42 protein-coding genes and 2 pseudogenes are annotated in these 49,508 nt (G+C 72.2%); 25 read left to right on the top strand and 19 right to left on the bottom strand.

Annotated features, from left to right (window positions below):
* Positions 1-319 precede the first annotated feature (319 nt).
* The 7 genes from ABD369_RS35865 to ABD369_RS35835 all read left to right on the top strand — a co-directional run bounded on the left by ABD369_RS35865 (position 320) and on the right by ABD369_RS35835 (position 11,949).
* On the top strand, positions 320-2,005 hold the full coding sequence (locus ABD369_RS35865) for an acyclic terpene utilization AtuA family protein (RefSeq protein ID WP_344640832.1): 1,686 nt from the start codon (positions 320-322) through the stop codon (positions 2,003-2,005).
* Positions 2,002-3,600: an acyl-CoA carboxylase subunit beta gene (locus ABD369_RS35860; RefSeq protein WP_344640831.1), complete on the top strand. Its 1,599-nt coding sequence runs from the start codon at positions 2,002-2,004 to the stop codon at positions 3,598-3,600. The genes ABD369_RS35865 and ABD369_RS35860 overlap by 4 nt, the downstream gene beginning before the upstream one ends.
* Before the next feature lie 10 nt (positions 3,601-3,610).
* On the top strand, positions 3,611-5,536 hold the full coding sequence (locus ABD369_RS35855; RefSeq protein ID WP_344640830.1) for an ATP-binding protein: 1,926 nt from the start codon (positions 3,611-3,613) through the stop codon (positions 5,534-5,536).
* Positions 5,537-5,632: 96 nt separating this feature from the next.
* Positions 5,633-6,793, top strand: a complete 1,161-nt coding sequence (locus ABD369_RS35850) for an acyl-CoA dehydrogenase family protein (RefSeq protein WP_344640829.1) — start codon at positions 5,633-5,635, stop codon at positions 6,791-6,793.
* 101 nt (positions 6,794-6,894) lie between these two features.
* A complete protein-coding gene (locus ABD369_RS35845; RefSeq protein WP_344640828.1) occupies positions 6,895-8,484 on the top strand; it encodes an AMP-binding protein in 1,590 nt (529 codons plus the stop codon).
* Between the two features lie 191 nt (positions 8,485-8,675).
* Positions 8,676-9,287: a TetR/AcrR family transcriptional regulator gene (locus tag ABD369_RS35840; RefSeq protein ID WP_344640827.1), complete on the top strand. Its 612-nt coding sequence runs from the start codon at positions 8,676-8,678 to the stop codon at positions 9,285-9,287.
* 184 nt (positions 9,288-9,471) lie between these two features.
* Positions 9,472-11,949, top strand: coding sequence for a SpoIIE family protein phosphatase (locus ABD369_RS35835; protein ID WP_344640826.1), 2,478 nt, complete (start codon positions 9,472-9,474; stop codon positions 11,947-11,949).
* Positions 11,950-12,103: 154 nt separating this feature from the next.
* On the opposite strand, the gene ABD369_RS35830 is transcribed toward ABD369_RS35835, so the two are convergent.
* From ABD369_RS35830 to ABD369_RS35800, 7 genes are all read right to left on the bottom strand, one after another.
* On the bottom strand, positions 12,104-13,717 hold the full coding sequence (locus tag ABD369_RS35830) for an MFS transporter (protein WP_344640825.1): 1,614 nt from the start codon (positions 13,715-13,717) through the stop codon (positions 12,104-12,106).
* Positions 13,714-14,268: a TetR/AcrR family transcriptional regulator gene (locus ABD369_RS35825; protein ID WP_344640824.1), complete on the bottom strand. Its 555-nt coding sequence runs from the start codon at positions 14,266-14,268 to the stop codon at positions 13,714-13,716. Before ABD369_RS35825 ends, ABD369_RS35830 begins: the two co-directional genes overlap by 4 nt.
* A 172-nt stretch (positions 14,269-14,440) precedes the next feature.
* Positions 14,441-14,842 carry a cell division protein SepF gene (locus ABD369_RS35820; protein ID WP_344640823.1) on the bottom strand — a complete coding sequence of 134 codons (402 nt, stop codon included), beginning with the start codon at positions 14,840-14,842 and terminating at the stop codon, positions 14,441-14,443.
* A 257-nt stretch (positions 14,843-15,099) separates the two neighbouring features.
* Positions 15,100-15,624: a DinB family protein gene (locus ABD369_RS35815; RefSeq protein ID WP_344640822.1), complete on the bottom strand. Its 525-nt coding sequence runs from the start codon at positions 15,622-15,624 to the stop codon at positions 15,100-15,102.
* A gap of 126 nt (positions 15,625-15,750) precedes the next feature.
* Entirely contained in the window at positions 15,751-16,206 is a 456-nt protein-coding gene (locus tag ABD369_RS35810; protein WP_344640821.1) for a nuclear transport factor 2 family protein, read from the bottom strand.
* Positions 16,187-16,981: a TVP38/TMEM64 family protein gene (locus ABD369_RS35805; protein ID WP_344640820.1), complete on the bottom strand. Its 795-nt coding sequence runs from the start codon at positions 16,979-16,981 to the stop codon at positions 16,187-16,189. The genes ABD369_RS35810 and ABD369_RS35805 overlap by 20 nt, the downstream gene beginning before the upstream one ends.
* Before the next feature lie 68 nt (positions 16,982-17,049).
* Positions 17,050-18,003: a deoxyribonuclease IV gene (locus ABD369_RS35800; protein ID WP_344640819.1), complete on the bottom strand. Its 954-nt coding sequence runs from the start codon at positions 18,001-18,003 to the stop codon at positions 17,050-17,052.
* Between the two features lie 83 nt (positions 18,004-18,086).
* Between ABD369_RS35800 and ABD369_RS35795 the strand changes: the two genes are divergently transcribed.
* Together ABD369_RS35795 and ABD369_RS35790 are read left to right on the top strand one after the other, a co-directional pair.
* Positions 18,087-18,767: a class I SAM-dependent methyltransferase gene (locus tag ABD369_RS35795; protein WP_344640818.1), complete on the top strand. Its 681-nt coding sequence runs from the start codon at positions 18,087-18,089 to the stop codon at positions 18,765-18,767.
* 305 nt (positions 18,768-19,072) lie between these two features.
* A complete protein-coding gene (locus ABD369_RS35790) occupies positions 19,073-20,473 on the top strand; it encodes a glycosyltransferase (RefSeq protein ID WP_344640817.1) in 1,401 nt (466 codons plus the stop codon).
* 13 nt (positions 20,474-20,486) lie between these two features.
* Here the strand turns inward: ABD369_RS35790 and ABD369_RS35785 are convergent, their stop codons facing one another.
* Positions 20,487-21,401, bottom strand: a complete 915-nt coding sequence (locus tag ABD369_RS35785; protein ID WP_344640816.1) for a TauD/TfdA dioxygenase family protein — start codon at positions 21,399-21,401, stop codon at positions 20,487-20,489.
* A 190-nt stretch (positions 21,402-21,591) separates the two neighbouring features.
* Here ABD369_RS35785 and ABD369_RS35780 point away from each other — a divergent pair, with 190 nt between their 5' ends.
* The 7 genes from ABD369_RS35780 to ABD369_RS35750 all read left to right on the top strand — a co-directional run bounded on the left by ABD369_RS35780 (position 21,592) and on the right by ABD369_RS35750 (position 26,457).
* The gene (locus ABD369_RS35780; RefSeq protein ID WP_344640815.1) at positions 21,592-22,386 is read left to right on the top strand and encodes a class I SAM-dependent methyltransferase; all 795 of its coding nucleotides are present in this window, start codon (positions 21,592-21,594) and stop codon (positions 22,384-22,386) included.
* A 192-nt stretch (positions 22,387-22,578) separates the two neighbouring features.
* Complete coding sequence (locus ABD369_RS35775) at positions 22,579-23,082, top strand: MurR/RpiR family transcriptional regulator (RefSeq protein WP_344640814.1); 504 nt, start codon at positions 22,579-22,581, stop codon at positions 23,080-23,082.
* The gene (locus ABD369_RS35770; RefSeq protein WP_344640833.1) at positions 22,971-23,273 is read left to right on the top strand and encodes an SIS domain-containing protein; all 303 of its coding nucleotides are present in this window, start codon (positions 22,971-22,973) and stop codon (positions 23,271-23,273) included. Before ABD369_RS35775 ends, ABD369_RS35770 begins: the two co-directional genes overlap by 112 nt.
* A 209-nt stretch (positions 23,274-23,482) precedes the next feature.
* Positions 23,483-24,655, top strand: coding sequence for an alpha/beta hydrolase (locus ABD369_RS35765; RefSeq protein ID WP_344640813.1), 1,173 nt, complete (start codon positions 23,483-23,485; stop codon positions 24,653-24,655).
* Positions 24,656-25,007: 352 nt separating this feature from the next.
* Positions 25,008-25,424, top strand: a complete 417-nt coding sequence (locus tag ABD369_RS35760; protein WP_344640812.1) for a TOBE domain-containing protein — start codon at positions 25,008-25,010, stop codon at positions 25,422-25,424.
* Positions 25,425-25,490: 66 nt separating this feature from the next.
* Complete coding sequence (locus ABD369_RS35755) at positions 25,491-26,201, top strand: glycerophosphodiester phosphodiesterase (RefSeq protein WP_344640811.1); 711 nt, start codon at positions 25,491-25,493, stop codon at positions 26,199-26,201.
* 13 nt (positions 26,202-26,214) lie between these two features.
* Positions 26,215-26,457: a hypothetical protein gene (locus tag ABD369_RS35750; RefSeq protein WP_344640810.1), complete on the top strand. Its 243-nt coding sequence runs from the start codon at positions 26,215-26,217 to the stop codon at positions 26,455-26,457.
* 126 nt (positions 26,458-26,583) lie between these two features.
* Here ABD369_RS35750 and ABD369_RS35745 read toward each other — a convergent pair whose 3' ends face one another.
* Complete coding sequence (locus ABD369_RS35745; RefSeq protein WP_344640809.1) at positions 26,584-27,042, bottom strand: nuclear transport factor 2 family protein; 459 nt, start codon at positions 27,040-27,042, stop codon at positions 26,584-26,586.
* A 340-nt stretch (positions 27,043-27,382) separates the two neighbouring features.
* Between ABD369_RS35745 and ABD369_RS35740 the strand changes: the two genes are divergently transcribed.
* The 6 genes and pseudogenes from ABD369_RS35740 to ABD369_RS35715 all read left to right on the top strand — a co-directional run bounded on the left by ABD369_RS35740 (position 27,383) and on the right by ABD369_RS35715 (position 33,153).
* Entirely contained in the window at positions 27,383-28,414 is a 1,032-nt protein-coding gene (locus tag ABD369_RS35740) for an AI-2E family transporter (protein ID WP_344640808.1), read from the top strand.
* Positions 28,415-28,485: 71 nt separating this feature from the next.
* On the top strand, positions 28,486-29,466 hold the full coding sequence (locus ABD369_RS35735; protein ID WP_344640807.1) for an alpha/beta hydrolase: 981 nt from the start codon (positions 28,486-28,488) through the stop codon (positions 29,464-29,466).
* Positions 29,459-30,304, top strand: coding sequence for a spermidine synthase (locus ABD369_RS35730; protein WP_344640806.1), 846 nt, complete (start codon positions 29,459-29,461; stop codon positions 30,302-30,304). Before ABD369_RS35735 ends, ABD369_RS35730 begins: the two co-directional genes overlap by 8 nt.
* Before the next feature lie 72 nt (positions 30,305-30,376).
* Positions 30,377-31,270 carry a class I SAM-dependent methyltransferase gene (locus tag ABD369_RS35725; RefSeq protein ID WP_344640805.1) on the top strand — a complete coding sequence of 298 codons (894 nt, stop codon included), beginning with the start codon at positions 30,377-30,379 and terminating at the stop codon, positions 31,268-31,270.
* A gap of 235 nt (positions 31,271-31,505) precedes the next feature.
* Positions 31,506-32,183 (top strand): DedA family protein, encoded by a 678-nt coding sequence (locus ABD369_RS35720; RefSeq protein ID WP_344640804.1) that lies wholly within the window; start codon positions 31,506-31,508, stop codon positions 32,181-32,183.
* Between the two features lie 42 nt (positions 32,184-32,225).
* A pseudogene (locus ABD369_RS35715) lies at positions 32,226-33,153 on the top strand (Gfo/Idh/MocA family protein).
* Positions 33,154-33,383: 230 nt separating this feature from the next.
* On the opposite strand, the gene ABD369_RS35710 reads toward ABD369_RS35715, so the two are convergent.
* The 4 genes from ABD369_RS35710 to ABD369_RS35695 form a co-directional block, all read right to left on the bottom strand.
* Positions 33,384-34,019, bottom strand: a complete 636-nt coding sequence (locus ABD369_RS35710; protein WP_344640803.1) for a cyclase — start codon at positions 34,017-34,019, stop codon at positions 33,384-33,386.
* Positions 34,020-34,294: 275 nt separating this feature from the next.
* Positions 34,295-35,116 carry a GNAT family N-acetyltransferase gene (locus tag ABD369_RS35705; protein WP_344640802.1) on the bottom strand — a complete coding sequence of 274 codons (822 nt, stop codon included), beginning with the start codon at positions 35,114-35,116 and terminating at the stop codon, positions 34,295-34,297.
* A gap of 244 nt (positions 35,117-35,360) precedes the next feature.
* A complete protein-coding gene (locus ABD369_RS35700) occupies positions 35,361-36,452 on the bottom strand; it encodes a hypothetical protein (RefSeq protein WP_344640801.1) in 1,092 nt (363 codons plus the stop codon).
* A gap of 119 nt (positions 36,453-36,571) precedes the next feature.
* Complete coding sequence (locus ABD369_RS35695; RefSeq protein WP_344640800.1) at positions 36,572-37,867, bottom strand: multicopper oxidase family protein; 1,296 nt, start codon at positions 37,865-37,867, stop codon at positions 36,572-36,574.
* Positions 37,868-38,920: 1,053 nt separating this feature from the next.
* Between ABD369_RS35695 and ABD369_RS35690 the strand changes: the two genes are divergently transcribed.
* Complete coding sequence (locus tag ABD369_RS35690; RefSeq protein WP_425557852.1) at positions 38,921-40,825, top strand: PAS domain S-box protein; 1,905 nt, start codon at positions 38,921-38,923, stop codon at positions 40,823-40,825.
* A gap of 617 nt (positions 40,826-41,442) precedes the next feature.
* On the opposite strand, the gene ABD369_RS35685 is transcribed toward ABD369_RS35690, so the two are convergent.
* The 4 genes from ABD369_RS35685 to ABD369_RS35670 form a co-directional block, all read right to left on the bottom strand.
* Positions 41,443-42,477 (bottom strand): zinc-binding alcohol dehydrogenase family protein, encoded by a 1,035-nt coding sequence (locus ABD369_RS35685; protein ID WP_344640798.1) that lies wholly within the window; start codon positions 42,475-42,477, stop codon positions 41,443-41,445.
* Positions 42,478-42,526: 49 nt separating this feature from the next.
* The gene (locus ABD369_RS35680; RefSeq protein WP_344640797.1) at positions 42,527-43,327 is read right to left on the bottom strand and encodes a glycine betaine ABC transporter substrate-binding protein; all 801 of its coding nucleotides are present in this window, start codon (positions 43,325-43,327) and stop codon (positions 42,527-42,529) included.
* Positions 43,327-44,310, bottom strand: coding sequence for an alpha/beta hydrolase (locus ABD369_RS35675; RefSeq protein ID WP_344640796.1), 984 nt, complete (start codon positions 44,308-44,310; stop codon positions 43,327-43,329). Before ABD369_RS35675 ends, ABD369_RS35680 begins: the two co-directional genes overlap by 1 nt.
* A gap of 73 nt (positions 44,311-44,383) precedes the next feature.
* Positions 44,384-44,683 carry a YciI family protein gene (locus ABD369_RS35670; RefSeq protein WP_344640795.1) on the bottom strand — a complete coding sequence of 100 codons (300 nt, stop codon included), beginning with the start codon at positions 44,681-44,683 and terminating at the stop codon, positions 44,384-44,386.
* A gap of 142 nt (positions 44,684-44,825) precedes the next feature.
* Between ABD369_RS35670 and ABD369_RS35665 the strand changes: the two genes are divergently transcribed.
* The gene (locus tag ABD369_RS35665; RefSeq protein WP_344640794.1) at positions 44,826-45,767 is read left to right on the top strand and encodes a LysR family transcriptional regulator; all 942 of its coding nucleotides are present in this window, start codon (positions 44,826-44,828) and stop codon (positions 45,765-45,767) included.
* Between the two features lie 218 nt (positions 45,768-45,985).
* On the opposite strand, the gene ABD369_RS35660 is transcribed toward ABD369_RS35665, so the two are convergent.
* Positions 45,986-47,974, bottom strand: coding sequence for a heavy metal translocating P-type ATPase (locus ABD369_RS35660; RefSeq protein WP_344640793.1), 1,989 nt, complete (start codon positions 47,972-47,974; stop codon positions 45,986-45,988).
* 99 nt (positions 47,975-48,073) lie between these two features.
* On the opposite strand from ABD369_RS35660, the gene ABD369_RS35655 reads away from it, so the two are divergent.
* Positions 48,074-48,472, top strand: a complete 399-nt coding sequence (locus ABD369_RS35655; protein WP_344640792.1) for an ArsR/SmtB family transcription factor — start codon at positions 48,074-48,076, stop codon at positions 48,470-48,472.
* Positions 48,473-48,824: 352 nt separating this feature from the next.
* Here the strand turns inward: ABD369_RS35655 and ABD369_RS35650 are convergent.
* Positions 48,825-49,352, bottom strand: a pseudogene (locus ABD369_RS35650) (transposase); the annotation flags it as partial.
* Positions 49,353-49,508 lie beyond the last annotated feature (156 nt).

The raw sequence follows: 49,508 nt of genomic DNA, 5'->3' as shown, positions 1-49,508 counted from the left end.
CCTGGCCGCCGCACAGTCGGTCCAGAGCCGTCGCCGGCCTTGTCCGGACTGCGACCCGTCTCCGGTAGTTCCAACACGCCTGGCCAGGTTCCACCTATCGTGTCCCGGCTCAAGTCACTCACCGTGGCGACGTCGAGGGGCCGCCAACTATCGGTTCCAATCGCCAGCTACCGGTTCCAGTCACACAAGTCAGCTTCGGGTCAAGCGAGTTGCCCGGCAACAAAACAAGCATGCATGCTTGCTTTATTGCCCGCCCGCTGCCAGGCTGCTGCCCGTTGGTGCGACGGTGCGAGACACGCGGCGGCAGGGGAGACTTGCGGTGTTGCGGATCGGCAATGCGTCAGGCTTCTACGGAGACAGGTTCTCCGCCTTCAGGGAGATGCTCACCGGCGGTGGGCTGGACGTGCTCACCGGGGACTACCTGGCCGAACTGACCATGCTGATCCTCGCCCGGGACCGGCTGCGGGATCCGCAACTCGGTTATGCCAGGACGTTTCTGCGGCAGATGGAGGAGTGTCTCGGGCTGGCGCACCAGACGGGGGTGCGGATCGTGGTCAACGCGGGCGGTCTCAACCCGGGCCGACTGGCGGACGCGCTGCGCGAGTTGGCCCAGAAACAGGGAATTCCGCTGCGGGTGGGACAGGTCGTCGGCGACGATCTGCTGCCCAGGGCCGCCGAGTTGGGGCTGCCGGACGGCCTGCTGGCCGCCAATGCCTACCTCGGCGCGTACGGGATCGCCGAGTGCCTGCGCGGCGGTGCGGACCTGGTGGTGACCGGCCGGGTCACCGATGCCGCGCTGGTGGCCGGACCGGCCGTCGCGCACTTCGGCTGGGGCCCGCAGGAGCTGGACGCCCTCGCCGGGGCGGTCGTGGCCGGCCACGTCCTGGAGTGCGGAGCCCAGGCCACCGGTGGCAACTACGCGTTCTTCCAGGAGCACGACGTGCGTCGCCCCGGGTTCCCGATCGCCGAGATCGAGGCGGACGGCAGCAGCGTCATCACCAAGCACCTCGACACCGGCGGCGCCGTCACCGTGGAGACCGTCACAGCCCAGCTGCTGTACGAGACCGGCGGGGCGCGCTACGCGGGACCGGACGTCACCGCACGGCTGGACACCGTACGGCTGAGCCAGGACGGACCCGACCGGGTCAGGATCAGCGGTGTGCGCGGCGAGGAGCCGCCGCCCACCGTGAAGGTCGGGCTGAACCGGCTGGGCGGCTGGCTGGGCGAGGTGGTCTTCGTCCTCACCGGGTTGGACATCGAGGCCAAGGCGGCCCTGCTGCGGGAGCAGCTGGAGCAGGCGCTGGATCCGCGCCCGGCCGAGCTGCGCTGGACCTTGGTCCGGACAGACCATGCCGACGCCGGTACCGAGGAGACCGCCTCCGCCCTGCTGCGGCTCACCGTGCGGGACGGTGACCAGCGTCCGGTCGGGCGCGCTCTGAGCAGCGCGGCGGTGGAACTGGGCCTGGCCAGCTACCCCGGATTCCACCTCACCGCCCCACCTGGCCCCGGGACTCCGTACGGGGTGTTCGAGGCCGTCCACCTGGACGCCGGGGCGGTCGCCCATTTGGCCGTGCTGCCGGAAGGGCGCAGCGTTCCGGTGCCGCCGCCGACCGCGACCCGGGAACTCCGGCCCCTCGAACAGCCGTCGCTGCCACCGCCGCCCATGCCGGGCCCGACCCGCCGGGCGCCGCTCGGGCTGCTGGTCGGCGCCCGCAGCGGTGACAAGGGCGGGGACGCCAACCTCGGTGTCTGGGCCCGCAGTGAGCCGGGCTGGCGCTGGCTCGCGCACACCCTGACCGTCGACCTGCTGCGTCGGCTGCTGCCCGAGACGGCGGCGTTGACCGTCACCCGGCACCTGCTGCCCAACCTGCGCGCGGTCAACTTCACCATCGAGGGCCTGCTCGGTGAGGGCGTCGCGGCGCAGTCCCGGTTCGACCCGCAGGCGAAGGCGCTGGGGGAGTGGCTGCGCGCCCGCCACCTCGACCTTCCGGAGGAACTGCTGTGACCGTCCTGACCACCCGGCTGGATCCGGCCGGGCCCGAGTACACGGCCAACCGGGACGCGATGCTCGCCAAACTGGCCGAGCTCGACACCGAGCACGCCAAGGCGCTGGCCGGCGGCGGGCCCAAGTACGTGGCACGGCACCGCAGCCGGGGAAAGTTGCTGCCGCGCGAGCGGATCGAGCTGCTGATCGACCCGGACTCGCCCTTCCTGGAACTCTCCCCGCTCGCCGCCTGGGGCAGCGACCACCCGGTCGGCGCGGCGCTGGTCACCGGTATCGGCGTCATCGAGGGCACCGAGTGCGTCATCACCGCCAACGACCCGACCGTGCGCGGCGGCGCCAGCAACCCGTGGACGCTGCGAAAGGCCCTGCGCGCCAACGAGATCGCCCTGCACAACCGGCTGCCGCTGGTGAACCTGGTCGAGTCCGGCGGTGCCGACCTGCCCAGCCAGAAGGAGATCTTCATCCCGGGTGGTGCGCTCTTCCGCGACCTGACCCGGCTCTCGGCGGCCGGAATCCCCACCGTGGCGGTGGTGTTCGGCAACTCAACCGCCGGAGGCGCGTACGTGCCCGGCATGTCGGACCACACGGTGATGGTCAAGGAGCGGGCCAAGGTCTTCCTCGGCGGCCCGCCGCTGGTGAAGATGGCCACCGGTGAGGAGGCCGACGACGAGTCGCTGGGCGGCGCCGAGATGCACGCCCGCACCTCCGGGCTGGCCGACCACTTCGCGCTGGACGAGCCCGACGCGCTGCGGACCGCCCGCCGGATCGTCCGCCGCCTGCACTGGCGCAAGGCCGGACCCGGCCCACGACTGGACGCGCCGCCACCCAGGTACGACGAGGAGGAGCTGCTCGGCATCGTCCCTGGTGACCTCAAGGTCCCCTTCGACCCGCGCGAGGTGATCGCCCGGATCGCCGACGGCTCCGACTTCGACGAGTTCAAGCCGCTCTACGGCCCGAGCCTGGCCACCGGCTGGGCCACCCTGCACGGCTACCCCGTAGGCATCCTGGCCAATGCGCAGGGCGTGCTGTTCAGCGCCGAGTCCCAGAAGGCCGCCCAGTTCATCCAGCTGGCCAACCAGCGCGACATCCCGTTGCTCTTCCTGCACAACACCACCGGCTACATGGTCGGCCAGGCGTACGAGCAGGGCGGCATCATCAAGCACGGCGCGATGATGATCAACGCGGTCTCCAACAGCAAGGTCCCGCACCTGTCGGTGCTGATGGGCGCCTCGTACGGGGCAGGGCACTACGGAATGTGCGGACGGGCCTACGACCCGCGCTTCCTGTTCGCCTGGCCGAGCGCCAAGTCGGCGGTGATGGGACCGCAGCAACTCGCCGGCGTGCTCTCGATCGTCGCCCGGCAGTCGGCGGCGGCCAAGGGGCAGCCGTACGACGAGGACGCCGACGCCGCGATCCGGGCCATGGTGGAGCAGCAGATCGAGGCCGAGTCACTGCCGGTCTTCCTGTCCGGACGGCTCTACGACGACGGCGTGATCGACCCGCGCGACACCCGAACCGTGCTCGGGCTCTGTCTCTCCGCGATCCACAGCGGCCCCGTCGAGGGCACGCGTGGCTACGGCGTCTTCCGGATGTGAGGGCTGACTCATGATCAACTCCCTGCTGGTGGCCAACCGGGGCGAGATCGCCCGCCGGATCCTGAGGACCTGCCGTGAACTCGGCATCGCCACCGTCGCCGTCCACTCCGACCCGGATGCGGACGCTCCGCACGTCCGCGAGGCCGACACCGCCGTACGGCTGCCCGGAGCCGCACCCGCCGACACCTATCTGCGCGCCGACCTGGTCATCGAGGCGGCGCTGGCCGCCGGGGCGGACGCCGTCCACCCCGGGTACGGGTTCCTGTCCGAGAACGCCGAGTTCGCGCGCGCCGTCCAGGCCGCCGGGCTGACTTGGATCGGCCCCTCACCCGAGGCGATCGCCGCGATGGGCTCCAAGACCGAGGCCAAACGGCTGATGGCGGCGGCCGGGGTCCCCGTGCTGACCGTCGCCGCCGAACCCACCGAGGACGATCTGCCGCTGCTGGTCAAGGCGGCGGCCGGTGGTGGCGGACGCGGTATGCGGATCGTCCGGCGGCTCGCCGACCTGCCGGACGCGCTGGCCTCGGCCCGAGCCGAGGCGGCGAAGGCCTTCGGTGTGGCCGAGGTCTTCTGCGAGCCGTACCTGCCGACCGGGCGCCATGTCGAAGTCCAGCTGCTGGCCGACCACTTCGGCACGGTCTGGGCCCTGGGCGAACGGGACTGCTCACTGCAGCGCCGCCACCAGAAGGTGATCGAGGAGGCCCCGGCACCGGGCCTGTCGCAGCGGGTCCGGGCCGAACTCCACACCGCCGCCGTCGATGCCGCCCGAGCCATCGGCTACACCGGCGCCGGGACGGCCGAGTTCCTGCTGGCGCCCGACGGCCGGATCTTCTTCCTGGAGATGAACACCCGCCTCCAAGTCGAGCACCCCGTCACCGAGTGCGTCACCGGCCTCGACCTGGTCGCGCTGCAACTGCGCATCGCCGAAGGCGAGGCACTGCCCGCCGAGCCGCCCGCGATCCGGGGCCACGCGATCGAGGCGCGGCTCTACGCCGAGGATCCCGAGCGCGACTGGCAGCCGCAGACCGGCACCCTGCACCTGCTCCAGCTCCCGGACGCACCGGCCGAGTTCACCACCGGGACCGGGGACACGGGGCTGCGCCTGGACTCGGCGACCGCCGGGCCCGCGGTCATCGGCGTCCACTACGACGCCATGCTCGCCAAGGTGATCGCCTGGGCCCCGACCCGGGCCACCGCCGCCCGCCGACTGGCCGACGCGCTCAGCCGCGCCCGCATCCACGGGCTGACCACCAACCGCGAGCTGCTGGTCGCCGCGCTGCGCCACCCGGCCTTCCTGGACGGCCGGCTGCACACCGGGTTCCTCGCGGAACACGCCGCCGAGCTCGCCCCCGGTCCGCAGAAGCACACCCCGCTGGCCGCGCTCGCCGCCGCCCTCGCGGACGCCGCCGCCCGCCCCGGCGCCTTCCCGTCCGGCTGGCGCAACCTGCCCTCGCAACCCCAGCTCAAGCGCTACCGCGGGCCGGACGGCACCGAGTACGAGGTCCGCTACCGCCACACCCGCACCGGCCTGCAGGCCGAGGATCACCCCGATGCCCAACTGCTCGCCGCGACCCCCGAACACGTCACCCTCCGCACCGGCGGCCTGACCCGCACCTTCGAGATCGCCGTCCACGAGGACACCGTCCACCTCGACTCACCACTCGGCGCGCTCACCCTCACCGCACTCCCGCGCCACCCCGAGCCCGCCGTCCACACCGACCCCGGCGCACTGCTCGCCCCCATGCCGGGCACCGTGGTCCGGATCGCCGTCACCGTCGGTGAGCAGGTCGAGGCCGGCCGGCCGCTGCTCTGGCTGGAGGCGATGAAGATGGAACACCGGGTCTGCGCGCCGGCCGACGGGCTGCTCACCGAACTCCGCGTCACCCCGGGCCAACAGGTCGAACTGGGAACCCTGCTGGCCGTCGTCCAGCCCTGACTAGGCGTCAGGCACTCGCTGGGTGCACGACGCCACGGCCGGTTCCCCGGGCTGAATCGTCCATGCGAAGACCGCTCACGGAAGAGGACCACACCCATGTCCGTGTTCACCGAATCCCCCGAGCGCCAGGCCCTGCGCCGCGCCGTCTTTGAGCTCGGCCGCCGCTACGGCGCCGGGTACTTCCAGGCCAAGGCCCGGGCCGGGCAGCCCACTCACGAACTCTGGTCGGAGGCTGGCAAGTTGGGCTACCTCGGAGTCAACATACCGGCCGAGTACGGCGGTGGCGGCGCCGGCATCAGCGAACTGGCCATCGTCCTGGAGGAACTGGGCGCCGCCGGAACGCCGTTGCTGATGCTGGTGGTCTCACCGGCCATCTGCGGCACGGTGATCGCCCGGTTCGGCACCGATCAGCAGAAACAGCAGTGGCTCCCCGGACTCGCTGACGGAAGCCGCCGGATGGCCTTCGGCATCACCGAGCCGGACGCCGGCTCCAACTCCCACCGGATCGGCACCATCGCCCGCCGCGACGGCGCCGACTGGCTGCTCTCCGGTCGGAAGGTCTTCATCTCCGGCATCGACCACTCCGACGCCGTCCTGTTCGTCGGCCGTACCGAGGACGCCACCACCGGCAAGCTGAAGCCCGCCCTGTTCATCGTGCCCCGCGACACCCCGGGCTTCGAGTACCGGCCCATCCCTATGGAACTCGTCACCGCAGAGAAGCAGTTCCAGGTCTTCCTGGACGACGTCCGGCTGCCCGCCGAGGCACTGGTCGGGGACGAGAACGCCGGGCTGATGCAGCTGTTCGCCGGCCTCAACCCCGAACGCATCATGACCGCCGCCTTCACCCTCGGCCTCGCCCGCCAGGCGCTCGGCTCCGCCGTGGAGTACGCGCGCACCCGCACCGTCTGGGACACCCCGATCGGCGCGCATCAGGGGATCGCCCATCCGCTCGCCCAGTGCGCCATCGAGGTGGAACTCGCCCGGCTGATGATGCAGAAGGCCGCCGACCTCTACGACAGCGGTGACGACGTGGCGGCGGGCGAGGCCGCCAACATGGCCAAGTACGCGGCGGGTGAGGCCGCCTGTCGCGCGGTCGACCAGGCCGTGCAGACCCTCGGCGGCAACGGGCTCACCCAGGAGTACGGCCTGGCCGCCCTGATCGCGGCCACCAGGGTCGCCCGGGTGGCGCCGGTCAGCCGGGAGATGGTGCTCAACTTCGTGGCCCAGCACACCCTGGGCCTGCCCAAGTCGTACTGACCGGTCGGCCCCGCCGGGTACGCGCTCTGTTCCCGGCGGCTGCCGTTGGCCACCCTGGGGTAGCGAGTACTCGTACCGATCCCGCCGAACCGGAGGCACGTATGGCGTTTCGCAGCGACCGTCCCGACATCGCCCCTCTCGAACTGCCGATCCACGACGCGGTACTGGCCACCGCGGAGCGGCACGCCGAGATCCCCGCACTCGTCGACGGCGTCACCGGAGAGTCCGTCAGCTACGCCCAACTCGACACCGGGAGTCGGCGGGTGGCGGCCGGACTGGCCGAGGCCGGTGTCCGCAAGGGCGATGTGGTCGCGCTGTACAGTCCCAACACCATCGCCTACCCCGTCGCGCTGTACGCGGCCACCAGGGCCGGGGCGACCGTCACCACCGTCAGTTCGCTGGCCACCGTCAAGGAGCTCACCGGCCAGCTGCGCGACAGCCGGGCCCGCTGGATCGTCACCGTCTCACCCTTCCTCGCGGCCGCCGCCGAAGCCGCCGGCGTCCTCGCCCAGGAGGGGCAGCCGATCCAGGAGATCTTCGTCTGCGACCGGGCCGAAGGCCACCGCTCACTCACCGACCTGCTCGCCTCCACCGCTCCCGAACCGCAGCCGCGGATCGACCCGGCCACCGACATCGCCGTGCTGCCGTACTCCAGCGGCACCACCGGACTGCCCAAGGGCGTGATGCTCAGCCACCGCAGCGTCTCCAGCAACCTGTTCCAGACCGAGTCGATGCGCCGCACGGAACCGGGTGAACGCATCCTGGCGGTCCTGCCCTTCTTCCACATCTACGGCTTCACTGCCCTGCTCAACCAGCCGCTGCGCAGCGGCTCCACCGTCGTGGTGCTGCCCCGCTTCGATCTCGAACAGTTCCTGCGCACCATCCAGGAGCAGCGGATCGAGGGTGTGTTCGCCGCACCGCCGATGATCCTGGCGCTCGCCAAGCACCCGCTGGTCGAGCAGTACGACCTCTCCTCGGTCCGCTACGTCCTCAGCGCAGCCGCCCCGCTGGACGCCGACCTCGCCGAGGCCTGCGCCCGCCGGCTCGGCCTGCCGCGCATCCACCAGGGCTACGGGATGACCGAACTCTCGCCGGTCGCCGCCGTGATGACGCCGGACGACCCGAATCCGCCGTGCGGCACGGTCGGCAAGCTGGTGCCCTCCACCGAACTGCGGGTGAGGGCCCTGGACGGCTCCGGCAAGGACCTCGGCGTCGGTGAGCGGGGCGAGCTGCTGTTCCGCGGGCCGCAGGTGATGCGCGGGTACTTCGCCCGGCCGTCCGAGACCGACGCGATGATCGACGAGGACGGCTGGCTGCACACCGGCGACGTCGGCTGTCTGGACGAGCGCGGCTACCTCTTCGTGGTGGACCGGGTGAAGGAACTGATCAAGTACAAGGGGTACCAGGTGGCCCCCGCCGAGCTGGAGGCGCTGCTGCTGGCGCACCCGCAGATCGTCGACGCCGCGGTGGTCGGCGTCAGGGGCGAGGACGGGGAGGAGCGGCCCAAGGCGTACGTGGTGCGGACGCCGGGCAGCGCGCTCACGGGTGAGGAGGTCATCGAGTACGTGGCCGGGCAGGTGGCCCCGTACAAGAAGGTCAGGGCGGTGGAGTTCCTGGACGCGGTACCCAAGTCGGTGTCGGGGAAGATCCTCCGCCGCGAGCTGCGCGACCGTGCGCGGCAGACCCGGTAGCGCACCCCGCACCGCCGGGTGGTGCGGGGAGCGCGCGACGGGATGGGCACCCGGACGCCTCCCGAGCAGCCGCACGGCACCCCCGCAGGGGCCGGCCGTGCGGTACCCCGCGCCCCCGGGGCGCCTGGCTGATCGCCCGACCGGGGTGAAAGGATCAGCCGCAACCGACGGACCGTCACCCGAAAGCAGCCATGAGCCTCCACTCCGCCGCCTCCCGCGCCCCGCAGCAGACCCGCAGTCGTGCCACCCGCCGCAGGTTGCTGGAGGCGGCTGTGGAGTGCCTGGCCGAGCTCGGCTGGAACGGGTCCACCGTCGCGGTGGTGGCCGAGCGGGCCGGGGTGACCAGGGGAGCGGCCCAGCACCACTTCCCGACCAGGGAGGACCTGTTCACCGCGGCCGTCGAACACGTCACCGCCGAGCGGCTGGCCGCGGTGCGGGCCCACGCCGACGAGCTGCCGCCCGCCGGGCCGGCCAGGACGGAGGCGGTGGTGGAGATGATCGTCCGCCTCTACACCGGCCCGCTGTTCCGGGCCGCCCTCCACCTCTGGGCGGCGGCGGCCACCGAGGAGCCGCTGCGCGAGCGGATCATCGCGCTGGAGAACCACGTCGGACGGGAGTCCCACCGCGCCGCGGTCGAGTTCCTCGGGGCCGACGAGTCCACCCCGGGCGTCCGGGAGACCGTCCAGGCCACCCTGGACATGGCCCGCGGTCTGGGCCTCGCCAACCTGCTCACCGACGACGGCCCCCGCCGTACCGGGGTCATCCGCCAGTGGGCCCGCACCCTCGACGCGGTGCTGCCGTAGGCCGCACAGCCGGAGCACGACGCACGCTCTGCCGGGCCGGAGCAGGCGGGTTCGGCTGACCCCGGGCAGGCGCCCGTCCGGCCCTGCGGTTGAGTCGCCGGGCGGCCCGGCGCCGTGCAGTCTGGTGTGAGCCGGATTGCCCCGGCCCCGACCGGGAAGGTACCTGTCAGGTGGGCTCCTGATCATGCACGGATTCGAGTGGACCGCTCCCGACGGTGCCGGCCGGAACACGGAGGCGGCACCGGCAGGCGACGACACGGCACGTCTGCGGGGCCACCGGCTGGTACCACTCGCCACCGCCCTGGTGGAGGCCGACGGCCGGATCCTGCACTGGAGCGAGGACGCCGAACGCATCACCGGCTACACCGCCGCCGAGGCCGTCGGCGCGTACGCCGCCAAACTGCTGGTGCCCGAGGTCGACCGGCCCGCGATCCTCACCATGTTCGAGCGGCTCATGGCCGGGAAGGGCTGGTCGGGGGTCGTGCCGGTGCGCCACCGCGACGGCCACCGGGTCGAGCTGGAGTTCCACACCTACCCGATCTCCGGACCGGGCGGATCACGGATGCTGCTCGCCACCGCCTCCGACCTGGCCGTACTGCGCCGGGTCGAGGCGGACCTCGCCATGCTGGACGGCTGCTTCACCCAGTCCCCGATCGGAATGGCGGTCTACGACACCGAGCTGCGCTTCGTCCGGCTCAACGGTGCGCTGGCCCGGATCAACGGCCTGCCGGTCGAGGAACACGTCGGCCGCCGGATCAGCACCGTGCTGCCCGGACTGAACGGCCCCGAGATCGAAGCCGTGATGCGGCAGGTCATCGCCACCGGTCGGCCGGTGGTGGACGCCCGTTCGCACGGCCGCACCCCCGGTGACCCGCGCCACGACCGGGCCTGGTCCGCCTCCTACTTCCGGCTGGAGGACTCCACCGGCAAGGTGCTGGGCGTCAGTTCCTCGCTGATCGACGTCACCGAGCGGTTCCAGGCCGAGGCCCGCGCCGCCCGGGCGCAGGAGCGCCTCACCCTGCTGGCCGAGGCCACCGCCAGGATCGGCACCACCCTGGACCTCCAGCGCACCGCCGAGGAGCTGATCGAGGCGGTGGTGCCGCGCTTCGCCGACTTCGCCACCGTGGACCTGCTGGAACCGGTACTGCGCGGTGAGGAGCCCGCCCAGCTGGCCCCCGACCGGGGCATCAGGCTGCGCGCGGTGGCGGTCGGCGAGGCGTACGAGTCGGGACTGGTCAGAGCCTCGGACGCGGTGGGCGAGACCTCCGTGTACGACGCCAAGCGGCCCTACACCGAGTGCCTGCGCAGTGGGCGGCCGCTGCTGCGGACGTATGTCGACGAGCAGACGCTCGCCGCGCTGGTCTCCGCGCCGGACCGGGTCGCACCGGGGCTCGAGGCGGGCATCCACTCCTACCTGATGGTGCCGATCATGGCCCGGGGCATGGTGCTCGGCGGCTCGGAGTTCGTCCGCACCCGCAATCCCGAGCCGTTCGCCGCCGCCGATATGGCGCTCGCCGAGGAACTGGTCGCCCGGGCGGCCATCGCCCTGGACAACGCCCGGCTCTACCGGCGCGAGCGGGAGACCGCGCTCACCCTGCAGCGCAGCCTGCTGCCACAGGAGATCCACCGCACCCTCGGCCTGGAGATCGCCTACCGGTACCTGCCGAGCAGCCTGGTCAGCGAGGTCGGCGGGGACTGGTTCGACGTGGTCCCGCTCTCCTGCGGGCGGGTGGCGCTGGTGGTCGGCGACGTGATGGGCCACGGCATCCGGGCCGCCGCGACCATGGGCCAACTGCGGACGGTCGCCCGTACCCTGGCCACCCTGGACATGCCGCCCGAGCAGGTGCTGACCCGGCTGGACGAGACCGCCGTGGGCATCGGCGAGGGCCAGTTCGCGACCTGCATCTGCGCGGTGTACGACCCGGTCGAGCGCATCTGCACGGTCGCCTCGGCCGGCCACCTCCCGCCTGTGCGGGTCTCTCCGGACGGGGTCGCCCGGAGGGTGCCGCTGCCGCCCGGGGTGCCGCTCGGGGTCGGTGGAGTGGCCTTCGAGAGCACCGAGTTCACCCTGCCCGAGGGCGGCCTGGTCGCGCTCTACACCGACGGCCTGGTGGAACGCCGGGGCCGGGACATCGACGACGGCATCGGCCTGCTCTCCAAGACCCTGGCCGGGAGCGGACGCACGCTGGAGGCGAGCTGCGACGCGGTGCTCGGCGCGCTGGTCACCGAGGGAACCGACGACGACATCGCCATGATCATGGCGCGGGCACTGCCCGTCCCCGCCGACCGGATCGCCACCCTGCCACTGGACGGCGACGGACCGATTCCGGCCCGGGCCCGCCGCTTCACCCGGGCCACACTGGGTGCGTGGGGGCTTTCCGCGCTGACCGACTACGCGGAACTGATGGTGAGCGAACTGGTCACCAACGCACTGCTGCACGCCGAGGCCCCGCGGAGGCTGCGGCTGTTCCGTGACCGCGTCCTGACCGTCGAGGTCTTCGACTCCGGGGGGCCGCCGCCGCGGGTCCGGACCTCAGCGGAGGAGGACGAGGGCGGGCGGGGCATGCACCTGGTCAGCGAGCTCTGCCACCGCTGGGGCACCCGTCCGACCAGGAGCGGCAAGGTGGTCTGGGCCGAACTCGAACTCCCCATCAGATACTGAGACTTCGCGCGGGTGTGCGTGAGGCGCTTCACGGGGGCAATCCACCAGCGGGGAACGCGAGTTCACCACCGGCAGGGGCGCGCGCACCTCTCGAATCCCGTTACGGCCGTTGGCAGTTACTCGCGCGGTTCCCCGCGCCGCCGAGCGGCGGAGGCTACGCCGCGAGCCCGGAGCGCGCGGCCGGGGCCGCCGCCGGCTCGCCGGGTTCGCCGGTGGGCTCGTCGCCGGTGGGTTCGCCGGCGGGTGAGGCGGCCGTGCCGGGACGGTCGCGGAGCAGGCGCCAGGCGGTGGCAGCCGATACCAGGAGCAGTCCGGCCGCGAGCAGGGCCGCGGTGTTCATCCCGTGCACGAACGCGTGCTCGGCTTGGGCCAGCAGCGGCTGCCCGAGTCCATCCGGGAGGCTCGCGGCGGCCTCGACGGCCCCGCTGATCGACTGCCCGGCGCGTTCGGCAGCCGCGGCCGGGGTCCCGGCCGGGAAGTGGAGCGAGCCGGCGTAGATCGCGGTGACCACCGAGCCGACCAGCGCGATGCCGAGCGCCGTGCCGAGTTCGTACGCCGTCTCGGAGACGGCCGAGGCGGCACCGGCCCGGTCGGCGGGAGCGGCTGAGAGCACCAGGTCTGCGGCAAGCGTGTAGACCACGCCCTCGGCGGTGCCGACGGCCAGGAAGGAGATGCCGAGCAGCAGGTAGGCGCTGTCCTCGTGCACCCAGCCGAGCAGACCGAGGCCCGCCCCCATCACCAGCAGACCGCCGGCCAGGGTGGCGCGGGCGCCGGTGCGGCGGGCCACCCAGGCGGTCAGCAGCCCGCCGGCCACCGCGCCCGCGAAGGCGGGCATCTCGGCGAGGCCGGCGGTGAGCGGCGAGTAGCCGCGCACCAGCTGGAGGTACTGCGACATGAAGAAGAGCACACCGGAGAGGCCGATCAGCGACGCCAGCGAACCGGCCACGGCCGCCGTGAAGCGGGGGTTGCCGAACAGCCGGACGTCCAGCAGCGGGGAGGCCAGGCGCAGCTGGCGCCGGACGAAGGCCGCCAGAGCGAGGCCGCCCGCAGCCAGGGCGGCCGGAACGTACCAGTGGCCGAGCCCGTTGGCGGCCAGCTCCTTGATCGCGTACACCACGCCGATCACACCGGCCATCGAGAGCAGCACGCTGAGCAGGTCCCAGCTCCCGGGCTCCGGGTCCCTGGACTCGGGCAGCAGCCAGGCGCCGAGGACCAGCAGCAGGATCAGCACGGGCAGGTTGAGCAGGAAGACCGAGCCCCACCAGAAGTGCTCCAGCAGCACGCCGCCGACCAGCGGGCCGAGCGCGGCGCCCGCCGTGGCACCGGCGCCCCAGACGCCGATGGCGGTGGCCCGCTCACGGGCGTCCGGGAACAGGGTGCGGATCAGCGACAGGGTGGACGGCATGATGGTGGCGCCGGCCACGCCGAGCAGTGCCCGGGCCAGGATCAGCCAGCCGGGACCGGGCGAGTAGGCGGCCAGCAGCGAGGCGGTGCCGAAGGCGGAGGAGCCGAGCAGCAGCAGCTTCTTGCGGCCTATCCGGTCGCTGAGCGCGCCCATGCTGACCAGCAGGCCGGCGAGGACGAAGGAGTAGCTGTCGCCGATCCAGAGCAGCTGGGTGCTGCTGGGGTCGAGGGTCTCGCTGATGGACGGTATCGCGAGGGACAGCACGGTGGCGTCGACGGCGACCAGGGTGACCGACAGGACCAGGACGGCGAGGCCGGCCCAGCGCCGCCGGGTTCCGGTCGACTCGGTGGTGGGGGTGGTCATGACTGGTCAGGTCTCCTGAGAGCGCCGCCGAGGAAGAGCTCGACGAGTGAGTGGGCACCGTCACGGGGGGCGAGCCGGCCGTCCTGGACGGCCCAGCCGACGCCGGCGACGAGGTCGAAGAACGCCTCGCTGAGCCAGCCGGCCGAGAGCTCGATCCGGAAGGCCCCCTCCTTCTGGCCGCGCAGGAACAGGGCGCGGACCCGGGCGTCCTGGATCTCCCAGAGCTCGTTGATCTCGGGGTCGTCGTACAGCTGGTTCTCGCCCGCGAGGAAGGCGCACAGCGCGGCGTCGGGGACGACGGCGTCCACCAGGCGGCGCAGCGCGGACTGCGTGTCACCGGACTCGATCGCGGCGCTGTCGAGGGCCGCCGCGAACTTGCGCAGGCCCAGCGCGCCGACCTCGCGGATCAGGGCTTCGCGGCCCGGGAAGATCCGGTGCAGTGTGGCCCGGCTGATGCCGGCGGCTCGCGCGATCTCGTCGAGATGGGCGGTCGGCCGGCGGGAGAGCACGCTGACGGCAGCCTCGAGGACGGAATCGCGATCAGTAGCCATGCTTCGAGTGTAGATCAGATGAGACGTTGATGTCTCATTCTTTGCTTGAATCTCTCATTCGAGACTTCGCTGCAAGGCTGCGGATAGCAAAAAAGACCGGGGACGACTGCTGTCGTCCCCGGTCGAGGCCCATCGGCGGGCTGGGGTTCGGAGCGCTTGGCCCCCCTCTGGTTCAGCTCTGGTTGAAGAACCCGCTCTCGTCGAGCGGCCGGTCGATCACCATCACCTCGACGTCGGCCGGGGTGAGCAGGAAGACCCGGCGGGCGATCCGCTCGATACCCCCCCTGGTGCCGAACACCAGGCCGGAAGCGAAGTCGACCATGCGCTTGGCCTCGGCCTCGCTCATCTCGGTCAGGTCCATGACCACCGGGATGCCCTCGCGGATGTGCTCGCCGACCGTGCGGGCGGACTCGAACCCGGTGGGCTTCAGCGAGACGATCTTCGCCGGCGCCGGAACGGCCGAGTCCACCGGCGCCACCGCCTGGGTCGCCCATGGATCGTCGTACACCGCCGCGGCGTAGTTGCCGGAAGGCATCAGCCACCCGTTGTGGTGCTCGTCGCGAAGTGCTCCCATGCCGCGCCTCCTTGCCTCGTCTCGTACCGTTCCCCGCGTGTTCGTGTCCTTTTGACACGTCATCCACTCGCCGGAACTGTCCGAGTATCGCACTGATCACCACTTCGGTGCCCGCTCGCGACCGCCGGTTGGTGCAGTGCGAGCAGCCGGTTCGATATCTGCTGCGACGGCACAGTTCGGCGAACGGTTGCGCGCGAAGACCTTATCGGTGTGTGTCAGTGACGAGTTGACTGCCTGTCAACGATCCTGTAACAGCTTCACTCGCCGGTTGTTCCGTCGATCAATTCGCGGATCAGATCGGCGTGTCCGTTGTGCCGGGCGTACTCCTCGATCATGTGGACCAGGATCCAGCGGAGCGTGACCTCCTCGCCGTGGCGGAGGCGCTTGCCGGTCGTCTCCAGCGGGAGGCCGGCGGCGGCCGTGCGGGCCAGCTCGATCTGGGCGCGCCAGGTGGCGAACGCCTCGTCGGGGTCGGCGGTGCCCACCTGGTTGAAGTCGCCGTCCTCGTCCTCCGCGCAGTACAGGCTCTTCGCGTCGCTGGCGGAGAGGATGTTCTGGAACCAGTAGCGCTCCACCTCGGCCAGGTGCCGGACCAGGCCGAGCAGGGAGAGCGACGAGGGCGCGGCGGAGCGGACGCGGAGCTGCTCGGCCGTCAGCCCCTCGCACTTCAGGGCGAGCGTGGCCCGGTGGTAGTCCAGCCAGGCGGCGAGCATGGTCGCCTCGTCGGCGGCCATCGGCGGATCGAGACGGACACGGGCGGCGGAAGCGGCTTCGATGCTCATGCCGGACATTGTGGCGACCGGCACTGACACACCGACAGCGAATTTGCCGAGGCAATGCCTTCCGCCTCCGCTGCCGGCACAGCGGTGTCCGGACGCCCGGCCGGTCCCACGGGAGGTACGGGCGGCTCAGAGCCGGTGGGTCGGCCCGCCGAACGGCAGGAAGGTGGTCCGGGTGGCGAGCAGCCAACGGCCGTCGACCCTGCGGAAGGTGTCCTCGTAGTGCCCCACGTTGGCGGGCAGCATCGGCGGCAGCATCCCGCCGGTGTAGCCGTCGACCCGGTACGTGGCGAAGTACGAGGTCGCCTCGGCGGTGTCGGGGGAGGTGACGGTGACCAGGACGTTGCTGCACATCCGGCGGGACAGCCGGTCGGCCGGCCGGGAGCCGAAGTACTCGTGCAGCGCCTCCCGCCCCTGCACCCGGCGCTCCCCGTGCGGCCACTCCCACACCCCGTCGTCGGTGAACAGCTCGGCCACCGAGCCCGGGTCGCCCAGGTCCAGCCGGCGCAGGAAGTCGACGATCAGACGCTCGCAGGCCCGTTCGGCGAGCAGCGTCTCCAGCGGGTCAGTGGATCGAGTACTCATTCCCGCTTCCTACCAGTTCCGGGCCCGGCGCCGCGAAGGCTTTTCGGGCGGCGCCCCGGCGCGAGGCGCGCCAGAGGGAGAACAGGCTCAGGACAGTCATGAGGCCGATCGCCGCGGCGGAGAGCAGGAACGCGGGGGAGGAGGGGGAGCCCGCGGTGGCGCCCGCGACGACGTAGGCGGCGGTGCCGGGCAGGACGCCGACAGCGGTGCCGGAGAGGAAGGGCAGCATCCCGACGCCGGAGAAGGCCGCGCCGTAGTTGGCCGCCTGGAAGGGGACGCCCGGGATGATCCGCAGCAGCAGCACGCTGCGGAAGCCCTGCTCGGTGAGGCGGCGGTCGAGCGCGGCCAGCACCCTGGCCCTGAGCAGGGGGCGGAGGGCGTCGCGTCCGAGCACCCGGCCCAGGACGAACGCGATCGCTGCGCCGAGGGTGGTGCCGAGTACGGCCAGCGGCAGCCCCCAGGCGACGCCCAGCAGCAGCCCGGCGGCGGTGTTCAGCGCGGGTTTGGGGACGAAGACCAGGGTGCCGAGGGCGTACACCAGGGCGAAGACGGGCAGTCGCCACAGCCCCGGCGCCCCCGTGGTCAGCAGCTGCGTCGGGTCCCAGAACAGCAGCGAGGCGGCCGCCGCCGCGAGGATCGCCAGCAGCAGCGCGAACCGCGGCCAGGGCGAGCGGATCCAGGACGCGGCGGACGAGCCCGGTCCGGTCGTCGGCCGCGCGTCGGGCGACGGTGGGGCGGCGAGGGCCGGGCCGGCCGGGGGCGAGTGGTGGGGCACCTGGTGAGCCTAGCCCGTGCCGCTGCCCGGCCGCGAAGCCCGCCCGGCCCGGCCGGAGCGGACGACGGTCAGCGGCCCGGGTGCGCCTCGGCGCGCAGGCGCTTGAGCAGGTCGAGGTCGGCGGTGTGGCGGGCGCCCTCGACCCGGTCGGGGTCGTGGCGGCCGTCCGGGGTCTCGATGATCAGCGGCACGCCCTCGGTGGCGGGGTGCGCGAACAGTTCCCGGAAGGCGTCCGAACCGATGTGCCCCGCGCCGATGTTGGCGTGCCGGTCCTTGCGGGCGCCGACCACGTCCATCGAGTCGTTGGCGTGGATCAGCCGCAGCCGGCCGGGGCCGACGGCCGAGACCAGGGCGTCCAGGGTCTCGGCGACCCCGTCCGGGGCCGCGAGATCGTGCCCGGCGGCGAAGGCGTGGCAGGTGTCCAGGCAGACGCCGACCCTCGGGTGGTGGTCGAGCGCGGCGGTGTACTCGGCCAGGTCGGCCATTCGGGAGCAGAGCGAACTGCCCTGCCCGGCGGTCGGTTCGAGCAGCAGCCAGGGCGCGTCCTCGCCGAGCGCGTCGAGCTCGTCCAGCAGCGGCCGCACGTCCTCGCGCACCTGGGACATCGCCTCGGCGTACCGGGAACCGCCGTCCGCTGCCCGGCCGACCGCGGAACCGGTGTGCACCACCACCCCGAGCGCCCCGATCCGGTGCGCGCGCAGCAGGGAGTGGCGCAGTGACTCGGTGGAACGGGCCCTGGTCGCGGTGGAGTCCGAGCCGAAGTTGATCAGGTACGGCGCATGTACGTACGCCGGGATCCCCGCCGCCGCGCAGGCCGTGCGGAACTCCTCGTCCTGCACCGGGTCGCCCGCGGGAGTGGCCCAGCCGCGCGGATTGGCGACGAAGACCTGCACCGCCTCCGCGCCGACCCTCCGCGCGTACGCGAGCCCGGTGCCCACCAGCCCGCGCCCGGCGACCGGGACATGGGCGCCGACCGGATTGCGGCGGGCGGCGGGGGAGAGCGGCTGAGCTGCGGAGTCCATGGGAGCGAGGATGTCATGCCCGCCGAGCGGCCCCGCGCCCAGGCCGGATGCGCTGGGTGATCAACTCCGGCGTACGGTGAGGTGTGGCACAGAACGAAGTACCGGCCGGGCGCGAGCTGGCCCGTGTCCAGCAGGAGCACTGGCAGCGCACCTACACCGACCACCCCGGCATGTACGGCGACCGGCCCTCGGAGGCGGCACGGTACGCCGCCGGGGCGTTCCGGGCGGCGGGGGCGCGGCGGGTACTGGAACTCGGCGCGGGGCACGGGCGCGACGCGTTGCACTTCGCGGCGAGCGGTTTCACCGTCCAGGCGACCGACTTCAGCCCGGTCGCGCTGGCGCAACTGGCCGAGCGGGCCGAGGCCGCCGGGCTGTCGGTGGGCTGCGCCGTCCAGGACGTGCGCGAGCCGCTCGCCCTACCGGACGCCTCGGTGGACGCGGTCTTCGCCCACATGCTGCTGTGCATGGCCCTCTCCACCGCCGAGATCCGGGCCCTGGTGGCCGAGGTGCGGCGGGTGCTGCGGCCCGGCGGCACCTTCGTCTACACCGTCCGGCACACCGGCGACGCCCACTTCGGGGTGGGTACCGCCCATGGTGACGAGATCTTCGAACACGGCGGATTCGCCGTGCACTTCTTCTCCCGGACGCTCGTCGACTCGCTCGCCGAGGGATGGGACCCGGTCGAGGTGCACCCCTTCGAGGAGGGCGAACTGCCGCGCCGGCTGTGGCGGGTGACCCAGCGGCGCCCGGGAGAGCCGCTCTGACGAGCGCGGTACGTCAGGGACGCCGGGACGGCGACGGCTGGTCCGGCCCGGACGGGCGCGGGGCGTGACGCCGCTCGTCCTCGACGTGCCCGGGCGCGAGGTACGGTGTCACGCCGGTCGAACGGGACCGCTTGTCCGGTGGCCCCACCGATCGTCGCACCCGCCCGGAGCGGGCCAGCAGCGCCCGCGCAGTGCCGGCGGGGCCGATGCGGGGCCGGCAGAGGTGCCGGTGCCGGTCCGAGCGGTGAGACTGGCGGCATGGGAGGTTTTCGGAGCAGCACGGGGGAGACGGGAGGCTGCCTCCGATGCCCCTGAGCGGAACGGCCATCGTCATCCCGTACTTCAACCCCGTCGGCTACCGGTCCCATCCCCGCAAGCTGGCGCGGTGCCTGGCGGCGTTCGACCGGGCCGGCGTCGCCGACCAGGTGTTCCTGACCGGTGCCGGTACCGAGCGACCGCCGGGGGCGAACATCGCGTTCTGGGACGACGAGTGCCCGTTCATGTGGCACAAGGAGCGCCTGATCAACCTGGCGGCGCGCAGCCTTCCGCCGCGGTTCACCCGAGTCGTCTGGGTGGACAGTGACGTGCTGGTCGCTGCCGACTGGGGGGACGCGGTCGCGGACGCGTTCGAGCGGGCCCCGGTCATCCAGTGCTTCCGGAGGGCGCACTACAGCACGAGCGAGGGCGAGTCCTCACGATCCAGGGTCAGTTCGATGCACGGCAGGTTCGACGGGATCATGGGCGTGGCCTGGGGCGCCAGCCGCAGCCTGTTCACCGACGGGCCCGGCCTGTTCGAACTCGCGCTCGTCGGAGGCGGCGACTCGATCTTCACCTGGGGACTCCTGCACAACGTCCCGACACCCAACGCCCCTTGGCGCAGCCGCCATCGGATGGTGCTCGACTCCTGGTCGCCGGCGGTGGCGGCGGCACACGACCGCTGGCTGGCGGAACTCCAACGCTGGCTGAGCGGCCTGGGCGGCGTCCGGCCGGTGGCGGTCGAGGCGGATGTCGAGATCCTGGAACACGGGCCGCTGCACGCCCGCGAGTACGACCTCAGACACGGACTGCTGGCCGAACTGGTACCTGAGCGGCATCTACGAGCCGACGGCGAACGGGTGTTCAGCTGGACTCCGGCCGGTCTTGCCGCCATCGAGCCCGGCATACGGGACTACTTCCACCGCCGACGCGAGGACGATCCGTCGGAGAAGGCCGTCGTGGCCATCGGGGGGCCCGGCGGGGACGACGGCCTCGGCGTACTGGTCGACGCCTGGGCGAAGGTCTCCCCGTTCCGGCCCGACTGGCGGTTGAAGATCTATGCGGCAGGCCCGCCGGAGGCGGCGCTGGGGGCCCGCTGGATCGGGCTCGGGCTGGCCGGCACCATCGACTGGATGGGGCAGAGCGCCGACGCCACCAGCGCTCTGCGGAACTGCGCCGTCTTCGCCCGGACTTCCTGCGGCGCGGAGTTCCCGCTGGAGCTGCTGCAGGCGATGTCGTGCTCCGTTCCCTGCGTGGCCGTGGCGTGCGGCGCGGAGTTGCGCGAACTCATCCACGACGGTGAGGACGGCCTGCTGGCCAGGCCGGGAGACGGCAGCGGCCTCGCCCGCCAGCTCGGCCGCCTCATGGACGACGGGCAACTGCGGAGAGCCATGGGTGATCGTGCGCGCAGGAGTGCGCAGCGCTACGTCCGGCGAGGCTCCGCCACCTGAACGCGCGGTGGGCTCACGAGGCGGGGGAAGCGGCCCGGCCTCCGTTGTACGCACTGTCGTCGCCGGTCAGTGCCTCGCTGCGGCGGCCGTCCACCGAGACGGGGACGTCGCCGACGAGGGTCACTCGTTGCATGTGGCGCGGTTGGTTGCCGTAGTCCAGGGCGGCGTAGTGCTGGGTGGCGCGGTTGTCCCAGAAGGCGACGTCTCCGGGTGCCCAGCGCCAGCGCACGGTGTTCTCCGGCGTGGTGATGTGCGACTGCAGGAGCCGGCGCAGGGCCTCGAAGTCGGGGGCGCTCATGCCCGGGCTGAACCTGGCGTTGTGGCTGAGCAGTAGCGCCCGCTCACCGGTCTCCGGGTGCACGCGCACCACCGGGTGGAGGGTCTCGAAGACGGCGCCTTGCGCCTTCCGTTGGAGCTCGCCCAGCCTGCTGTCCTCCTGGGCCCGCATCGACGTGGCGTAGTCGAAGGTGTTGGTGTGCACCGCCCACAGGACGTCCACCATGGCGCGGATCCCGGCCGGAAGACAGGTGTAGGCGTGAGCCGTGTTGGCCCACAGGGTGTCACCTCCCCACGGCGGCACGGTGACGGCACGCAGGACGGCGGCGAGCGGTGGCCGGTGCAGGTGGGTCAGATCGGTGTGCCAGAAGTCGGCCGCCACCGAGACCTTGGACGTGTCGATGTCGAGAACCCGGGTGTAGCCCTCGGCGGCGGGCATCACCGGGTGCGCGGTGGTAAGGCTGCCGAATCGTCGGGCGAAGGCCTGCTGCGATTCCGGGGTGAGCCGTTGCCCGCGGAAGAAGACCACCTTGTGAGCGAGCACGGCATCGCGGATCTCGGCGACGGTACCGCCGTCCAAATCGGCGGCGAGGTCAAGGCCGGCGATTTCGGCGCCGATGTTCCCGGCCACCTTGCGCACTTCGAGAATCACGGCATCACGTCCTCTCGGCGGCCGAGTCTAGCCAGGGCGGCCGGACCGCTACCGGCGCCACACCGGACGCACGGCACCCGCCGTTTCCCCGGCGTTCGGCGCGGCTCCGGCACGGCCGCAGCCGGTTGCCTACGCTGGGCATTCGCACCGCGGTAGGCCGCCCATTCTTGTCGCACACGTGGAGAACCGCATGACGGGAACACCTGACAGGGGCGGTCCGGCTCCTTACATCTCCGCCCGGACGGGCCAGTTCCGTTACTTCGACCAGCAGTTGGGCCGCCCCGACTGGCCGGCCAAACGAGTACTCGATTTCGGCGGGAACGTGGGAAATCTGCTGCTCGATCAGGCGTGTACGATCCGGCACGGCGAATACTGGTGCCTGGACGTCATTCCGCAGGCTGTCGAGGAAGGTCGCCGCCGCTATCCGGACGCCACCTTCCTGCACTACGACCGCTACAACTTCGAGTACAACCCGAGCGGTACCAAGCAGCTGCCCGTACCCGATCTCGGACGGTTCGACGTCATCGTCGCCCAGTCCGTCTTCAACCACACCAGCAAGGCCGAGATGCGTGAACTCGTCGGTCAGCTGCGGTCCTTCCTCACCGATGACGGAGTCCTCGCCTTCACCTTCATCGACCCCTACTTCAAGCCGCCGCCGGGCTGGGCGCGTGCGGAGGAGTGGCCGGACCTCGACAACCTCCGGTGGCGGCTGGCCTCCGCCCGCTGGTTCCAGGAGCCCGGCATGGACGTGGACGCCCTCGCGGCCAAGGCCACCAGCGCCCCGCTCACCTGGGCGACTCTCGTCAACAACGAGGACTTCTTCCTCGACTCCGGCGACGACTGGTGCCGGGAGGGCGAGGAGCGTACGCACTACATGGTCTTCTGCACCGAGGGGCACATGCGCTCGATCTACCCCGACGCGACCGTGCTCCCGCCCGTCCCGCCGGACCGCTTCAGCTGCGCCGTGCTCCGGCGACGGGCCTGACCGCGGCCGACCGGAACGACCTTGCCAGGGTGAGCCGGTACCGGCGATCCGCCGCAACTCCCGGTACGACTGGCGAGTCAGGTGCCGCCGGACGGGCGGGAACGGAGCCTTCGGGCTCGAAAGCCTGTGGAGGACTCGGTAAGACCGGCGGAAACGTCGGCACAGGTCGTCGTCCGACTGAGCGTCAGCGATGTGGCCGAGCTCGCGAACACCGCGCCGTCCTCGGTGGTCCGGGCCTGCCAGCGGCTGGGGTTCCGCGGCTACCAGGAGATCAAGATCGAGGCTGCGCGAGAGGCGCCCCGGCCGCCCGCGCCGGGGGACGGCAGTGCGCTCGCCGTCGCGCTGAGCGGTGCGCAGGAGGCGCTGCGGGGAGTCGGGGCCACCGTCGGGGGTGAGCAGATCCAGCACGCCGCCGAGGTGCTCGCCTCGGCAGGACGGGTGCTGGTGCTCGGTGAGGGCCTCTCCGGCGCGGTGGCGCTGGATGCCGCGTACCGGCTGCGGGCCCTCGGCATGGCCGTCGACGTACCGCCGGACCCGTCCACCGCCCAGCTCGCCGCCGGCTGCCTGCCCCCGGCGCGGCCTGTCTGGCCGTCAGCCACAGCGGCGCCACCCGTACGGTCGTCGACGCCGCCCGCCGGGCCCGCGCGGCGGGCGGCGAGGTCGTCGCCCTCACCAGCTACGCCCGTTCACCGTTGACCGAGACCAGCGGCCTCAGCCTGGTCGCGGGCGGCCAGGAGCTGGTGCTCGGCCTTGAGGCCGTGGCCAGCCGCCTCGCGCACCTGGTGGTGGTGGACGCCCTGGTGCTGGCGCTGCTGGAGCTGCGCGGGCCCGCCGCGCGGTCGGCCCTCGCGCTGGCGGCCGAGGTGGTCGCCCAGCACGCGTACTGAGCGGCGGGTGGGGAGCAGGGGGCGATGAACCTTTGCCAGCAGGTGATCTGACAGTGCGGCAGGCGGCCCCGAGGTCCCGTCGATCGGCGGGGTGAGAGCTGTGAGGGCTCCACCTGTGGTCAGAGCTGCTCGGGTCCGTCCTCTGGCAGTCTGGGGAAGGAAGCACGGTGCCTCGAACCGCCGTGCCAGGGTATGGGGGCGGACGCCGCATGGGATTGACCTCGCACAAGGTGCTGGCGCTGTCCGCGCTGGTCTCGCTGCTCATGGTGGCCGGGACGGTCCGACTCTGGCCGAGGCTCGCCAGGGGCGGTTGGGCGGCCGTACTCGGCCGGATCGCGACCATCCTCGGCACCCAGCTCGCCGTGGTGTGCACCCTGGCCCTGATTGCCAACAACTACGGTTCCTTCTACAGCAGTTGGTCGGATCTGCTGGGCACCAACCAGGACGGCTCGGTCACGATCCGGGACAAGTTCACCGGTGACGGCAAGCAGAGCGGCGTCCAGACGCTCGGCAAGGAGCACGTGCACGGCGGCAACACCGTCACCCGGGAGCCCTCCGTGGTCGGCCGGCTGGAGCGGGTCAGGATCCCCGGCGCCGGCACCGGCCTGAGCACCGAGGGCTACGTCTACCTGCCGCCGCAGTACTTCCAGCCCGCCTACGCGGACGAGAAGTTCCCGGCGATGGTGGCGATCACCGGATTCCCCGGCATCGCCAAGAACCTGATCACCAACCTCAACTACCCCGGCACGGAGCTGCGGCTGATCGGTGAAGGGAGGATGAAGCCGACCGTCCTGGTCCTGATGCGCCCGTCCCCGGTGCTGCCGAGGGACACCGAGTGCGAGGACGTACCGCGCGGCCCGCAGGCCGAGACCTACTTCACCCGGGACGTCCCGAGCGCCGTACGCGCCTCCTACCGGGTCTCGGAAGACCCGCGAGGCTGGGCGGTGATGGGCGACTCAACCGGCGGCTACTGCGCGCTCAAGTTCGCGATCAAGCACCCGGACGCCTTCGCCGCGGCGGTCTCGCTCTCCGGCTACTACAAGGCGGACAACGACGTCGACACCGGCGACCTCTTCGGCGGCGAGCAGGGGCGCCGGGAGGCGGCGGACCTGGTCTGGTGGCTCGCACACCACCCGCAGCCGCGCATCTCGGTCCTGGTCGGCGGCACCAGGAAGGGCGACGGCGACTACTACCAGGCCACCAAGGCGTTCATCGACGCGGTGCAGCGGCCGATGAACGTCTCCTGGATCATGCTCGACAACGGCGGGCACAACTTCAACACCTGGAACCGGATGCTGCCCGCCTCGATGGCCTGGCTCAGCGACCACCTGGCCGGCCCCGCCGCGGCCGCTCCGGCGCAGGCCGAGCCCGCGGCACTCTGAGTAGCCGCGCTCCGGGGCGGCCCGGGTCCACGGATCCCGCTCATCCGCTCGTCCGCTCGGCCGAGCCGTGGTGCGAGCCGCGCGGCGGGAGCTGTTCGGCGGGCCGTGAACCGGCGCCCGGGGCGACCGCAACCGGCCACACGGCCACCCGGGTGGCCGGCGATCGTGCCCGATTCCTGCGGTTCAGGGCGACGCGTCTCCGACGCCTGGGCAGCCGGCGACCGTGCCCGAATCCCGCCGTTCAGGAGTGGAAACGGCTCCGATCGACCCTTGGTCGAACCAGCACCGCCGGGTACGGCAGGATGGCCCCGGAGGAGAACAGCCCCACCGGACCACACCGCCAGGAGCGCTCATGGGCCAGCCCGACCGGCCGATCAACCCCTACCGCATCGGCGAGGCCGCGGCGCTGCTCGGCGTCAGCGCCGACACCATGCGGCGCTGGGTCGATGCGGGCCGGCTCGCCGCCCAGCGGGACGAGCACGGGCACCGGATCATCGCCGGGGCCGAACTCGCCTCCTTCGCCCGTGAACTGGCCAGGCCCGAGAACGCCGCGACCGAGGGCCGTCCGTCGTCCGCGCGCAACCGCTTCCCCGGCATCGTCACCGATGTGGTGCTCGGCGACGTGGCTGCGCAGGTGGAGATCCAGGCCGGTCCGTTCCGGGTGGTGTCGCTGATCAGCCGGGAGTCGGCCGAGGAGCTGAACCTGGTGCCCGGCGCACCCGCCACCGCCGTCATCAAGTCCACCAACGTGGTCGTGGAACGCCGCTGACCGGCCATCAGCCGTCTCCCGCCGTATCACGCCATGTCCCGCCACATACCGCCGAGTGAGATAACCGTGCCCGCTCCGTCCTTCCGTCCGGTGCTCGCCGTCGCCCACCGGGGTGACCCGTACCGCCACCGCGAGAACACCCTCGCCTCGGTCGAGTCCGCGCTCGCCGCCGGGGCCGACGCCGTCGAGGTGGACGTCCAGCTCACCCGCGACGGCGTCCCCGTCCTGCTGCACGACCCCACCCTGGAGCGCCTCTGGGGCGACCCGCGCCGGATCGGCTCGGTCACCCTGGCGCGGCTCGGCGAACTCGGCGGCGGCGAACTGCGGGTGCCGACCCTCGCCCAGACGCTGAAGACGGTCGCCGAAACCCCGGGCGCCAAGCTCCTGATCGATCTGGACGACGCCACCCCGGTGGCCGCCACCTGGGCCGCCGTCACCGGCATCGGTGCCGAGGACCGGGTCGGCTTCTGCGGCCCGGTCGCCGCCATGCTCGCGGTCCGGGAGCACGCACCGGACGCCGACATCGCCCTCACCTGGAAGCACCCCAGGCTGCCCGGCCGCCCGCTGCTGGACGACCTGCGGCCGCGCTACGTCAACCCGCCCTTCGGCCTGGTCGACGCGGCCTACGTGGACGCCGCGCACGAGCTGGGGCTCGCCGTCAGCACCTGGACGGTGGACACCCGCCGCACCATGCTCCGGCTGGCCGCGGCCGGTGTGGACTCGCTGACCAGCAACCGGATCGCGGTGCTGCGCCGGGTACTGGACCGCAGGCGGTGAGCGGCGGCGGCCGGTGCTGAGCACCCGTGCGCTCGGGCGGGCGCTGCTGGCCCGTCAGCACCTGCTCGACCGGACCGCGATGGCCCCGGAGGCGATGATCGGGCACCTGGTGGGCCTGCAGGCGCAGGCCGCTCCCGAGCCGCCGTACTTCGGGCTCTGGTCCCTGGACCGGCCGACGCGGGCCGAACTGGCCCAGGAGGGCGAGCGGTTGCTCGCCTTCACGTGCGGCGGGGCACACCGTCCTCGCCGACGGTGACGCCTCGACGGCGGCCCGCGTCGCGAGGCTGCTGCGCCTGCCGCTCCGGACGTCCTGACCGCAGGCCCCGGCGGTGCCTCGCAGCGGGGGCCCAACCCGAGGACGGTCCGAGCAGGCCCCGGCGGCTCACCACACGGGGAGGAGCAACCCGCGCTCGTGCTCCGGCCGCGGGCCGAAGATCCGTCGTTCCGTCCCGTCGATCCGGACGTCGTTGATGCTGGCCTCCCGGCGGCGCATCAGCCCGTCCTCGGTGAACTCCCACAGCTCGTTGCCGTAACTGCGCCACCACTGGCCGGACGCGTCGTGGTGCTCGTACTGGAACCGGACCGCCATGCGGTTGCCCCGGAAGCCCCAGAGCTCCTTGCGGAGGGCGTAGTCGAGCTCCCGGGACCACTTCTCCCGCAGGAAGGCCGTGATCTCCGCCCGGCCGGTGAGGTACCGGTCCCGGTTCCGCCAGACCGAGTCCTCGGTGTAGGCGAGCGCGACCTGCTCCGGGTCGCGGGTGTTCCAGGCGTCCTCGGCGGCCTGGACCTTCTGGAGGGCGGTCTCCTCGTCGAACGGCGGGAAGGGGGGACGTGCTGCCATGGCGGGCTCCTCTCGGGAAGCGTGCAAGCAACTAATGCGTTGAGCCCATTTCTACCATTAGACAATCCGTGATGGGAGTGTCCGCCCCCGGCGCGGCGGAGGAAGCCGCGGATCGGAGTCCGGCCCGGGCGAGTGCCGGGCCGGGGTGGATCGGGGATGGAAGACCACGCGCCGCGCGGTAGATCGTCGGACATTCCGTCAGATCACGTGTTGAGATGGGCTGAATCGGGACCACTCGGGCGAAGCTGGAGTCGGGATGTCGGCGGAGACCACACCCCCAGGGGCGGCGGGCGAAGGGTCCGCGGGTGGGCGGAGACCGGATCCCACGCTGCCGCCCGCGGTGCGCAGGGCGGCGGTCTGGTCGGCCGCGGTGATCCTGTTCCTGGCGGTCGCGGGGTTCCTCGTCTTCGCCTTCGTGCAGCTGAGGGCGGCGACGGTGCCGCTGGTCCTGGCGCTGCTGGCGACCGCACTGCTCCAGCCGGTGATGCCCTGGCTGGTGGCACGCGGACTCGGGCGGGCCATGGCGGCCGGGCTGACCTGCGCGGTGCTGGTGATCGCGGTGTTCGCGGTGCTGGCCGTACTGACCAACTCACTGGTGCACAGCGCCCCGCAGATCGCCGACTCGCTGCGGCACGCCGGCGACCAGGTGGCCTCCTGGCTCGGGCCGCTCGGGGAGAAGATCCGGTACGCCCTGTCCCAGTCGGCGGGCTCGGGCAGTTCGCTGGTCTCCACGCTGGCCAACGGAGTCATCTCGGGTCTCGGGTTCGCCACCGAGGTCATCACCGGCGGAGTGCTGGCACTGGCACTGGTCTTCTTCTTCCTGCGGGACGGCCACCGCAGCGGCGACCTGGTCCACTCGGTGCTGCCGCCCGCCCGGGCCGGGACGGTGATCGACTGCGGGGAGAAGGCGTTCGCCGCGATGGCCGGCTTCATGCGCGGCACCACCCTGATCGCACTGATCGACGCCACCTTCATCACCATCGGCCTGCTGCTGCTCGGGGTGCCGGGCGCGCCGGGACTGGGTGCGCTGGTGTTCATGGGCGCGTTCATCCCGTTCATCGGGGCGTTTCTCTCCGGCACGGTGGCCGTGTTGGTGGCACTCGCGGACGGCGGCCTCAGCACCGCGCTCTGGACCCTCGGGGTGGTGCTCGCCGTCCAGATGATCGAGGGCAACGTGCTGCAGCCGGTCATCCAGAGCCGCACGGTCGAACTGCACCCCGCCACCATCATGATCGCCGTGGTGGCGGGCTCCGGCGTGGCCGGGATCCTCGGCGCACTGCTCGCCGTCCCGGTCAGCGCGGCCGGCCTCGGTGTGATCTCCGTCCTGCGCGACCGGGCCTCGGCGGCGGCTTCGGAGGGCGCCGGCGGCTGACCGCCGAGGGCCTGGCGGTATCGTCGGTGGTCCTGGGACGATGGTCCTGTAACGGCAGGTCAGAGCAGAGAATGGGTGCGGCAGCAGACGTGGAGTTCCGAGAAGACATCCTGGGTGCCCCGTACGAGGCGGCCGAGCTGCCGCTGGCCTCCGACGAGGAGGGTGCCGTCAGCGCGACCCTGGTGCGCAGGCTGGTCCCCGGGGCCCAGCGGGCCGTGCTCTACCTCCACGGCTACACGGACTACTTCTTCCAGACCAATCTGGCCGAACACTTCGTCGCTGCGGGGTTCTCGTTCTACGCCCTGGACCTGCGCAAGTACGGGCGCTCGCTGAGGCCGCATCAGTCGCCGAACTTCGTCCGCGACCTGCGGGCCTACGACGAGGAGCTGGACGAGGCGGTCCGGATCATCCGGGACGTCGACGGACACACCCAGCTGCTGGTCAACGGCCACTCCACCGGCGGTCTGATCGCCGCGCTGTGGGCCTCCCGCCGGGCGCGCCGCGGGCTGGTCGACGGACTGTTCCTGAACAGCCCCTTCCTGGCGATGCCCGCCGCCCCGGCCGTGCGCAACCTCGGCGCGCCCGCCATCGAGGCGATGGGCCGGCTCGCACCCACCACCAAGCTGCCCGCTCCGCTCAACCCGCACTACGTGCACAGTCTGCACCGAGACCACAAGGGCAGCTGGGACTTCGACCTCACCCTCAAGCCCGCCGAGGGCTTCCCGCTCTTCGCCGGCTGGCTGGCCGCCATCCAGCGCGGCCACCGCCGGGTCCGCCAGGGCCTGGGCATCGACTGCCCGGTCCTGGTGATGGCCTCCACCGCCTCCATCGTCACCGCCAAGTGGGACCCGGCGCTGCACCACCGGGACGCCGTCCTGCGCGCGGACGACATCGCCGCGCTCGCGCCGCGCCTGGGACGCCACGTCACCACCGTCCGGATCGAGGGCGGCGTGCACGACCTGGTGCTCTCCGGTGAGCAGGCCCGCGCCCAGGTCTTCGCCGAACTGGACCGCTGGATCGACGCGTACTTCCCGGCGCTGCCGCGTGAGTAGGCAGAAGGGCCGTCCGGTCGAGCGGCAGGTCGCGCTCGGCACCGCGAAGCTGTGGCCCGACCTCGACCGCGAGCACGGCTGGATGCTGACCCTGGACGGCACCACCCAGTCGTACGTGGATCTGGCCGACCCCACGTACCTGGAGTTCGAGTACATCCAGCGGATCGCCCATCTGGTCGACACCGTCGCACCCGCCGGGCAGCCGCTGGAGGCGCTGCACCTGGGCGGCGGCGCCCTCACCATCCCGCGCTACCTGGCCGCCACCCGGCCGGGCTCGCACCAGCGGGTGGTGGAGGTGGACGGTCCGCTGATACGGCTGATCGCCGAACAGCTGCCCTGGCCGGACGGCATCGACGTCGACATCGCCGACGCCCGCGAGGGCCTGCAGCAGGCCCCGGCAGCCGGCGCGGACCTGGTGGTCGCGGACGTCTTCCACGGCTCGCGCACCCCGGCGCACCTCACCTCGGTCGAGTTCCTCGAGCAGGTACGGGCCGCGCTGCGCCCCGGCGGCGCCTACGCCGCCAACATCGCCGACGGGCCGCCGCTCGCCTTCGCCAGGGCGCAGGCGGCCACCGTGCGCGCGGTCTTCCCGTACGCCTGCCTGGCCGCCGAGCCGTCGGTCCTGCGCGGCCGCAGGTACGGGAACATCCTGCTGATCGGCTCCGACCGCCCGCTGCCGGTCGAGGAGCTCGGCCGCCGGCTCGCCGGCGACACCTTCCCGGCGCGGCTCTGCGAGGGCGCCGAGCTCGCCGGCCTGGTCGGCCGCACGCCGCCGGTGCGGGACGCGGAGGCCCAGGACTCGCCGCCGCCGCCCGAGGGCGCGTTCGGCCTCGGCTGAGCGGCCGCGCCACCGGTCCGGTGCCAGAATGCCGACGGCAGGCTACGTGCGGACCAGGCGGAGGAGAGTCGGATGGCGGTGGAGCAGCCCGGTGGTTCCGGGGTCTCGTCCGAAGGAGCTTCGGGGATCCCGTCCCAGGGCGAGGTGAAGGCCGAGCTGGCGGGGGTCTGCGAGACCACGCTCTGGACCCTCTACCAGCGGGCCGTCGAGGCCCGCCGCCCCGACGGGCTGCTGCACGACCCCAAGGCCGTGGAACTGGTCGAGCGGATCGACTTCCCGTTCGCCGAGCGCTTCGGCGGCGGTGATCTGCTCGCTCAGCTGCAGGCGCTGCGGGTGGGCTCCTTCGACCGCGAGGTGGCCGACTTCCTGGTGCGCTGCCCGCGCGGGACGGTCGTCTGCCTCGGCGACGGGCTGGAGACCCAGTACTGGCGGGTCGACAACGGGCGGGCGCACTGGGTCTCGGTCGACCTGCCGGAGAGCATCGCCCTGCGCGAGCGGCTGCTGCCGCCAGGGCCGCGTCAGCGGCTGGTCGGGTGCTCGGTCACCGACCACCGCTGGATGGACGAGGTGGAGACCGAGCACGGGGTGCTGATCACCACGGAGGGCCTGCTGATGTACCTGCGGCCGGGGGAGGTCCGGGAGCTGATCGCCGGCTGTGCGGAGCGCTTCCCGGGGGCCACCTTCGTGCTGGACGCCGTGCCGCGGTGGTTGAGCAGGCTGGCCAGCAAGGGGAAGGTGCGCGGGCACGGATTCCAGGCGCCGCCGATGCCCTTCGGGATGGACGCCGACGAGCGGGACAAGCTGGCCACCGCGCACCCGGGTGTGGTGGAGGTGCGGGATGTGCTGCCGCTCGCCGGGCGGGGGCTGCTGGGACGGCTGATCCCGGCCGCGGCACGGCTGCCGCTGATCGGTTCCCGGCGGCCGTCGGTGGTGGCGCTGCGCTTCGCGGACCGCGCGCGGGGATGAGCGAGCGGCATCAGACCGGGCTGGAAGACACCGGGCGGGCAGGGCCGGGGCGGAGCCGGACGCCTGAGAATCGGGCACGTAGGAACCAAGCTCAGCCGACGGGCGTTACCAAACCTTGGGGGTCGGCTCTCGGGTTACCCTGCCTTGAACGGGGACTCGTCGGGGAACGCGGGCCCTTTCCTGCTCGTCATGCGCGAGGCGCGCCGTCTCGTGCTGCCCACGGAGGTAACCGGTTTTGCACATCGATCAGTGGATCGAGAGTGTCCCGCCGACGGCCGTATACGCGCTGGTCGGGCTGATCATCGGAGTGGAGAGCCTCGGCATCCCGCTGCCCGGCGAGATCGCCCTGATCACAGCCTCCATGATGGCCGTAGGCGGAACGATCAACCCCTGGGGGGTGGCGGCCTGCGCGATCCTGGGGGCGATCGTCGGTGACTCGATCGGCTACTCGATCGGCCGCAAGGGCGGCAAGCCGCTGTTCGAGAAGCTGGGCCGCAAGTTCCCCAAGCACTTCGGGCCCGACCACCTGGAGACCGCCGAGCGCTCGTTCCAGAAGTGGGGCATGTGGGCGGTCTTCTTCGGCCGGTTCATCGCGCTGCTGCGGATCTTCGCTGGGCCGCTCGCGGGCGCGCTGCGGATGCCGTACTGGAAGTTCCTGATCGCCAACGTGCTCGGCGGAGTCGCCTGGGCCGGTGGCACCACGCTGCTGGTCTACCAGGTGGGCAAGGTGGCCGAGAAGTGGCTGAAGGACTTCTCCTACATCGGCCTGGTCGTCGCCCTCGGCATCGGTGCGGCCTCGGCCTGGCTGTTCAAGCGGCGGGCGGCCAAGGCCCACGCCGCTCAGGCCGCCCACGCCGCTCAGGCCGAGACCGCGAGCGGCGGCGAGGGCCGGCTGGAGCCGGTCAAGGACTGACGGTCCGCCGGTCCGGGCGGTCGACGGTGGTGGAGGCGGGGTATGCGAGTAGGACTGCTGGGGACGGGGCCGTGGGCCGCGCGGGTGCACGCGCCCGCGCTGGCGGCGCATCCCGGGGTGGAGTTCGCCGGGGTCTGGGGCCGGAGGCCCGAGGCGGCGTCGGCGCTGGCAGCGGAGCACGGCGTGCCCGGGTACGGAGGGCCGGACGGGCTCGATCGGCTGCTCGCCGGGGTGGACGCCGTTTCGATCGCGCTGCCGCCCGCCGTACAGGCGGACCTGGCCGTGCGGGCCGCCGCAGCCGGCTGCCACCTGCTGCTGGACAAGCCGGTGGCGCTCACCGTTCCCGACGCCCGGCGGGTGGCCGAGGCGGTGGAGCGGGCCGGGCGGGCCTCGGTGGTCTTCTTCACCTTGCGCTTCGGCGGCGACCAGGCCGCCTGGCTGGCCGAGCAGACGGTGCGGACCGCGCCGGGTGAGTGGTTCACCGCCCGCTGCGAGTGGCTCGGTTCGGTGTACGCCGTCGGGAGCGACAGCCCGTACGCCGCCTCGCCCTGGCGGCACGAGAAGGGCGCCCTGTGGGACGTCGGGCCGCACGCGCTCTCCGTCCTGCTGCCGATGCTCGGGGACGTGGTACGGGTGACGGCCGCCGAGGGGCCCGGTGACACACACCGTGCACCTGGTGTTCCGGCACGCGGAGGGTGCCTCCAGCACCGCCACCCTGAGCCTCACCACGCCGAAGGCGGCCGCCGTGGACGGCGTCAGCCTGGAGGTGCGGGGCGCGGCCGGGTTGGCGCGGATGCCGGAGCGCGACGAGAGCCCGCTGCTCGCCTTCGGGCGGGCGCTGGACGCGCTGATCGATGCGGCGCGCGGTCGGGCGGCCCACCCGTGCGGGGTGGACTTCGGGGTGCGGGTGGTGGAGATCCTGGCGGCCGCGGAGAAGTCGCTGAGCACGGGTGCGGCCTGCGCGGTGTGACTTCGAGGTGTGATTTCGCGGGGCGCTCAAGGGGGTGCTCACGGCCGGCCGGCCGCCGCCTGACCCGCACATTGCGGTCGGGAGCCGTGGTCGTCCGGGCTCGCCGCCGTTTTGCCGGGTCCGCAGTCCGGGCCCGGCGTCCGAGTGCACCGTCCGGGCCCGGCGTCCGGGTCCACCGTCCGGTGGCGGTGGGCCCGGGAGGAGCTGTGGGTCGCCGAGCCGGTGGATGTTCAGCTGACGCTGGTCGAACTGAGGACCGCCTGCGGCGAGGGGAAGCAGGCGGTGGGTACGTCGACGGTGAAGAAGGCGATCGGGACGGTCGCCGTGAAGGTCAGCCCCGGGTTCGAGTAGTCGGTGCCGCCGAGTGCGGTCTGGACGGTGCTTCCGGAAGTGCCGGCCGTCAGGTCAAGGGTGAGGGCGGGCAGGGTGAGCGTGCTTCCGCCGGCGATCGAACTGCTCAGCTTCACAACGACGTTGCCGCCGTTGACGGTGACACTCGCGCTGCCGGGGTCGGTGCCGCCCGAGACCGACTCGTCGACCAGGGTGGTGTTCGCGGGCACCGGGACGGTGAGTTGGATGTTGCTGATCGACTGCAGGGTGTACCCGCTCACCGAGGTCGGGACCGTGAGCGGGTCGGGCGCCAGAGTTACGGAGAACTGGCTGCCGGCGGCCACCGTCTGCGGCGCGGTGGCGGTGACCGCGGCGTGCAGGGTGAAGTTCTGGGCGGAGCCGATCGGCGGCGTCGCCTGGCAGGCCAGGCTGAGCGAGGTGTCGGCGGCCGACGCGGGCGGAGCGAGCAGGCCGGCGGTGGCCAGGCCGCCGGCCAGTACTGTCGAAACACGAGTGAGGGCGGATCTCGTCTTCATGCGCACTTCTCCTGCCTCGTCCGGGATGTCTCGTCCGGGAGTCGTTTCCTTGGCCATGCCAAGGCGGTATCAGGATGGGCGCCTTCTTTGACCACAACAAGCCTGTAAGTCAGAGAATATGAGACATTTTCAGCCATTCCTGTTCGGTATTCGCTGCTGGCGTGATAAAGGTCAACGCTTGGCGCTGGCTCCTCGGCCCGGACGCCACCGGGACATCGGGGTGGACACCGCGTCGAGCACGATGAGCCGGCCGCGGCAGGCTCCGGCGGTGGTGCTCAGCGCACCGGGCCGACCCAGTACACGATCTCCTGGCGCAGCGGGACGAAGCCCGCCGCCTCGGCCAGGGCGCGGCTGGGCCCGTTGGAGCCGGGCACCGTCCAGGTGGGGATCCGGCCGCGGCGCCGGATGGCGCCGGTGACCGCACCGACGCAGGCCAGGGCGAGGCCGGCCCGGCGGAACTCCGGGACGGTCACCACGGCCACGTCCTCGTGGACCTGCCCGCGCAGATAGGTGGTCGCGACCGACACCAGCCGGCCCTGGAGGAAGGCACCCCAGGCACCGGCTGCGGCGGCCGGTGCACGGTTCGGGCCGTCCGGCCGCCAGGTGTCGGTGATCCAGTCCAGTCCCGGTGCCAGACCGGAGAGTTGGGCCAGCTCGTCCGCCGTGGTCAACGGCCGCAGCCGGATGCCGGGGGGAAGGTCCGCCGGGCGCGGCGGGTGCTGCTGGACGCAGATCACCCGCACCCACGGCATCACCGAGGTGAAGGTCCGGCCGAGCAGCGGGAGGAAGCGGTCGGGTGCGCTGAACTGCCCGCGGCCGAGCGGGGCGAGCCGCTCCGCCGGGAGGAGGCGCGGGTCCCCGCGCAGGACGCGGTGCGGGCCGCAGTGCACCAGTGCGGTGCGCGGGGAGAGCGACCGGTCGGCCCAGTACGCGCCGTTCCCGGTGAGCAGGACGTGCGCGGCCAGGGTGCCTGCTCCGGGCGTCTCGGGGCGGAAGAAGGATTCGAGGAGCGGGTGGCGGGCCGCGCCGTGGACCACCGGACGGGGCGGTGCGGCGGCGGCCGCCGGAGAAGACCTCGGGAGAGGACCGTTGGGCACCCTCCTAGTGAACTCCTCCCTCGGGCCGGGAGCACGCAGGCTTGACGGGTTTCTGGCGGCGGGCCGCGTGTTCCTGACGGCCCCTTGGCGCGGTGGGCCGGTGAGGTGGCTGGTCTCGGACTCTCCGCGCACCCGGTCGACGGAGCCGGGCTCGGTGCCCCCGGGCGGCACGGGGCACCGGCTGCCTGCAGGTGCCGGCGGACTGCGGCCCGTAGGTACCCCCGGGCGGCACGGGGGTACCGGGTCAGGCGGCCTGGGGCCGGCGGTCGGCCGGGCGGCGGGGCGGGATCGGGGTGGACGGGAAGTCCCGGGGGCCGGACCAGAGGGCGGGGACGGCGTCGCCGCGCCGGGCCAGCTCGTAGGCGAGGGACTCGTAGTTGACCCGCCAGCCCCGGAAGTGCGGCCAGGCGTCCACCGGTTCGCGCTCCTTGACGAAGCCGCTCGCGACGATCATGGCGACCGCCGCGTCGAACTCCTCGAAGGTGAGCCGGATCGGGGTGTCCGGCTCGGGGTCCGGGTCGAAGTCGACGCGTACGGTCCGGGCGATGTCGCGCAGCGCGGTGAATCCGGCACGCAGCACCAGCCGGGCTTCCGGCGGAGCCGAACGGGGGCAGAGGGCGAGCTGGATCGCCGCCGCGTCCATCACCGCGAGCAGCGCGACCACCCAGTTGCGGTTCGGCTTCGGGGAGCGGAAGGCGAGCAGCACCGGGTAGTTGGAGTGCCCCTCGCCGATGTCGGCGGCCAGTCGCTCCCAGTCGCGGTAGAGCTGCGGCAGCGCGGTCTCGGTGTCCACCAGCGACTGCCGGGCCAGCAGTTCGGGCCCCCAGGCCGGTTCGCCCGCCCGGGACTCCAGCAGGGTCACCTCCACCTCGCGCCGGTTGTAGGAGGAGTAGAGGGTGGGCAGGTAGCCGATCAGCAGGGCGATGGTCAGCGGGCCGCTCGCCGCGGCCACGAAGTCCAGCGCGCTCAGCCGCAGCCGGGCGCTGCTGGCGAAGCCCAGGGTGAACAGGCTGGACCCGGCCTCACGGAAGGAGGTGCTCCAGTCCAGGTTCGAAGTGCCGTGCAGCAGCAAGGTGTAGGCGCAGAGCATCCCGATCAGCCAGGTGGCGAGCATGCCCACCAGTACCAGCGGGGCCAGCCAGGTCAGCGCCCGGTCATGTGCCTGGTACGTGCCGCCGAACGGCCCGGCCACCTGTCTCAGCACGGCACGCAGACAGGCCCAGAGCCGGTAGACCAACGCGGAGTAGAGCCCACGCGGCACCACCAGGGTGCGCAGGATGCTCGCCACCGTGGTCAGCAGGATCAGCAGTCCGGCCAGGGTGTAGATCAAACTCATGACGCCATTGTGGCCCGGCGACCGGCCCGCGCTGTTCGACCGGTAGCGGTCGCCGGGCGAGTCGTGAACGGACGGTGGCGGACAGTCAGCTGCCGCGGGGGCTTGTAGGCGGGGCCGGCTCAGCGCCTCTGCGCTTCCGGAGCACCAGGGACGATGTCGAGGACGGCCATCATGCCCTTGTCCTCGTGGTTGAGGAGGTGGCAGTGGAAGACGGTCTTGCCGGTGAACTCGGTGAAGCGGACCCGCAGGACGGCGTTTCCCCTGGCCGGGACGTTGATGGTCTCGAACCAGCGGTGGCCGGGCTCTGTGGGCGTGCCGTCGATGCTCATCAGCTGGAAGTGGTTGGTGTGGAGGTGGAAGGAGTGTTCCTCGTCGGTGTTGTTGACGACGTGCCACTCCTCGACGGTGTTCAGCCTGGAGGTGATGTCCACCCGGTTCGGGTCGAACTGCCTACCGTTGATGTAGAACTCGGTGCCCGCGGCGTTCTCCGTGTAGACGATGTCGTGCCGCGCGGCGATGTCGGCACGGCTGAGGTCCTCGTTCGGCGCGAAGCGGTCGGGCAGTCGCGCCGGACGCATCGGCCTGCCCGAGGTGACCACGGTCGCCAGGTTCACCTGTGGGAACTTGTTCCCGGCCGGTCCGGTGTCGTAGGCGAGCGTCTGCAACTGCGCACTGCCGGGCGCACCGCCCTGCACCAGTACGTCGAACCGCGCGGCGGCCGGGATCACCAGGGAATCCGCGGAGTAGACCTGCTTGACGGGGTAGCCGTCCTGGGCGATCACGTGGAACTTCACACCCGGCAGGTTGAGCTTGTAGTAGATGTTGGCGCCGATGTTGGCCAGCCGCCACAGTTGGGTCTCTCCCGGCCGGATGCTGATGACCGGGTTCTGCTGACCGTTGACGGTGCGGTTGGTGGGCGCTCCGATGCTGAGGTCCTCGGTCTTGACGGAGTCGCCCTGGACCTGGTCGTCCTTGAGCGCGATGACCCGCTCTTTGATGTGGCGCAGGGAGCGGGGCAGGTCCTGCTCCAGCCCGTCGACGAGGATGACACCCGACTCTCCGCCCGCCACCTGCGGGGCGGAGCGCATGTTGGCGTGGGAGTGGTACCAGTAGGTCCCCGGTGTGATGTCACGCGGGATCCGGTAGGAGTAGTGATAGGTCTCGCCCGGCTTGATGGCGATGAAGATGTCGTCGGACGGACTCTTCGGCGAAACATGGAGCCCGTGGACGTGGACGTTGGTGTTCTCGTTCACCCGGTTCGTCATGGCCAGCTCCACCCGGTCGCCCGGCCGGATCCGCAGGGTGGGCGGCATGTAGAGGCCGTTGTAGGTCAGCGCGTACAGCTCGCGATCACCCACTGCGGCCTTCCGCCGCTCGACGATGATCTGCGCTCGCAGCACACCGTTGTGGCTCACCAGCTCCGGCGGGTCCTGCAGCGGTCGACCGGTACCGGCAGGCGGTGTCGCCGGTCGGTGCGGTGCATCCGCGGACGGCGGCGCCGGGGGCTGATCCGGTCGCGCGGCCGCCCAGGACGGGCCGGCGCTGCCGGGTACGGACACCGTGGTGAGTAGCAGGCCGGCGGCGAGCCAGGCTGAGGAAGGGCGAGGCCGCATGTGACTGCCTCCAGCAGAGCCGCAGATCGGTGACGGCAGGGGCTTGCTCGCCGCTTCTGGGCCTGGGTGAACCCCGCAACTCCGGGCGAATCGATCACAGAACGGATCGTGCCTTCAATACCATCCCGAACGACCACTCATCGCATGCCGGGACGGCCATCCGGCCCACAGCCCCGGGTGTTGCCGCCGGCGGCCGGGGCGACGGGCCTGACGGCAGCGCTGCAGGCCGCGGTCGAGCGGGCCCAGGAGGAGCACCCGAACGCGGCGGCGAAGCGATCGACGAGGATGATGGTCACGAGGAAGACCGTGCGCAGTCGCCGGTCTGGGGAGGCGTGATGCTGGCTGGCCCGGGGTTTTGGGACTCGGAGATCGCGCGGGCGGGTTGGTCGCGTGTGATCTCGCCGAGTCGTTCCACGTGTCCGGAGATAGCGGGGCGCGGCACGGTGTGGGGTCGGAACGTCTACGTCCGTGGTCATGAGCAGTTGATCATGGAGTGGTCCGATCCTGTGTCGCTGTCGGCCGTCATCCTCAACGGGCAGTCGCATCAGGTGGAGTCGGCCGAGGTGCTGGCTGCCGTCATAAGGGAGGGTGGTCATCGCTGAGGAAGTAGCTGCCCCACGGTTCTGGTCGGCGGTCGGGACCCGGGCATAGCCGATCAGCATATGACGAAATCATCGCTTTTCGACCCTTCCATCGGGCATGTGCGACGGCGGTGTGTCAGTTGCGGACATCTGCGCGCGGCCGTGGTGCGGATGTGCTGGGCTGGGCGGAACGCGGTGAACTGCGAGTCAGGGGGCTGAGATGAGAGACACGGCCGACGCGGCGTTCCGGGACAGAGGCTTCCCCGCCGACCGGATGCCCGGGCCCTCGGGGGCCGCAGCCGGGGCGAGCGGGCCCGGGGCGGCCGAGGAGCGGTTCCGGGGGCTGCTGGAGGCGGCCCCGGATGCCATGGTGATCGTGGACGACACGGGAACCGTCATGCTGGTCAACGCACAGACCGAGGCGTTGTTCGGCTACCAACGCGAGGAACTCCTGGGCCGCCCCGTCGAGTTGCTCGTGCCCGGCCGCTTTCGTGAGCATCACACCGCCCACCGCGACGGCTACGTCGCCAACCGCCAGGTCCGCCCGATGGGCGCCGGGCTGGAGCTGCACGGGCTGCGCAAGGACGGCACCGAGTTCCCCGTCGAGATCAGTCTCAGCCCCCTGGAGACCGCCGACGGGCTCCTCGTCTCCGCCGCCGTCCGCGACGTCAGCGAGCGCAAGGCCGCAGAGGAGCGCATCAACGAGCTTGCCGCGCTGGTGGAGTCCTCCCAGGACGCGATCCTCGCCAAGACCCTCGACGGCCAGATCACCTACTGGAACGCCGCCGCCCACCGGCTGTACGGCTACACGGCCGAGGAGGCCATCGGCCGGCACGTGGCGCTGCTGGCCCCGCCCGACCACCACGCCGAGATCACCGTGCTGTTGGAGCGCCTGCGGAACGGGGAGAAGGTCGAGCACTTCGAGACCCTCCGCGTCACCCGCACCGGCGACCTGCTGGACGTGGACGTCACCCTCTGGCCCACCCGCGCCGCCGACGGCACGGTCGTCGGCGCCTGCGCCATCGTCCGCGACATCAGCGACCGCAAGCGGGCCGAGGCCGAACTGACCGCCCTGTACGAACAACAGCGGCACATCGCCCTCACCCTGCAACGCAGCCTGATGGGTACCCCGCCCACCATTCCGGGTCTGGCCGCCGCCCACCGCTACCTGCCCGCCACCCAGGGCGCCGGGGTGGGCGGCGACTGGCTCGACCTCATCCCGCTGGGCGCCGGCCGCGTCGGCGTGCTGATCGGCGACGTGATGGGACGCGGCCTGGAAGCCGCCGCCCTCATGGGCCAGCTGCGCTCCGCCGCCCACGCCCTGGCCAAGACCGGCATGCAGCCCCACCGGCTCATGCAGGCCCTGGATGCGGTCGTCGCCGACCTGGACCTTCCCGACCAGCTGATCACCTGCTGCTACCTGGTCATCGTCCTGGACACCGGAGAGGTGACCCTCTGCTCGGCCGGACACCTGCCCGTCTTCGCCGTCACCCCCGACAACGGCGTGCGCACCCTGGCCGCCCCCGTGAACGTACCGCTGGGCGTCGGCGACATCCTGCATCAGCAGGCCACCACCACCGTCCCACCCGGCGCCACCCTCGCCCTCTACACCGACGGCCTGGTCGAAACCCCCGGCAGCGACATCGAGTACCAGCTCGACCGGCTCGCCGCCGCCCTCACCGACGCCTTCGCGGCCACCCGCAGTCTGGAGGCCGCGACCGACCACGTACTGGCCGCCGTGCTGCCCGACGTCCACGGCCACAACGACGACGTCACCCTGCTCCTGGCCCAACTCCCCACTGCCCTGCCGGCCACCACCGCCGAGACCGAGCTGCCTGCCCTCCCCGTCGCCGTGTCCGAGGCCCGCGCCTTCCTGGCCAAGGTCCTGATCTCGTGGGACTGTGCCCATGTGGCCGATGACGCCCGGCTGCTGCTCTCCGAGATCCTCACCAACGCCGTCCAGCACGCCCGGGGACCGCTCGGCCTGCACCTGCGCCGCACCAGCACCGAACTCACCGTCGAACTCAGCGACCAGAGCCCCCGACTGCCCCAGCCGCGCCTGGCCGCCGCCGACGACGAATCCGGACGCGGCCTCCTCCTCGTCGACACCCTCGCGGACAAGTGGGGTGTCCGCCCCGGCGACCAGGGCAAGACCACCTGGTTCACCCTCCGGTTGTAAACCGCGCCCGCTTCGGGCCGACATCAGGAGGTCATCTTCAGTAACCGTCCGTCCGAGCCGTGAGAGGACCGGCCGACCGGCCCACGGCCTGTCAAGTCACCCGCCAGTGGTACTTCGAAGGCTTTCAGGTCATGGCCGCACTCCGTCCGACACGGCATCGAGGGCAGCGGTCACGACCTGCTCCACACTCAGCCCGCTGCCGGCCAGGACCGCGGCGCTGTGGGCTGCCGAGGGCAGGTGAGAGCGGAGGAGCGACTCGAATCCGTCGATCAGCGGCCGCTCCACCGGTGTGGGCTGGCGGCCGGTCTCAGCGCGCCGGATCTCGATGCTCGTATGAAGCGTGACAGCGCTCGTGAAGCGTCCTAGACCGGCCTCGATGCGGGCGGCCGTCGCGACCGGGTCGACTGCGGACCACGGCCGCCGGTAGCACTGGTGCCCGGCCGTCGGCGCGCTGCGGGCGCACTCCGCTGATATCGCCGTCCTCGCTGCCCGGCCTGACGTGATGTGGACATGTCGTGATCACCCCGTCAGGCCACAGGCACGACGAAGCGGAGCCGAGCTGCCAGGCCCGGCGACCGTCAAGTCACCGGGCCCTGGTGATCGGGGCGTGGCTTCCGTCAGAAGCCGGTGAGGGTGGTCTTGCCGATGGCCGTGCCGGACTCCTGGATGCGGTGGGCCCGGCGGAGGTTGGCGGCGTTGATCGGGCCGAGGTCCTGGGTGGCGGTGGTGGTGAGACGGCCGGCGTCCACCAGCCGAGCGATCTGGGTGAGGATGTGGTGCTGGGTGGCCTGGTCGGCGGTGCGGAACATCGAGCGGGTGTACATGAACTCCCAGTGGAAGGAGATGCTCTTCGCCTTGAGCAGGCCGATCGGCAGCGAGTCGAAGTCGTCGATGGCGACGATCCGGCCGAAGGGGTTGAGCGCCTCGGCATAGGCCGCGAGGTTCTGGTCGGTGGCGGTGGTGCTGAAGACGTGGTCCAGGCCACCCGGCGCGACCTCGGCGAGCTGCGGGGCCAGCGGCTTGCGGTGGTCGATGACGTGGTCGGCGCCCATGCGGCGGGCGAAGGCGACGGTCTCCGGGCGGGAGGCGGTACCCACCACGGTCAAACTGGTGAGGGCGCGGGCCAGTTGGGTCACCATGGAGCCGACGCCGCCCGCGGCGGCGGTCACCAGCAGCGTCCCGGCCCGCTCCAGGGCGCCGGTGTGCAGGCCCAGCCGCTCGAAGAGGCCCTCCCAGGCGGTGAGGGAGGTCAGCGGCAGCGCTGCGGCCTCGGCGAAGGAGAGCGTGGTCGGTTTGCGGCCCACCAGCCGCTCGTCCACGGTGTGGAACTGCGAGTTGGCGCCGGGCCGGTCCAACGCGCCCGCGTAGTAGACCTCGTCACCGATCGCGAAGAGTCGGACCTCCTCGCCGACCGCGACCACGGTGCCCGCCACGTCCCAGCCGAGCACCCTGGGCTCGGGGCCGGGATCGGCGTTCTGGCGGACCTTGTGGTCGACAGGGTTGACCGCGACGGCCTCCACCTGGACGAGCAGGTCGCGCGGGCCCGGCTCGGGTACCGGGAGTTCGATGTCCAGCAGGCTCCGGGGGTTGTCGACGGGCAGGTTCTTCCGGTAACCGACGGCGCGCATGGTCGTGGTCCGGTTCTTGCTCATGGCATCCTCCTGGTCGAGGTGGGGCGGGGTGGCTGGGCGCGGTGCCGTGTCACGGGAGTAGGTCCGGGCGGCTCGCCAGATAGCGGTCGGCGGCCTGCAGCGGTGTGACGCCGTCCGCGTTGATCATGGTGTCGAGCTCCTCGACGCCGTCGTTTCCGAGGTGCAGCGCATCGAGGCGGGCCAGCGCTTCGGGGTGGACGCGGTCGAGCGCCTCACGGCGGATGACGGGACCGGCCGCGTCGACGGCGCCCAGCAGCCCCTCGGGCTCGGCGATGGCGCGCAGGCCGTGGAGGCGGTTGAGGTACTGCGGGCGCCAGAGCGGGATGACGAACCACTCCCGGTCGGCGATCCCCTGCTCGACCCGGGCGATGAAGCCAGGCTCGGTGCCCGGGGCGAAGGTGTAGCCGGCCTGGTCGAGGCCGTACGCGGTCACCATCCGGGCGGAGAAGCGGCTGATCCCCGCACCGGGGTTGATGCCGTCGATGGCACGGGTCATCCGCGCGGCCACCTCGGGACGGGTGAGGTCGGCGACCTCGCCGACCGCTTCGACGGGGACGTACGGTGGCACGGCCCAGAGGCAGTACGGCTCGTAGTGCGGGGCGAGCACGCGCACCTCGTCGCGGTACCCGGCGAGGTAGCCGTCGTGGCTGGAGGGCAGCCAGGCGGAGACGAGCACGTCCACCTGTCGGGCCGCCTGCAACCGGAAGAGCTGTTCGTGCCGTGCCTCGATGCCGGTCACCCGATGGCCGTGAGCCTCCAGGACGCGGCGGGTGACGGCCGCGACGGCACGGTGGAAGGACAGCGCGATGTTCCCCACGGTCAGCGGGGGAGCGGGGTCGCGGGTGGTCATCAGGACTCCTGTCGGCGGTGGAGGGCGTCCCGCAGGAATGCGGTGATCTGGGCGATGGCCGCCCGAGCGGCCGGGGTGTCGCGCAGGCCGTCCAGAACGACGAACGCGTGCACGGTGCCGAGGTAGCGCACGGCGGTCACGGGCACGCCGGCGGCACGCAGCTTGGCGGCGTAGGCCTCGCCCTCGTCGCGAAGCACGTCGGCTTCGGCGGTGATGACCAGCGTGGGCGGCAGTGCGGTGAGCTGGTCCGGTCGGGCGTGCAGCGGAGCGGCCGTCGGCTCGTTCCGCAGGGCGGGGTCGGGAAGGTACTGCTGCCACAGCCAGCGCAGGTAGTCCGCGCTCTGGAAGTACCCCTGCGCGAACTGGCGGTAGGAGGGGGTGTCGAAGTCGGCCGACAGCGGCGGGTAGAGCAGGACCTGTCGGACGAAGGAGAACTCGCCGTGCTCCGTGGCCGTCAGGGACAGGGCGGCGGCCAGGTTCCCGCCGGCGCTGTCACCGAGCACGGCCATCCGGGCCGGGTCCAGACCGATCGCCGCGCCCTGCCGGGTGATCCAGCCGGCGACGGTGCGGGCCTGCAGCAGGGCGGTGGGGTAGGGCGCCTCCGGCGCCAGGTCGTAGTCGACGAAGACGACGGCCGTCTGGGCCCCCACCGCGAGCTCGCGCAGCAGCCGGTCGTGGCTGGTGGTGCTGCCCGCGATCCAGCCGCCGCCGTGCAGGTGCAGGACCACCGGCAGGGGTCCGGCCGCCGGCCCGGGCGGGCGGACGACGCGCACCCGTACCGGGCCGGTGGGGCCGCCCGGCACGGTCAGGTCCTCGATGTGGGCCTCGGGCCGCGCGGTGGGCCCGGACTGCGCCAGGTCCAGCCGCGCGCGGATCTCGGGCAGGGGCAGGAGGCGCGGGTCGGGCCCGGCCGCGGCCCGGTCGGCGAACAACCGCGCGGCCGCATCGAGGACCGGCGACGGCGGGCGAGGGAGGTCGGACATGGTGAGTGCTCCGGACGCGAAGGTGCGGGGCCGGGCGCGGGCACGGCTCGGCGCCCGGCCCCACGACGTTGAGTCAGTTCTGCGGCAGCTGCAGGGGGATGAGCGGCATGATCGACTCGGTCTCGACCAGGCCGGCCGCGACCGCGGGCAGCGTCGCGAGGATCTCGCGGGCGGCCTCGACCGTCTCGGCGTCCACGATCAGGGCCGCGCCCACCAGGTCGGTGCGGTGGTAGCCGTGCACGATCACACCCCCGTCGACGAGCTCCTTGGCACGGGCCAGCTCGGCATCAATGACCTTCGCGAAGTCCTCCTCGGTGGCGTGCGGCGCGGCTGCGAAGGTGGCGAGCACGGTGGTCTTGGGCTGGTCGGACATGGCGGTGTACTCCTTCAGGGTTCCGCAGAGGACGAGGCGGCGCGGGGCAGCAGGCCCCCGCCGCGAGGCATGCCGCCATCCTGCGAAATCCAGCACCCATCAGTCCAAGGAATCGTTTCTATCGAACTCATATGCTGAGCGAATGGCAACGCTGAGACAGCTCGAATACCTGGTGGCCATCGTCGACGAGGGCTCCTTCACGCGCGCCGCCGAGCGCCTGCACATCACCCAGCCCGGCCTGTCCCACCAGTTCCAGGCCCTGGAGCGGGAGGTCGGCGGCCCCCTGCTGGAGCGCCTGCCGCGCGCGGTGCGGCTCACCCCGGCCGGGCGCGCGATGCTGCCCCACGCCCGCGCCGCCCTCGCCGACGCCGAGCGCGCCACCACCGCGGCCCGCCGGGCCACCGGGGTGGCGGGCGGCGAACTCCACCTCGCCACGCTCTACTCGATCAGCTTCGGCGTACTCCCCGGCGCGCTCGGCATCTGGCGGGACCGGCACCCGGGCGTACGGGTCCGGCTCTTCGAACACCGGCGCGCCGAGGACCTCGCCGCGGCCATGGCGGCAGGCCAGGCCGACATTGCTCTCGGACCACCGCCAACCGCCTGGGAGGGCCCCATCCGGTACGTCGGCACCGAAGAGTTCCTGGTCATCACCCACGCCGGCGACCCGGTCACCTCCACCGACCAGACGCCCGGGATACGCCTGGCCGACCTCGCGGACCGCGAGTGGGTGCACTTCACCCCCGACAGCGGACTCGCCGGCATCCTCGACCGGGCCTGCGCCGCCGCGGGATTCCACCCGAAGATCGCGGTACGCACCGAACAGGCCCCCGCCGCCGCCAACTACGCCGCCGCCGGACTCGGCCCCACCCTCGTCCCCGCCAACACCATCCCCCCGCACTTCGCGGGCGCACTCCTACGCCCCGACCCCCCGGTCAGCCGCCAACTCACCGCCTACACCCGCACCGGCCCGGACCCCGTCGCCGCCGCGTTCCTGGACATCCTCACCGACCAAGCCCTCCTGATGCCCACCCACATCCGCCGACGGCTGCGCCTCACCGAACGAGCCCCCCAGTCCCGTCGATAGTGCTCTCATGTCGAAGCGATCAGTAGCAGCGATGATGCGCCGTCTATCCGGCACGGTGGAGGAGTTCACGCCCGGCCGACGACACCGCTCGGCGGCCTTCGGCGTGCCGCAGCAGCAATCCGCGGCAGACCGTGGCGGTGCAGCGAGCCGCCGCCCCTTGGCGGGTGCGGCGGCCGAGGGGGTACCCCCGGCCGAAGGCTGGGGGAGGGCGCGATGGGTCACCGGCGGCCCTCCGCAAGGGCCTTGGTCCAAGCGGTCTCGCGCAGCAGGCGCAGGCCGTTGAGGCCGACGATCACGGTCGAGCCCTCGTGGCCGAGCACGCCGAGCGGCAGCGGGAGGGTGGCGACCAGGTCCCAGAGCACCAGGCCGGAGATGAACAGCGCGGCGATGACCAGGTTCTGCACCACGAGGCCGCGGGCGCGGCGGGAGAGTGCCACCACAGCTGGGACGGTGGCGAGTTCATCGCGGACGATGACCGCGTCGGCGGTCTCCAGCGCGAGGTCGGAGCCGGCCCGGCCCATGGCGATGCCGGTGTGGGCGGCGGCGAGCGCGGGGGCGTCGTTGACGCCGTCGCCGATCACCAGTACCTTCCGCCCGGCCTGCTCCTGTTCCTTCACCGCGGTGACCTTGTCCTGCGGCAGCAGGCCCGCGCGAACGTCGGCGATGCCGACCTCGGCCGCCAGACGGGCGGCGGCGCACGGGTTGTCGCCGGTGACCAGCACAGGGGCGGCGCCGGTCAGGGCCGTGAGTGCGGCGACGGTGGCGGCTGCGTCCGGGCGCAGGCGGTCGGCGATGCCCAGCACCCCGACCGGGACGCCGTCCGCCTCCACCAGTACGGCAGTGCCGCCATCGTCCTCCAGGTCACCTGCCACGGTGGTGGCCCAGGCGGACATTGCGTCGTCGGCGTCGTTCAGCAGCCGGGCGGGGGCACCGACCGCGACCGCACGGCCGTCGACGGTGGCGGTGACGCCGATGCCGGGGGTGGAGGTGAAGTCCTCGGCGGTGGTGAGGGCGAGGCCCCGGGTGCGGGCGGCGTCCACGACGGCGCGGGCGAGCGGGTGTTCGCTGGGGTGCTCGGCGGCCGCCGCAAGTGCCAGCAGCTCCTCCTCCGTCAGATGAGAGCCGGCCAGGGGGCGGATGTCAGTGACGCGGGGCGTGCCCTCGGTGAGGGTGCCGGTCTTGTCGAGCGCGACGGTGTCGACCTGACCGAGGCGCTCCATCACCACGGCGGACTTCACCAGCACACCGTGGCGTCCGGCGTTGGCGATGGCGGACAGCAGCGGCGGCATGGTGGCCAGGACCACGGCGCACGGCGAGGCGACGATCATGAAGGTCATCGCGCGCAGCAGCGAGCCGGTGAACGCCGCGCCGAATGCCAGTGGCACAGCGAAGACGGCGAGGGTGGCGATGACCATGCCGATGGAGTAGCGCTGCTCGACCTTCTCGATGAACAACTGCGTGGGGGCCTTGGTCTCGGAGGCTTCCTCGACCATCTGCACGATCCGGGCGATCACCGAGTCGGAGGCGTCCCGGTCGACCTTCACCCGCAGGGCACCGCTGCCGTTCAGGGTGCCGGCGAACACCTCGTCACCGATCTCCTTGGGCACCGGCAGCGGCTCGCCGGTGATGGTGGCCTGGTCGACCTCGCTCGTTCCGTCCAGTACCCGGCCGTCGGCGCCGATCCGCTCGCCCGGCCGCACCAGGACGGTGTCGCCGACAGCGAGGTTCTCGGTCGGTACGGTCTCCTCGGTGCCGTCGTCCAGAAGGCGGGTCGCGGTGGCGGGGGCGAGGTCGAGCAGCCCGCGCACCGAGTCGGCGGTACGCGCGGTGGCCAGGGCCTCCAACGCGCCGGAAGTGGCGAAGATGACGATCAGCAGCGCGCCGTCCATCACCTGTCCGACCGCGGCGGCGCCGAGGGCGGCGACGATCATCAGCAGGTCGACGTCGAGGGTCCTCTCCCTGAGCGCCTGGAGGCCCGCCCAGGCGGGCTCCCAGCCACCGGTGGCGTAGGCGAGGGCGTACAGCGGCCCCCAGGACCACGCGCTCGCTCCGGTCAGCTGGAGCGGCAGGGCGATCAGGAACAGCACCGTCGCGGCTGCCGCCCAGCGGGCCTCGGGCAGTGCGAACACACGCGTGTGCCGCCGCGGGGCGGCGCCGGGACGCGCGAGCGCAGCGGGCGCTGGGTGCTCGATCAGGGTGGAAGGCATGGCAGGGCAGACCTCTTCGCGCAGGTCGGGGCTAACGACTCAACCACCATACAGGTACATATGAACAGTTATTCATTTGTCGTCTGTAGTATTGGGCACATGGGTCATGGAGCCGCTCCCGCGAAGAACGCCGTCCCGCGCATACGCCTGGACGAGGCCAGCGCCGCCCGGGTGGCCACCACTCTGCAGGCCCTGGCCACTCCCTCCCGACTGCTGATCCTCGCCCGCCTGCGCGAAGGCCCCTGCGCCGCCACCGAACTCGCCGGCGAGGTCGGCATGGAGCAGTCCGCCTGCTCCCACCAGCTGCGCCTGCTGCGCAACCTCGGCCTGGTGGTCGGCCGGCGGCAGGGCCGCTCGGTCGTCTACGAGCTCTACGACAACCACGTCGCCGAACTCCTAGACCAGGCCGTCTATCACATCGAGCACCTGCGCCTCGGGCTCAGCGACGCCACCGAGGCGGAGGAAGCGGACGAGGCCGTGCCAGACGCGGCGCGCTGACCGGACTCCGTCGCCCACGCTGCACGGCAGCTGGTTGCAGGCCTGATCGCGCTCGGAGTCGGCCACCCGCCCTCGGCGGAACCGTGTCGACGATGCGTCAGCGACGCGGGTCTGGCGACTTTGGACGGGGCGGGGACTCCGGCGAGGCGGATGGTCGCCCGTACCAGGGAACGCTACACGGCGGTTCAGGAACGGCTAGGAGCGTGTCCCGGCAACGGGCAAGCGGCAGGTCGGCCGTGATCGGTGGGATCGGTCGCGGCCGTCCGGTTGGCATCTGTGGGACTTTGGGTCGGTCCTGCCGGTCAGGTGTCCGGCTGGTGGGGCCTGCTGGCGGGGTGGGAGGCCTGGCTGATCAGCCGGCCTGGGCGGCGAGTCCGGTGGTTCCGGTGTGTCGGAAGATCTTGCGGAGGTTGTGGCAGGCTGCGAGCAGTCGCCACTCGCCGCGGGCTCCGTCTTCGCCGCGCAGGAGGAGTCGGCGGCCGTTCTGGCAGGTCATGATCTGTCCGAAGACGGGTTCGACGACGGCTTCTCGACGCCGGTAGGCGGCCTTGCCGGGCTTGGTCCGCAGTTCGCGGGCCATGCGTTCCTTGAGGGTGGCGTTGGCGGGGATGCGTCCGTGTGGTGCGGGTGGGGTCTGCTCGTCGTGGGCGAGTCGGCCGGTTGCCATGAACGTCTTGGTGCCGCAGGCCAGTTGGCGTTCTTTCGCGGCTTCGAGGTTGGTTTCGGAACAGTGGCCGGCGTCGACCAGCGCCTGCTTGGGGTGGGCGCCGGTGTTGGCCGCGGACTGGTCGAGCATGGTGGTGTGGTTCAGCGCGTCGGAGGCGTTGGTCGTCACGTCGGCGGCGGCGATGACCTGGTGTTCCTCGTCGACGACGGCTAGGCCCGTACTTCGCGGGTCGTTGAATCGAATGGTTCGGGCCCGGGAACGGTGTCCAAGGTCGCCCCGGTGGCGTTGGATTGGGTGTGTCGATGACTTCCCGGTCCCCGCGGCCACGGTCTGAGCGTCAGCGCCTGGAGTGCGTGGTGACGGCTGTGG

Source organism: Kitasatospora cystarginea (genome assembly GCF_039533515.1).
GTDB lineage: Bacteria > Actinomycetota > Actinomycetes > Streptomycetales > Streptomycetaceae > Kitasatospora > Kitasatospora cystarginea.
This window is presented reverse-complemented; position numbering and strand designations above follow the sequence as displayed.

Excerpts from the sequence above, each read along its gene's own strand:
- ABD369_RS35855 (WP_344640830.1), top strand. The coding sequence starts at position 3,611 with ATGATCAACTCCCTGCTGGTGGCCAACCGGGGCGAGATCGCCCGCCGG.
- ABD369_RS35850 (WP_344640829.1), top strand. The coding sequence starts at position 5,633 with ATGTCCGTGTTCACCGAATCCCCCGAGCGCCAGGCCCTGCGCCGCGCC.
- ABD369_RS35845 (WP_344640828.1), top strand. The coding sequence starts at position 6,895 with ATGGCGTTTCGCAGCGACCGTCCCGACATCGCCCCTCTCGAACTGCCG.
- ABD369_RS35840 (WP_344640827.1), top strand. The coding sequence starts at position 8,676 with ATGAGCCTCCACTCCGCCGCCTCCCGCGCCCCGCAGCAGACCCGCAGT.
- ABD369_RS35835 (WP_344640826.1), top strand. The coding sequence starts at position 9,472 with ATGCACGGATTCGAGTGGACCGCTCCCGACGGTGCCGGCCGGAACACG.
- ABD369_RS35830 (WP_344640825.1), bottom strand. The coding sequence starts at position 13,717 with ATGACCACCCCCACCACCGAGTCGACCGGAACCCGGCGGCGCTGGGCC.
- ABD369_RS35825 (WP_344640824.1), bottom strand. The coding sequence starts at position 14,268 with ATGGCTACTGATCGCGATTCCGTCCTCGAGGCTGCCGTCAGCGTGCTC.
- ABD369_RS35820 (WP_344640823.1), bottom strand. The coding sequence starts at position 14,842 with ATGGGAGCACTTCGCGACGAGCACCACAACGGGTGGCTGATGCCTTCC.
- ABD369_RS35815 (WP_344640822.1), bottom strand. The coding sequence starts at position 15,624 with ATGAGCATCGAAGCCGCTTCCGCCGCCCGTGTCCGTCTCGATCCGCCG.
- ABD369_RS35810 (WP_344640821.1), bottom strand. The coding sequence starts at position 16,206 with ATGAGTACTCGATCCACTGACCCGCTGGAGACGCTGCTCGCCGAACGG.
- ABD369_RS35800 (WP_344640819.1), bottom strand. The coding sequence starts at position 18,003 with ATGGACTCCGCAGCTCAGCCGCTCTCCCCCGCCGCCCGCCGCAATCCG.
- ABD369_RS35790 (WP_344640817.1), top strand. The coding sequence starts at position 19,073 with ATGCCCCTGAGCGGAACGGCCATCGTCATCCCGTACTTCAACCCCGTC.
- ABD369_RS35780 (WP_344640815.1), top strand. The coding sequence starts at position 21,592 with ATGACGGGAACACCTGACAGGGGCGGTCCGGCTCCTTACATCTCCGCC.
- ABD369_RS35765 (WP_344640813.1), top strand. The coding sequence starts at position 23,483 with ATGGGATTGACCTCGCACAAGGTGCTGGCGCTGTCCGCGCTGGTCTCG.
- ABD369_RS35760 (WP_344640812.1), top strand. The coding sequence starts at position 25,008 with ATGGGCCAGCCCGACCGGCCGATCAACCCCTACCGCATCGGCGAGGCC.
- ABD369_RS35745 (WP_344640809.1), bottom strand. The coding sequence starts at position 27,042 with ATGGCAGCACGTCCCCCCTTCCCGCCGTTCGACGAGGAGACCGCCCTC.
- ABD369_RS35735 (WP_344640807.1), top strand. The coding sequence starts at position 28,486 with ATGGGTGCGGCAGCAGACGTGGAGTTCCGAGAAGACATCCTGGGTGCC.
- ABD369_RS35725 (WP_344640805.1), top strand. The coding sequence starts at position 30,377 with ATGGCGGTGGAGCAGCCCGGTGGTTCCGGGGTCTCGTCCGAAGGAGCT.
- ABD369_RS35710 (WP_344640803.1), bottom strand. The coding sequence starts at position 34,019 with ATGAAGACGAGATCCGCCCTCACTCGTGTTTCGACAGTACTGGCCGGC.
- ABD369_RS35700 (WP_344640801.1), bottom strand. The coding sequence starts at position 36,452 with ATGAGTTTGATCTACACCCTGGCCGGACTGCTGATCCTGCTGACCACG.
- ABD369_RS35690 (WP_425557852.1), top strand. The coding sequence starts at position 38,921 with ATGCCCGGGCCCTCGGGGGCCGCAGCCGGGGCGAGCGGGCCCGGGGCG.
- ABD369_RS35685 (WP_344640798.1), bottom strand. The coding sequence starts at position 42,477 with ATGAGCAAGAACCGGACCACGACCATGCGCGCCGTCGGTTACCGGAAG.
- ABD369_RS35680 (WP_344640797.1), bottom strand. The coding sequence starts at position 43,327 with ATGACCACCCGCGACCCCGCTCCCCCGCTGACCGTGGGGAACATCGCG.
- ABD369_RS35675 (WP_344640796.1), bottom strand. The coding sequence starts at position 44,310 with ATGTCCGACCTCCCTCGCCCGCCGTCGCCGGTCCTCGATGCGGCCGCG.
- ABD369_RS35670 (WP_344640795.1), bottom strand. The coding sequence starts at position 44,683 with ATGTCCGACCAGCCCAAGACCACCGTGCTCGCCACCTTCGCAGCCGCG.
- ABD369_RS35665 (WP_344640794.1), top strand. The coding sequence starts at position 44,826 with ATGGCAACGCTGAGACAGCTCGAATACCTGGTGGCCATCGTCGACGAG.
- ABD369_RS35660 (WP_344640793.1), bottom strand. The coding sequence starts at position 47,974 with ATGCCTTCCACCCTGATCGAGCACCCAGCGCCCGCTGCGCTCGCGCGT.
- ABD369_RS35655 (WP_344640792.1), top strand. The coding sequence starts at position 48,074 with ATGGGTCATGGAGCCGCTCCCGCGAAGAACGCCGTCCCGCGCATACGC.